Origin of the sequence: Pyrinomonas sp. (assembly GCF_040289685.1) — a bacterium.
In the GTDB taxonomy this organism is placed as follows: domain Bacteria; phylum Acidobacteriota; class Blastocatellia; order Pyrinomonadales; family Pyrinomonadaceae; genus Pyrinomonas.
On record NZ_PSLQ01000025.1, the window covers coordinates 1 to 41,332 of the forward strand.

The window sequence follows — 41,332 nt, forward strand, 5'->3', positions numbered from 1 at the left end:
CTATGGGCTCAATTGACTCTACGATCGCCGCTTTGCTAACCTCGATTTCGAGCGAACAAAACGAACGAAAGGGTAGGACGAGCATGGCGAAAGAGGTCTTCATTCTCGGCGGCAAGCGCACGCCAATGTGCGAATACGTCGGCGCGCTCAAGGACATCAAAGCGATCGATCTCGCTTCAATCGCCTCGCGCGCGGCGCTGGAAGCAACAGGCGTTGCACCTGAAGAGATAGATCACACGGTGATCGGCAACGCGCTGCAAACTTCGGGCGATGCCATCTACGGCGCGCGTCACGTCGCGTTGAAAGCGGGCGTGCCGATTGATCGTCCGGCGCTGACAGTCAATCGGTTGTGCGGAAGCGGCATTCAATCGATTATCTCAGGCGCGCACATGATCCTGCTCGGTGAAGCTGAAACGGCGCTGGTTGGCGGCATGGAGTCGATGTCGCAAGCGCCGCACGTCATCTACGGCGCGCGCGCTGGATTCGCGCTCGGGCAAGGCAAGCTTGAAGATAGTCTGATGGTCGCGCTGCTCGATAGCTACTGCAACACGACCATGGCCGGAACGGCGGAGAACCTGGCGCGCAAGTACGAAATCTCACGCGAAGAACAGGATCGTTACGCGCTCCGTTCGCAACAAGCGGCCAAACGCGCGCAAGATGCTGGCGTTTTCGCCGAAGAGATCACGCCGGTCGAGGTGAAGACGAAAAAGGGCGTACAGATCGTTGATCGCGACGATCACATGCGCCCCGATACGACGCTCGAAGCGCTCGCTAAACTCCCGCCCGCTTTCAACAAAGACGGCTTTGTAACCGCAGGCAACGCTTCCGGCATCGTCGACGGCGCGGCTGCGCTCGTCATCGCCAACGAAGACTTCGTCCGTCGCACCAACAGGAAACCCCTCGGCCGCATCGTCAGTTGGGCCTACGCAGGCGTCGAACCGGAGATCATGGGCATCGGCCCCGTCCCCGCCGTGCGTAAGGCTTTGGAAAAAGCCGGCCTCAAACTCGACGACATCGACCTGTTCGAGGTGAACGAAGCCTTCGCCGCGCAGTACTTGGCTGTGGAGAAGGAACTCGGCCTCGACCGCGAAAAGACCAACGTCAACGGCGGCGCGATCGCGCTCGGCCACCCGTTGGGCGCGACCGGGACCAGATTGGTTTTAACTGCGCTGCTTGAGCTTCATCGCCGCCGCGGGCGCTACGCCTTGGCGACCGCTTGCATCGGTGGCGGTCAAGGGATCGCCATCATCTGCGAGCGCGTCTGAAGACTTGTCAAAGCAGAGGCTTTCGTCGGCGGCCCTTGCCTCACCGCTAAGAGTATCGCAAGAGGCAACGCGCCGTCTTTGGTTTTGTTTCAGACGCGCCCAAGCATTGCCATTCGGACGTAGAGAACAGCACCGGTTGCATCGCCACAGCACAACGAAGAGAACAAAACGCGACGAAGTCGTCGCGCAAAGCAGCGGAGCTGGCCGTCCTCTTCTGGCTCATCCTGCTCGTAGTCAGCCGCGTCGTCGGCAAAAGCCAGCGCGCACGTAAACGCTCGCGACTTAGATGGAAATAAGGACTATTTCAAGCAGACGGGCGCTTCTTCGACGCGATGTCGCTCTTTACGCGGCACCGCGTCGGCGCCCCTTTTTCTCGCGCAAATCCATCTTCGAACGCCCAACCTTTTCAACTCGCGCGGGGGCTTGATGAATCGCCCGCCGTAGAAACTTTCGGCCGATTGGATGAAAGCGATGGAAAGCATTATAATGCACTGCTTTCCATCGAGGTGATGAGCCAGCGAGACGGGAATCTTCGGTCACAAGCGCTTCGGTTCGGGAGACCCTTTCCCGCACTCTTCATCACCGTTTCCATACCGAAAGCTCTGATGAGAGGAAATAAGAAGTGGCAACAGAACAGTTTGATGTGACGGTCATCGGAAGTGGTCCTGGAGGATACGTGGCGGCGATTCGCGCGGCACAATTGGGGTTACGCACGGCCATCGTCGAAAAGGACAAACGTTTGGGCGGCACTTGCACGCTGCGCGGCTGCATCCCGACCAAACAGCTGCTTCAATCGGCGTATATCTACGAGAAGATGCGGCACGCCGCCGAGTTCGGCATCGTCGCTTCCAACATCGGCTACGACTTCGGCCAGGTTCAGAAGCGCAAAGAACAAGTCGTCACCAAGAACTCCAAGGGCATCGAGTTCCTGATGAAGAAGAATAAGATCACCGTCTTCAAAGGCACCGGGCGCTTGAACCTTCCCGGTCGCGTTGAAGTCACGGGCGAAGACGGCAAGAAAGAGACCGTTCATACCAAAAACATCATCATCGCAACTGGTTCGGTCGTTCGGCCCATCCCCGGCTTTGAAACCGATGGCGAGCGCGTCATCAACAGCGATCAGATTTTGGAACTGAAGGAGGTGCCGAAATCCTTGATCGTGATGGGAGCCGGCGCGGTCGGCGTCGAATTCGCTTCGATCTTCTCGCGCTTCGGATGCGAGACCACCATCGTTGAGATCATGCCACGGCTGTTGCCGCTCGAAGACGAGGAGATCTCGAACGAACTGGCGCGCGCTTTCCGCAAACGCGGCATCAAGCTGCAGCTCGACACCAAGCTCGACGGCGTAGAACGGACCAAGACGGGCGTGATCGTGACGGGCAAAACCGCCAAGGGCGAACCGGTCAAGATCGAAGCCGAAAAGCTCCTCGTCGCCGTTGGGCGCATGCCATACACGGAAGGACTCGGATTGGAAGGGACCAAGATCAAGGTCGAGCGCGGAGCGATTCAAGTCGATGAATACCTGCGCACGGGCGAGCCGAACGTCTATGCCATCGGCGATGTGATCCCGACGCCTTGGCTCGCGCATCTCGCTTCCAAGGAGGGCATCCTCGCCGTCGAGCAGATCGCTGGCAAACAGGTCCAGCCGATCAACCTGCGCCTCGTCCCATCTTGCACCTACTGCGATCCGGAAGTCGGCTCCGTTGGACTGACCGAGCAAAAGGCGCGCGAACTAGGGTACGATGTCAAGGTCGGAAAGTTCCCGTTCACGGCTTCGGGCAAGGCGCGCATCCTCGGCGAGGACGAAGGCTTCGTCAAAATCGTCAGCGAATCGAAATACGATGAGATCCTAGGCGTTCACATCATCGGCCCACACGCGACCGAATTGATCGCCGAAGCGTGCGTGGCGATGCAGCTCGAATCGACGGCGGAGGAACTCGGGCGCACGATCCACGCGCACCCGACCGTTTCTGAATCGGTGATGGAAGCTGCCGAAGACGTGCATAAACTGGCGATCCACTTCTGATGAACCGGTTCGATGTCGAACGCCACGAGGTGAGTGAAGATGGCGAACAAGCGCGAGGCGAAACGCAAAGAAGCGAAAGCCAACGGGAGAAAAAGCTCGCGGCGCGAAAAGGCGGAGACCGCGCAGGCTGCGAGCGCAGTTGCTGCGGCAGAGATCGCGCTGGACGAAGCGGGCACGGTTGGCCCATCGCCAGAATCGGGCGCGCCTCAAATCGTCGCTCCGGCGCGTGATGGCGTCCGGTTCGTCGAAATCGTCGAGGGCGTGCAGGCTCCGGCGACCGATGAAGGATTGATCTGCTCGCTCGAGACCACGCTCTCGCGCGAGCAGATGCTGGAGCTTTATTACTACCTGAAGCTCACGCGATTGGTCGAAGAGCGGCTCGTCAATCTATATCGTCAGAACAAGGTGATCGGCGGCGTCTATCGCTCGCTCGGTCAAGAGGCGACCGCCGTTGGCACCTGCTACGCGCTTGAACCGGGCGACTTCATCGCGCCGCTCATCAGAGATCTGGGCGCCGTGCTCACTAAAGGGATTCGCCCGCGTGCGATCTTCGCGCAGTACATGGCCAAAGCGTGGGGGCCATCGGAAGGGCGCGACCTGAACATCCACTTCGGCGACATGGAGCGAGGCTTCATCGGCCCCATCTCGCACTTGGGCGACATGATCCCGGTGATGGCAGGCGTGCTTTTGGCTGGGCGCATGCAGAAGAAAGGGATCGTCGCCATCGCGTACATTGGCGATGGCGGCATGAGCACCGGCGCATTTCACGAAGGATTGAATTTCGCTGCCGTGCAACGCTTGCCGCTCATCGTCGTCGCCGAGCATAACTGTTACGCTTACTCGACGCCGACGCATAAACAGACGGCCGTCAAAAACCTTGCGGATAAGGCGGCGGGCTACGGCATTCCCGGCTACATCGTCGATGGCAATGACATCATCGCCTGTTACGAGGTGACGAAACGCGCCGCCGAATTCGCCCGCTCCGGCGGCGGTGCCGTGTTGATCGAAGCGAAAACCTACCGACGCAAAGGGCACGCCGAGCACGACGATCAACGCTACGTGCCGCGCGAGGAACTGGAACTGTGGGAGAAGCGCGATCCCGTGGATCGTTACGAGCGCCACCTCACCTCGCAAGGGATCGCCACTCGCGAAGAACTCGACCGGATCACGGCAGGCATCAAGCAGGAACTCGAAGAAGAGGTCGCGTGGGCTGAAAGCTCGCCGCTGCCGGAACCGGAACGAGCGGCGTATAATGTTTACGATAATTCGATCGTGCCGCCAGCGTTTCGGCCAAAGGTTTTGGAGCGGTAGAAGAGCCATGCGAAAACTCACCGCAGTCAGCGAGGAGACGGCGAGCGCAGGGCAAGCGATGGTTTACGGCACGCAATCGGAAAGAGTCCGGGAGGGACACGTTTACGCGCAAACCGCACCGACGCGAAGAGATGGGTCTCATCGTTGATCCGAAAGAGCGGTGATTGATCGTCAACCCGAAGCATCCGTGTGTGGCGCGGCACTGTTTGGAAGCAACGCGCGCGACTGAAGCGAAAAGAACCGGGCGGAAGTTCGACCGATTTCATCGAGGAAGCGAAAAGATGGCAACGGCGCTCAAAAAAGAGCACAAGGCGGAACGACCGGCGCGCGGCGGCGTGGTCACGTTCGTCGAGGCGATTCGCCAAGGCATCTGGGAAGAGATGGAACGCGACGAGCGCGTCTTCGTCATCGGCGAAGACGTCGGGGTTTACGGCGGCGCATTCAAGGTGACGGATGGGCTGATCGATCATTTCGGCCCCGAGCGCGTGATCGATACGCCGATCTCAGAGGCGGCCATTGTCGGCGCAGCGTGCGGCGCGGCGTTGATGGGCATGCGTCCAGTGGCCGAATTTCAGTTCATCGATTTCATCTCGTGCGGCTTCGACATGTTAACCAACTTCGCGGCCAAGTGTCGCTACCGTTGGGGAGCAGGTATCCCAGCGGTCTTTCGCGGGCCATGCGGCGCGGGCGTGCATGCTGGACCATTTCACTCGCAGAACGTTGAGTCCTTCTTCATGAACACGCCGGGATTGAAGATGGTCGAGCCATCCAACCCCTACGATGCCAAGGGGCTAATCAAAGCGGCGATTCGCGATCCCGACCCCGTGCTCTTCTTCGAGCACAAGAAGCTCTATCGCCTGCCGCGTCTGCGGCAAGAGATCCCCGAAGATGATTACATCGTTGAGATCGGGCGGGCACGCGTCGCACGCGAAGGGCATGACCTTTCGATCATCACATTCGGCGCACAGGTGTTGACGGCGCTCGATGCGGCGGAGGAACTGGAACGCGAAGGATTGGACATCGAAGTGATCGATCTGCGCACCCTTCTGCCGCTCGATAAAGAGACGATTCTCGCGAGCGTGCGCAAAACGAGCAAGGTTTTGATCCTCCATGAAGCGCCGCGCACGGGCGGCATCGGCGGCGAGATCGCCGGCTTGATCGCCGAAGAAGCTTTCGAGTGGTTGGATGCGCCGGTGGTGCGCGTTGGTGCCATTGACACGCCGGTGCCGTATTCGCCGCCGCTTGAAGAGTACCATCTGCCGCAGGTGAGAGACGTGGTTGATGCCGCGAGAAAATTGGCAGCATACTAGACTTTTTGAAAGAGGAGGAGCGAGGCCCGCTTCAACAGGCCTCAGCATCAAAGAAAAGTTATGAGCACGGAAGTGGTAATGCCACAAATGGGCGAGTCCATCGCAGAGGGAACGATCACGCGCTGGCTGAAGAAAGTTGGCGAACGCGTCGAACGCGACGAACCGCTATTTGAAATCTCGACCGACAAGGTGGATGCCGAAATTCCAGCGCCCGCCGCTGGCACGCTCACCGAAGTGAGGTTCAAAGAAGGTGACACGGTCGCCGTCGGCACCGTGGTCGCTATCATCGACGGCGACGGAGCGAGCGCGCCAGCGCCGCGAGAGAGCACGCAAGAGGCGCCCGCAGAGACTACGACGCAGGGCCCCGAAACGAAGGCGGAGAGCACGCCCGCCGCGCCGCCGCCCGCTCAATCGCAACCCGATGGGTCCGGGCAACAAACTATAGCCGAGACGCAACCGCCCGCGCCGCAGCAAACCGGAGCGACTCAAACGCCTACGCCGACAGCGAAGGCGGAAGAGACTCTCACGCCGAAACCGCTCGCCGAGCAAACGCTGGAAGAACTGCGGCGCACGCGCTCCAGCCCGCTCGTGCGCAAGATCGCGCGCGAGCACGGGATCGACTTAGCGCAAATCGAAGGGACCGGAATGAGCGGGCGCGTCACCAAGAACGATATCTTAAGCTTCATCGAATCGGGTGGGGCGACGGCGCAAAAGGCTGCGCCACAACCGATGCCTGTTTCCGCACCGCCTGTCATCGCTCCGGTTGCGCCGCCACCTCCGGTGTCAGAGCCAACCCACATGCCGGCGGTGCAGCCAGTTGAAGGCGACCGCGTCGAACAGATGAGCGTCATGCGCAAGAAGATCGCTGAACACATGATCCTCTCGAAGCGAACTTCGGCGCACGTCACAACTGTTTACGAAATCGATATGACGCGCGTCGCGCGTTTGCGCGAACAACACAAAAGCTCTTTCCTCGAACGGCATGGAACCAAACTGACTTTTATGCCGTTTATCTTCCAAGCTGTGATCAGCGCCATCCGCCGCTATCCGATCTTCAACGCACAGGTGAGCGGCGACCAGATCATCTATAAACGGGACATCAATCTCGGCATGGCCGTTGCGCTCGATTGGGGATTGATCGTGCCTGTGATCAAGCGGGCGGACGAGCTCTCCATCGCCGGGCTAGCAAAGGTCGCTAATGACCTAGCCGAACGAGCGCGGACGAAGCAACTGAAGCCAGACGAGGTGCAGGGCGGCACCTTCACCATCACTAATCCGGGCGTCTTCGGCGGTCTATTCGGTACGCCGATCATCAACCAACCGCAAGTGGCCATTCTCGGCGTCGGCGTAATCGAGAAGCGTCCCAAAGTGATGACCAACGAAGAAGGCGACGATTACATCGCCATCCGCACGATGTCTTACTTCGCTTTGAGCTTCGATCACCGCATCATCGACGGCGCGGATGCGGAACGCTTCCTCGGCCACATTAAACAGGTGCTCGAAGCCGGACAATTCACCATCTGAAAGCGCTCGGGCCATCTCGAATTCGTCAGTCCAGCTTTAAGACTTCGAGATGGCCCGACTTCAAGCGGCACTTTATCGATCTAGCGCCTTGTGCTCTCCGGCAGCTTCGCTTTTCGCTTGACCGTTATCCTCACGTGCTCGCACTCGCTCTGCCAGTCTTCGTCGCCTCACGACGCCTTCACTTTCAACGCGCTGGCAGCTTGCGCGCGTCGTCACCATGCCCCGGCGCATTTCGCTTGAAAGGCTTCTATGCCGAAGCGCGCAACTTAATTCAACCTGCGCCGCTAGAAACGGCAGGCATCGTTTCTGATGTACGGAAATTGCCAAGGTCGAAATGAAGTCTCTAAAAGAAGGGGCGTTTGTATCGGCTTCTTCGCGTTGAGGCATTGAGACGACTTAAAAGCATCTCACAAGCGAATTTCAGCGTGAAGGCGCGCTTCGACGATGGTTCGCACAAAAGGGAGCGCCGCGACTCAGCGAGATTCGCCCGTGGAGGAAGCATGTTCAAACGCGAATTATTGCAATTAGTTAGCAATTATATGATAAGAAGCGAAACCTCTTGACGCGCCGTGCGGCTTGGCTGGAGAATCAGCATCGAAGCTTCGTAAACAGGGGCGTCGCCCGCCATCAGGCGATGCACCACGAGGGGGTGCCGACCGAATCTCGCCATCGGCGATCCCGACAACGAGGAACTACTTTGAAATAGAGGGAGTGGATGCAATGAAGATCTCTAGTGGCGTTCGAGCAATTCTCTTCGTTTTCGCGCTTGCGGTCATCCCCGCCGTGGCGCAGGATAGCACTTCCCCCCAAGACACCAATACGCAGTCCAACGCGCAAACGACGCCGACTTCAAACAGCGCTTCGGTGCGTTCCGTCGCCAACGGTCAAAAGATGAAGATCAAAGGCGTAGTCGTGCGGCGCGATGCTGATACGTTCGTCGTGCGCGATTTGAATGGAGTGGACACGGTGGTGCGTTTGACGGATCGGACCAGCGTGACCGAACGCAAGAGCAACCCGTTCCGTCGGGCCAAAAACTACGCGACGACCAACATCTTGCCGGGCCTCAATCTCGAGGTCGAAGGGCGCGGCGATGCTGCGGGCCAGTTAGTCGCCGAGAAGGTGCGGTTCTCCGACGACGAGTTACGCGTCGCGCGCGCGCTCGAAGCCCGCGTCACGCCAGTCGAATCGCGCGTCGGTTCGGCTGAATCGCGCCTGACGCAAGTTGAACAGAACGCGCAACGGCTCTCAGGTCAACTCGAAGAGCTTGCCGCCATCTCCAACGCCGCGCGTGGCGGTGCGGTGGCCGCACAAGCGACGGCAGACGCCGCTGTCGCCGGCGTGCGCGCAACCAACGAGCGCATCTCGGCGCTGGATGACTACGTAGCGCAGCAAGTCTTGACCATCAACTTCCGCACGGGCAGTGCCGCCCTTTCGCCGGAAGCCAAATCGAAATTGGATCAACTGGCACAGCAAGCGCTTCAAACCAAAGGATACGTCCTCGAGGTGACTGGATTTGCGGATGCGACCGGAAGCCGCGAATTGAACCGTCGGTTGAGCATGCGCCGCGCCGATGCGGTGGTTCGCTACTTGGTCGAAAACCACCGCATACCGCTGCGCCGCATTATCACACCGTATGGTTTCGGCGAGATGCAACCGGTGGCGGATAACACGACGCGCCAAGGACGGGCGCAGAATCGACGCGTTGAGATCAAGCTGCTCGTCAATCGGGGGTTGACGCAGCCAGCGCCGGAGATGAACGTCGAAGTGCCCGTGCCAGCGACGCGCGCTACCGGCAACAACAGAAATCCCGAATTCTGATTTCCGGGCATTGCCTTCATCTTCGCTGTTGTGCCAACCTTTAGGCGCTGCGGATCATCCGAAGCCCTGATGGTTGGCTGCGGCGATGCCGGGGAAATCACACAGCGGGTGGAAAAGGCGCGCTTTGCCCGAGGATCTCGGCGCGCCTTTTCCATCTTCGCGCGGCGATCTTTCGAGAAGAGAAGATGAAAGTCAAGCCGAAAATCTTTTTCGCATCGAGCTGCGCGCTGATCTGCGGCCTGCTCGTTGCGCTCTTCTCCGTGGGCGCGATGGCGCAGAACGCTTCGCAAACTCCCCCCAGAACGCCATCCAAACCGATCAACCAACCGCCTTCCGAAGATGAAGAGGTCGTTCGCATCAGTTCGCGTCTGGTGGTCGTTCCCGTCTCGGTGACGGATGGCAAAGGCAAACCCATTCTCGGTTTGACGCTTAAAGATTTTCGGCTTGAAGAGGAAGGTCAGCAACAAGAGATCGCACAGATCGGCGACCCCGACCAAGTTCCGATTGAACTCGCCTTGTTGATCGATGTCTCGGGCAGCGTCAAGGCGCGGTTTAACTTTGAAAAGGAAGCGGCTTCAAGGTTCTTGCGCGAAGTCCTCAAGGCAAACGACCGGGCGACTGTTTTTGCCATAGACGAACAGCCAGTGCTCATCGCCTCACGGGCGACCGCCGACGAAGCCGCACAGAAACTTCTGACCATCGAACCAGCCAACAAGATGACGGCCTTCTTCGACACGGTCGCGGCGGCAGCGAAACATCTCGATCGCTCCTCGCCAGCGGCCCACCGGCGCGTCATCGTCGTCATCTCGGATGGCGAGGATACGTGGAGTTCGCTTTACAAAAGCGCGCGCGCGGCGCTCGATGAGGTTCAACGGGCCGATGCTGTCTTCTACGCCATCAATCCGAGCGGTCAATCTATTTGGCTCAACCGAATGAGCACGCGCGGGCAAGAAGAAATGGTGCAGATCGCACAAGCGACCGGCGGCGCAACATTTCTTCCGAATCTGCTGGAGGATCTCGATCCGGCCTTCCGCCAGATAGCAGCGGAGCTGCGCTCGCAGTATCTGCTTCAGTACTACTCTTCGGCGGAAGCGCCTGAAGGAACCTTTCGACGCATTGTCGTACGCCTTCCCGCTCGCCCTGAGTTGCGCGTGCGCGCGCGACGCGGCTATTTCGTCACGCGACGATAAGCGCATATGACCGTTTCTCAAGGGCTTTCCATCGCTTGGATCAAGCGTTCGAGTATGCCGAGCAGAGTGCGACCAGCGCGGTCGAACTGCCCGGCAACCGCTTGCTCTTCAGCCATCGCGGCTTGATCGGCCACTCCAGCGACGCGCGGAAAGAGCGAAGCGGCTGAAACCCTCAGCTCCGTTTCCAGCCTCTCCAACCCTTCACGAACGTTGCGCAAAGAATCGAGCAACACCTTTTTGGAGTTCTCGATGCTTTGCAAATCACCGGCGTTCCCATCCCGACGCGCCTGCTGCGCGGCCATCTCGATTTCGCTCGACACCCTGCCGTAAAGATAGAGGAAACGAGCGATGGTCTGCGCCTGCGCGCCGATGCGCGCGCGTGCCGTACTCGCAGCAGAGCGCGACTGGCTGCTCGACGTTCGATGCTGCTCGGTAGTTTTGCGCCGCCGCGTCTGTGCCGTCGCGTTGAAAACGAGGAGAAGGCAACAGAGGACGATCAAAGAGAAGATGCGTTTGGTCAACTCAGGGGTCTCCTTTCTCAAAGGGGGCGGCGAGTTAAAAAGGGCGATCAAAGAGAGGATGCGTTTGGTCAATCCATGGTTCCTCCTCGTGCACGCTAGGACGCGCGAAACCGCATTTTCGTTCGCTCCGCTTTTGGACTTTCGTGCGAAGGGGAAAGCGCAAGCTCGCCGTAGGCTATGCCAACCGACTCGGTCAGTCAAGCTTATCCGTGGAACGCAACCCGGCGGCGCGAACAGTACGGACTACGATCTTCGTCCTTCCGCTCTAGTGACAGGTCCGTTGAGCTCCGCGCATGAGCGCCCTTCTGACAAACGGGCCGCCGTTGGTAGAATGGCGAAGGCGATGCAAAGAAATAGGATCTTGCGCGTCGAAAGGCTCGGTCGAGCCGATTACGCGACGGCGCTGCGGCATCAAAAAGAGACGGAGCGGAGAGTGTTGCTCGGCGAACAGCCCGACACGCTTCTGCTCGTCGAACACCCGCACGTGATCACGCTCGGGCGTCGCGCAACCCATGCCGCGCTGCTCGCTTCCGCCGAAGAACTGCGCGCGCGCGGCATCGAGCTTTTCGAAACCGATCGTGGCGGCAAGGCGACCTATCACGGACTGGGCCAGCTTGTCGGCTATCCGATCGTCAATTTGAGTCCCGATCGCAAAGACGTGCATCGCTACGTGCGCGATCTTGAAGAAGCGCTCATCCGCGCGCTCGCAGATTTCGGGATCGAAGCCTTCCGCCTTCAAGGGCTAACCGGCGTCCATACGACGCGCGGCAAGATCGCCGCCATCGGCGTCCACATCGCCCGCTGGGTAACGACGCACGGCTTTGCGCTCAACGTCAACACCGACTTGAGCTTTTTCGACCTGATCATCGCCTGCGAAGGCGAGCCTGTCACTTCCATGCGCGAAGTGCTCGGTTGGGAGCAGCGCATGGCCGAAGTCGAGGATCGCGTCATCGAACGCTTCGCCGAAGTCTTTGAAATGGAGTTGACCGCGCAATCCGCCGTTCACGCTGATTCGAGACGATGCTGACCTACGAACTCATACGCGAAGCGCGCGAACGAATCGCTGCCGTCGTCCACCGCACGCCAGTTGCGACTTCGCGCTCGTTCAACCGTGCGACAGGGCGCGAAGTCTTCTTCAAGTGCGAAAACTTGCAACGCGCCGGGGCCTTCAAGATCCGTGGCGCGACGAACAAGATACGTGCGCTCCCTCAGGATCAACGCGCGCGCGGCGTGGTCGCCTTCTCTTCGGGCAACCATGCGCAGGCCGTCGCACTGGCGGCGAAGCTGCCACGCGCGCCGTGGTCGTTATGCCTGAAGATGCGCCGCAGGCGAAACTCGCCGCGACGCGCGAATACGGTGCCGAAATAATCCTCTACAACCGCCTGCGTGAAGATCGCGAACAGCTCGCGCGGCAAGTCGCCGAAAGCCGGGGGGCAACCCTCGTTCCGCCTTACGACGACTACCTGATCATGGCAGGACAGGGGACGTGTGTCGCAGAGCTTTTGGAAGACGTGCCAGACTTGGAATGTTTGGTCATCCCGTTCGGCGGCGGCGGCCTGTTTGCCGGGGCAAGCGTCGCGGCCAAAGCCCTTCGCCCAGACGTTCTGTGCTTCGCAGTGGAACCAGCGACGGCCAACGATGCTCAACTTTCATTGCAACGCGGCGAGCGAGTCTGTATTCCGCCGCCCGAGACCATCGCCGATGGCGCGCGCCCACAAGCCCCCGGCGCGCTGACTTTTCCCATCTTGCAGCAGAACGCTGAAGACGTACTGACCGTTTCGGACGAAGAATTGATCTTCACGCTGCGTTTCATTCTGTTTCGGATGAAGTTGCTGGTGGAACCAACGGGCGCATTGGCGGCAGCGGCTGTGTTGTTCAACCGACTGCCGAACAGAGCGCGCCGCGTTGGCGTCATCCTCTCAGGCGGCAACATCGACGGCGACCTGCTCGCCGCGCTGGTGAAAGACGTTCACTCATGAGCGAGAGGCCGAAGCCCTTGCGCGATAAAGCGAGTTCGTTGGTGGCAGCTAAAAATTCGGCGACGGCCACGCTCGAACCGAACATGAAACAACCGTGCGAGCAGACGACAAAGCGCTGCACTGAGTGGTACAATCCTTGAGGGATTGAATCGAATGGCCGTTTCCCTTTTTCAACCGGGTGCCGTCGAGCGTCGAGCAGCTTTACATCGTGGCCGCTGCGCGCAAAAGCGTGTTGGTCGCGCGTCAACGCTGCGCTCTTCCAGCGAGGAACTTGCATGAACCGAGAGCTTCCTGTAATCAACGTCGTTTCCCCTTCGCAAACTTTTCGGCGCCGCGGCGAGCGGTTGCCGAAGCCAGAGTGGTTGAAGATTCGCTTGGGCGACCCGACGATGCAGAACCAAGTTTTGCAGTTGATCCAAGGGCTGAATCTTCACACCGTTTGTCAAGAGGCGCGTTGCCCAAACATCTTTGAATGTTGGTCCGATGGAACGGCGACGTTCATGATCTGCGGTGACACGTGCACGCGCCATTGCGGATTTTGCGCCGTCAACAAAGGCAAGCCCGGCGCGCTCGATCCAGACGAACCGCGCCACGTCGCTGAAGCGGTGCGCCATCTCGGACTGGCCCACGCCGTCATCACCTCGGTCAACCGCGACGACTTGCCCGACGGCGGCGCGGCCCACTGGGCCGAAACCATTCGTTGGGTGCGCCGACTCAACCCTAAATGCAAGATCGAAGTTTTGATCCCCGATTTCAACGGCGACGAAGCCGCATTGAATATCGTGCTCGACGCGCAACCCGACGTGCTCAATCACAACATGGAGACGATCGCGCGACTCTACCGCCGCGTGCGCCCGGATGCTAACTACCAACAATCGCTCACCTTACTGCGGCGCGCAGCCGAGCGGCGCGACCGCGAAGGGCGCGGCATGCTCACCAAAAGCGGCATCATGGTCGGACTCGGCGAAACGTTTGATGAGGTGGTCGAATTGATGCATCACCTGCGCGCCGTCTCGTGCGACATCATGACGATCGGGCAATATTTGCAACCGCATGCGCGGCGGCTTCCCGTTGAAAGATACGTCACGCCGGAAGAGTTCGCACGCTGGCGCGAGATCGGCAGGCAACTCGGCTTTCGTCACGTCGAATCGGGTCCGCTGGTTCGCTCTTCGTACCACGCGCGGCGGCAAGCAGAAGATTCGCACCACGCACCAGCCACCACGCACGAGGTGATCGGGTGATATGCCTGCGCAAACGATCAAGGTTCGTTCGCGCGAGCGCGAACAGTTAATCGACATCACGGCGGAAGTCGCACGCCGCCTGCGCGAGACCGGCGCACGCGAAGGGATCTGCTATCTCTACGTGCAACATACCACAGCCGGGTTGACGATCAACGAGAGCGCCGACCCAGACGTGGCACGCGACATGCTCCACGTTCTGCGTCGCCTAGCTCCGCGACACGACGCGGATTATCGCCACGGCGAGGGGAACACCGATGCGCACGTCAAGAGCAGCTTGATGGGCACGAGCCTTAGCATTCCCTTTAGCGATGGAGAGCTACTGCTCGGACGCTGGCAAGGGATCTTTCTCTGCGAGTTCGACGGGCCGCGTGAACGGCAAATCGTCATGATGATCCGCTGAAGGATCGTGCTCTGCAAGGCGCTTGAGTGCCGGTTCCGCAAACAGCAGATCGCGATGATTGTTCGTTGAAGAGTCTCTTTTTTGCGAAGAGGGTTGCACATGCTGACTGCTTCTTCGAATGCTGATCGGGCGAAGAGAGAAGCGGCGAACGACCTGAGCCCTGCCTCGTCGAAAAAGTGTTGTCGCGCAACGCGCGCGCGCAACCGGCGGCTCGCATGGGTCCTCGTCTTAACAGGTTGCTACATGCTGGCCGAAGCGATCGGCGGATGGTGGACCGGCTCGCTCGCCCTGCTCGCCGACGCCGGTCACATGCTGACCGATGTCGCTGCGCTCGCGCTCGCCCTTTTCGCCGCGTGGTTCAGCGCCCGCCCGGCCAATTCGCGCAAAACATACGGGTACTACCGGCTGGAAATACTCGCCGCCTTCACCAACGGCATCTCGCTGGCGCTGATTTCGGCGCTGATCATCTATGAAGCTTATCAACGGCTGCTCGCGCCGCCTGAGGTGAACGCAGCAGCCATGCTGGCCATCGCCGCTGGCGGGCTGGCGATCAATCTCGCCTGCGCTTGGTTGTTGCACGGCGACCACGCGCATGATTTGAACGTCCGCGGCGCGTGGCTGCACGTGATCGGCGACGCGCTCGGTTCGATCGGGGCGCTCGCGGCGGGCGCGCTCATGCTCTTTCGTGGTTGGTGGGCCGCCGATCCCGTCTTCAGCGTCATGATCTCGCTGCTCATCGTCTGGAGCGCGTGGCGGCTTATCCGCGAGGCGACCGACATCTTGCTTGAAGGGACGCCAGCCCACATCAATCTCGCTGCAGTGGAGGAAGCCATTCTGGAGACGCGCGGCGTAACGGACGTCCATGATCTTCACGTCTGGACCATCACCTCCGGACGCGAAGCGCTGAGCGCGCACGTCATCCACGCCGAGGGCGTGTCGCAACCGGAACTCCTGCGCACGCTGCGCACCAAGCTGCACGCGCGCTTCGGCATCGATCACTTGACGATTCAAATGGAGACGGAAGATTTCGACGACGAGACCTTTCACTTCTGTCACGCTGGCACCTCATGCTTTCGCTCCGAGCGTGAGGGCTGAGGCCCCTCCGATATGGCGACAGTGGAACTCGGTTATGGCCGCAACGTGCGCGCGTTCTCTTACGACGAAGCGCGTTTTCGTCTGCTCGCTCCAACGCAAGCGGTCGCTCCGCTTCCCGACCTTGAAGTGCACGCAGCGCTCGATCAGCCCATCGATGCCCAACCGCTCGAAGAGATCATCTCGCCCGGAGAGCGCGTGCTTCTGGTCTTGCCGGACGTCACGCGCCCGAGCGCAAGCGGCTTGATCGCGCAAGCTTTGGTGCGGCGGCTGGTCCAGCTCGGAATCGCCGCGCGTGACATCCGCGCCATTTTCGCAACGGGTTTCAGACGCGCGCTCGACGCCGACGAGAAGCGAGACCTGCTTTCGCCCTTCATCGCTCAGCGCATCGAAACGATCGAATTCGATCCGCGCGATCCCAGCCAAATGGTCCAACTAGGTCACACGGCACGAGGGCTTCCAATCGAACTCCATCGTTCGCTGTTCGATGCGTCGCACGTGATCTTGGTGGGTCCGATCTCTTTTCACTTCCTGCTCGGCTTTACGGGCGGACGCGAGCTGATCTGCCCGGGACTGTCTTCCTTGCGCACCATCGAAGAGCTATTCCTCTCGACGTTGAACGATGGTGCGCCGGGATCGCTTGACAAAAACCGCGCGCACGAGGAATGCGAACGCGTGGCAGCGGAAGTCGCGCCCTCTTTTCTCGTCAACGTCGTCGTCGATGACCGCCTGCGGCCAACCGACCTGTGCGCTGGCGATTGGCGCACCTCGCATCGCCGCCTCTGTGCCGCTTACGCGGATACGCACTCGATCTTGATCGAATCGCCGCGCCCGCTCGTCATCGTCAGCGGCGGCGGCGACCCGTTCGATCTCGATCTTTTTCAAGCCTACGACGCCTTGCGAATGGCCGCGCGTGCTTGCGCCGAAGACGGGACGATCATCATCGTCGGCGCGTTCAGCGAGGGCGCTGGTGCCGGACGAAGCCCGCGAATGCGCGATCTGTTGGTCGCGGCCTTCGCCGAAGAAGCCAAGAAGCGTCGCCTCGTCATCGTTTCCGAACTCGACGAAGAGCAAGCGCGCGCTTTTGGATTGGAGGCGGCGCCATCGCTTGAAGAGGCTTTGGCAAACGTGGAACGCAGTGCGCTCGGTTTCATCATGCCATACGGTGCACGCTTCATGCCCGTCATCGGAAAGGGCGCGCCGCCAATGCCAACGGATACAGCTTGATCTAACAAGCGACCGTTTCGCCAGGTTCGTTTGAGAAGACGTGTTTCGATCCGTTCCCTGCGAACAGAAGTCTTCAAGTGAATACGAAAACGGGGCGCTCATCTTTCTGGCAAGGAGGTCAATTTCCAAATGAGGATTCTTTTGCTCGTTTTGCTCCCGCTGTTCGTCGCGCTCGGTCGCGCGCAGCAGCCACCTCCAAGCAACGCGGACCAGAACGGCGCGCGCCAGCGCGTGCCGCTGACCGAGGCGGCGCTGGACAGAGATGTTGCCGGGCAACTGGTTCTCACGGCGCGTTTGCGCGCTGCGCAACTCAGCGGGACGCCTGACGCTCCGGCAACCAACGCGCGCGTCGTGATCGAAAATCGCGGTCCGTTCTTTTACGGCTTCGCCTCCGGTTGGGTGACCTTTTACGATGCGCAAGGCACGCGCTGCGGCGAAGCGATGTGGACCATCAACGCTTTCGCGCCGAACGAATCGGTCGAAAGAGACCTTCCGGGGCTGCGCCTGACTTGCACCCCGGCGACGTGGAGACTGGCAGTAACCTCGCTGCTGACGCGCACGGGCGATCAAGCGAGACCAGCCGAACAACGGCCAGTAGCCACGACCCTTCCCTTGCAGATCAACGTCAATGGCACGGTGCTTCCGATTCAACTCGGAAATCCAATCGAACTGACCGTTGGCGCAGAACGCGTGCGCATCGTGCTCAATCCGGCGCCGTAGCGCGTGCCCGCTTTCCAATCGGCACATATTTCGGCGGGCGTAACGTATGCGAGATCGTTTCGGCATCGTCTGCTAGCTACAGCGTCGAGCCACGGCGCAACGTGTGCGAGATCGTTCGGCATCGTCCGCCTTCGCAAACGCTTCGTCTTTGCGGACGGAAGGCGCGCGCACGCGCTGCGCGCAAGCCTCCGGTTTCAGCTCAGAGCGTGCGAATGTTTGCTTCGAGCGAAAGCCCCGTGGACGACACGCCTTTCTGGTCGAGCGAGTGGAGAAGGCAGACGCCGCTGGAGAGGAGTTGACGCCTCTCGACTCGCGCATGGTGTGGCCGCTCTTCTCTTTGGTCTTAATCGGTCGCGGGATGGGTGAAACTTCTTGACTTGCACATGATTTGGTGTGAGCATTGACTCCGCCCGATGGTTCCCTGCCGCCTTAACCCCCGTGGCCGATGAACAGGAGGTGAACCACATGGCCGAAGAGAAGAAAAAGAAAAAGTGCGAACATCCGAGCTGCAATTGCACCGTCGCGGAAGATGAGAAGTACTGCAGTGAATACTGCGCCAACGCACGCGACGTGCTGGAGATTGGCTGCGGTTGCGAACACCCGGAATGCCGTTGAACGGACGACGCGCTCCGGCGAGAAACAGTCGCTACGGCTAGGAACAGACCTGGCGGGCGTCGGTGCCCGCCAGATCCTTTTACTCGTCCTGCAAGCGACTATGCGTCGGCTGATGTCGCAAGGGAGCAAATCGCGCGCTTCGCCTCGCTTGCCCGTTGGAACGGCCCTTCCGCGCAAGCTTTCCACGGCGAATTGAGTTAACATGAAGGCATGAACGCGCAAGCGCAATCTCGGAGAGATGGAACGCGCGAACGGGTCCTTCGCTCGGAAACGCTGGATCGCCTGGCTCAAATTGTCGGTCCTGAAAGCGTGCTCACCGAAGAGGGCGAAATAGCCGTTTACGGCAAGGATGCGCTCGGTGAGACCCATCTTCCGGACGCGGTCGTGCGGCCGCGCACGGCGCAGGAGGTGGCCGCCATTGTCCACTTGGCTAACGAGTTGCTCATCCCTTTGACTGTGCGCGGCGGTGGCGTCGGCTATACCGGCGGGGCCGTCCCCATTCGCGGCGGCATCGTCTTGAGCACGGAGCGCATGAACTCGATCAAAGAGATCAACTTCGATGATCTCTATGCGGTGGTCGAACCGGGCGTGCGCACATACGAATTGCAGCAGGCGGTGGAAGCGCAAGGTCTCTTCTACCCGCCCGATCCGTCATCGTTGCGAGATTCTTTCATCGGCGGCAACATCGCCGAAAACGCCGGTGGTCCACGTTCGGTGAAGTACGGCGTAACCAAACACTACGTGCTCGGACTAGAAGTGGTGACGCCCACTGGCGACATCATTCGCGCTGGTGGGCGGACGACGAAAAACGTCGTCGGCTTCGATCTCGTCGGACTGATGTGCGGCTCGGAAGGTCTGCTCGGCATCATCACCGAAGCCACGCTGCGCCTGTTGCCGCTGCCGGAAGCGACGCAAACAGTGCGCGCGTTGTTCCGTTCCATGCATGAAGCGTGCGCTTGCGTTCCGCAGTTCGTCCGCGCGCGCATCGTCCCGACGGCTATCGAAGTGATGGATCGCCATGCCATTCGCGCCGTAGAAGAGGCCTTCTCGTTCGGCATTCCGCGTCAAGCCGAAGCGCTGTTGCTTGTCTCCGTTGATGGCAGCCGCGCGGAAGTCGAGCGCGAGGCGCAAATCGTCGAGCAGATCCTCATCGCGGGCGGCGGATTCGATGTGCAACGCGCCAAAGACAAGGCGGATGAAGATCGTCTCTGGGAGGTGCGTCGCGCTCTTTCGCCAGCCATCATGCGCTACGGAACGCTTAAGTTGAATAATGATGTCGTCGTCCCGCGTTCGCGTATTCCCGAACTCATCGCGCGCGTGGAAGAGATCGCACGTCGCCAGCGCATCTTCGTCGTCAATTTCGGTCACGCTGGCGACGGCAACATACATGTAAACTTCATGTGCGATCGTGAGGATACCGACGCCGTGCGGCGCGCACGTGAGGCCGTGCGCGCGACTTTCGCGGCGGCCATTGAACTCGGCGGCACGATCAGCGCCGAACATGGCATCGGCTACACCAAAGCGCCATACCTTGACATGGCGCTCTCTGCCGAGACCATCGAAACGATGATGCGGCTCAAAAAAGCGCTCGATCCGAACTTGATTCTCAACCCCGGCAAAGTCTTCGTCGCCCGCCAACAAACGCAAGAAGGTCCTTGATCTTTCGTTGAAGCGGGTTAGTCGCGGCGTCGAACTTTCATATGCGCTTCGCGCTCTCTTGGTAATAATTTGACCGACGCGGACCGAAGGAAGTATCGAATGGAAAAGAAGCGCAGCGCCGCATCGCGAGCCTTCGTGAGCCGAAATCGCACAGCGGTAAGCCATCCTTCACGGCACCGCGTTCCCGATCCGAAAGCGCGCCGGAAATCAATTAAAAGAGCGAATCGTCAATGCTTGCTTTTTTGCTCGAACTCCAACGCTTGAAACGGCTCGATCGCACAGGGTGGGTACTGCGCGGGCTGGCACCGGGCGCCGAATCCGTGGCCGCGCACTCCTACGGCGTCACGCTGACGGCTATGCTTCTTGCCGACCGACTCATCGCGCGTAGCGTGCCGATCAACGTCGAAAAGGTGCTGCGGATGGCCCTTCTTCATGACTTGACCGAGACGCGCCTCGGCGATTTACCGCAAACGGCGGCGCATTATTTCGGCCAAGGAGCGCGTCACGAGGCAGCGCGTCGCGCTTTCGCCGACATCATAGCCTCGCTCGATGAGGCGAGGCGCAACGCCTATCTTGCGCTGTACGATGAATACGAAGAACGCGCGAGCCTTGAAGCGCGCCTCGTCAAAGCCGCAGACGTTATCGATCTTTTGACACAAGCGCTCGTCTTTGAGCGTGCGGGAAGCCGCGGATTGGATGAATTCTGGACGGCTACCGCACGCGATCTTTCGCTCGAAGAAGAGGCAGCCGCCGTCGTCAACGAGGTCTTGCAGGACTTGGTCCGCGCCAGAAAAGATGAACTCGGCGACAAGCCCGCGGATTGAAAATGCACGGCATCGAATCATCGAAACGACAAGCGGGAGTTCAAGAAAGGGGCAAAGGGAGTTGAAGGTCTTTCTGCTGAACGTCAAGGGCGCAGGGATCGTCTTCTACGGCGAGAAGAAGGGCGAATCTGCGCCGCGCAATGGTTTACGCGGTTGGCTCGAAAGGCAACATCGCCGTTGGTTGACGAGCTTGCGCCAAGCAGAAAACAGCATCGGCGCAACCACACGGCGCGTAGAGGGTTGGCTTGAAAAGCGCGTGCCGCCCGATGAGGCGCTGCTACGCAGTCTGCGCGACGTGAATGAAATTGAGATCCTTCACCCGACGACGATCAGCGAAAAAGAGGCCGCGCGTGCGTGGCGCGAGTATCTTGCGCGCGCGCGAAATCGCCACTTGCGTTGGTTGCTCATAGACCTTCTGATCGTTCCGCTGACTCTGCTGCTTATGCCTTTGCCAGGGCCGAATTTCATCGGTTACTGGCTCGTCTACCGCGCCATCTGCCACGCGCTCGCCCTTTTCGGGGCACGCCGCGCGCTGAACGCAGAAGCCAGTTGGCGTTTGACCCCTATACAGGAACTCAACGCCGCTCTTTCGGACGACCACGCTGAAAAGATCGCGGCGCTCGCCCACCAGTTCAACCTCGTGCACCTTCGCTCTTTCGTCAAAAAGACGCGCGTGAGGGCGAAAAGTCAAACCGTCGCGCTCGCGCCTGAAATTCAAAAGACGGACTAACTGTCGCCTTCTGCCTTGCGCCAATCGCCTTGCAAACCGAACCGAGCGCCGAAGGCGATCGGCGCAGGAAATCTCCTGCGCCTTTGTCTCTTACCGCTCGCGCGTCTGGCCCATGACGTAACGAGCTTGCCTCGCTCACTCGCTCAATTGAGAACGAGGCAAGCCACGTGCGCCTTTTTGCGCTCGCTTGACGAGCTGACAAAAAAGCGCGCCGCTTTCGCGGGTGCACATCGTCTATGAGCCTTGTGCCGATGAAAAGGCAAAAAAAGAGCGTTGCTTTCGAGCAACGCTCCAAGTTCCACGTTGGCTTGCTAGCGAGCTTTAGCGCTCGTTGACGGCAGAGTGTCTCTCGTTCCGATAGGGAGGAGTCGCTGCATCGTTCTACGAGCAGCCCTTTGGACGACGCGGCTAGACTGGCTTGGCCAGCTAACCCCTGCCCGTCCGCTGCCCGTTGGGCGAGCAGCGGAGCGGACAGTGGTTTCGCGTCTTTGCCCTACGATGGCTAAAGCATAGCACAAGTCGGTTCGTGTTGCAACACATATTTTGAAAAAATTTTCTGGCGGCCGGTTCGGCGGGTCAGCAGGCCTTCTCCGGGGCGTTCAGAACTTGGCGTGTGCCATCCCGCCGGGACAGCTTGCAACGCCGCTCAAAGTTCGCTCTCTTCGTAGATGTCCTCGCAGATGCGCGACAGTTCGTGCCGATCAGGCGGCGCAACGCGCCCGGCGAAATAGGCGTGGAGCGCTTCGAGCGAAGGGCGCATCTCTTCGAGCAGCTTAAGCCCCTTGGGCGTAATCCTAGCGATCGATAATCGCCCGTCTTCCTCGGATGAGAGGCGTTCGACCAACCCACGCTTCTCCAAGCGGCTGATCAAGCGCGTGACGTCGGGCGCACGTTCGAGCATGCGCCGCGCGATCTCACCGCGCGGATGGCCTTGCGGATGGACGCCTTTGAGGATCCGCAAAACGTTATATTGCGAGAGCGTGATGCCATAACGGGCGAACTCCTGATTGAATCGTTCGCGTACGTGATTGGCCGCAACGAGAAGGTTCAAGAGGGCCTCTTGCACTGGGCTCTCGAAGCTCTCCTGCTTGATCCTTCGGCGTAAAGCTTCTCCCATAAAGGACCTCGACGAGGAAAGGTCTATTTTCATAACAAATTCTTCTTTCAGGCTCCGACTCCGGTTGGCGGCGAGTTGGAACCGAGTTCACTTCAAGTTTGTGGAACTGGGTCGCTGATGTGAGCTGGGGCGGGCGTCATCACCAGGCCCGAGGGCACACAAAGCACGGGGCAAGGGGCGTTGCGAACGATGCGTTCGATCTCTTGTCCGAGGGCGGGGGCACCACCAAACAGCGACGGGCGAACGCTCGTTCCGGCAACAATTAGATCAAAGTCGTTCTCCATGGCGAGGCGAACGATCTCTTCGTAAGGCCGTCCTTCCGCGATGTGAGGGGTGACAGGCGTGCCTGCATCGCGCGCAAAGCGGCGCATGCGTTCCTGCGCGAAGGCGCGCAGATCACGCAGCGTCTGCGTGCCGCTATCGGGGAGGAGTTCGGCCAATTGATCGACGATATCGCCGATGACATAGATGGCATGAAGCTCGGCGCCTGTCCGACGCGCCATTTCGATGGCGAGTCTGGCTGCCGCTTCCGTCACCGGGCGAAAATCGGTCGCCAACAGGATGCGGTTTAGATGTATCTCCGTGTGGCTTCCTTTGTGTTCGACGAAATCATGCTGTGGCGGACGCACGCTCAGAACGGGGCATGGGGCTTCGGCGATGATCTCTTCGGCAGTCGAACCGAAAAGGACGCGGGCCAGCCCTTTTCTTCCATGCGTTGCCACGGTGATCAACCCAGCGTGAAGATCGCGCGCCGCACGAGCGATCTCGGTGGCTGGATCGCCTTCGACGATGATCGTATCGGTCTCCAACCCTTGAAGCAGTGGGTCAGCGAGCAACGACTGGATGTTGCGTCGAAGGGCCTTCAACCATTCTTTGCCCTCTTCTTCCAGCGCGCGTTCAGGAAGCGAAAGCAGGTTGGTCGGGACGCTTCCCTCTTGCACGCTCAGGATGATCAATCTCCCATCGCCCTGCCGGGCAAAAGCGGCGGCGTACTTGAGCGCCGCACGCGCGTGCGGAGAGAAGTCGGTCGGGAAGAGGACATTGCGGAATGGGTACATAGATCACAGGAAGCCTCCGGTAGATGCTGAAACCGCGCGAATTTGATCTGTTCGCTGGTCCAGCACTCACCGGGCTCGCCAGCGACAACGAAAGCGCGCTTGCCAAGACGCTTCGGTCGTTGTCCCGCTTTTCGAGCGCAGTCTAGCAAAACCGGGCAAAAGGCGTCAAACAGATCTTGAATCGGAATGAGCGATGTGGTCCGAACGTGGAGGCTTTTTGACTGCCAGCCGCCGTTTTGCCAAACTCGCCCCATGTCTGGATTTGAAATCGAAGTGCGCGCGCCGTTCGATTTTGCGGCGACGGCGCGCTTTTTGCGTTTCACCGAGCACGAAACAGTGGACCTTTTCGAGGAGGGAAAGTACCGGCGCGCGCTTGACTGCGGCGGGCGTCTTTGCTTGCTCGAAGTCGAGGCCGTCGCGGGGAGGCTCGCAGCGCGTACGCGCTTGGAGAAAGGACGCCCGACAAAACAACTCTTGCGTGAAGCGGAGCGCGCAGTGCGCTGCCTCTTCAGTCCGGAGCACGATCTGGAGCCATTCCGTCAACGCGCGGCGCGCGATCCGTTGATGCGCGCGCTCGAACGCGAACATCGCGGGCTGCGGCTGGCGCGTTGGCCGTCGCTCTTTGAAGCGCTCGTCATCTCAATCCTCTCGCAGCAGATCGCGACCAAAGTCGCCATGGTCTTAAAGCGCCGTTTCGTCGAACGCTTCGGAAAGAGGGTGAAAGTAGGAGGGCGCGAGTACATCGCCTTTCCTGCAGCGGCGACGGTGGCTTCGCTTCAACCCGACGATCTGCGTCCCTTAGGCATCGCGGCGAGCAAAGCCGCAAGCATCGTCGGCGTCGCGCGCGCCATCGAATTTGGGGAGGTCGAGGCCGAAACGCTCGCACGACAAGATAATGAGACGATCATCTCGCGCCTTACGAGCTTGCGTGGCGTTGGACGCTGGACGGCCGATTGGACGCTCATCCTTCACTTCGGGCGCACCGATGTCTATCCGGCGGGCGATCTCGTGTTGCGCGCGATGGTCGAAAAGTACTACGGCGGCGGACGCCCGCTCGGCGAGAAAGGCGTCCGCGCTTTAGCTGAAGATCTGTGGGGCGAATGGGCTTCCTACGCAGCGATCTACCTTGTGGCGGGGTTGCGTGCCGGACGAGTAACGGTCAAGCCGAACGACATGCTATCATCGAATGGGCGCTGATTGCCCTGCGCTAGGTTTCTCGCCTCTCCCCATCGCAATTGGTTCGTGAGGAGGGTTGTGGTCCAAAGATGAGCAACGACGCAGGAGGAGGAGGACGCACCAATCCGAAAATCCGCATGGCGACTCCCGCCAGCAGGCGCGAAGCAGCGCGCCCATCCGATCCGCATACAACGGACAGCGCGAACATCGACAGGGAAGCGACCGAAAGCCCTCTGATCTACAAGCCTTCGACAAGCGAATTCAACACCGCGATGGTCCATTTTTACCGCGGTGAAGTGCAGCGCGCCAACACTTGGCGCAACCGTCTGGATACGACGACCAACTGGGCTGTCCTAACCACGGGCGCCACGCTCTCGTTCGCTTTCAGCGCGCCGTCGAATCCCCATTTCGTCATCATCATCAACACGTTGCTAGTCGCTTTCTTTCTCTTCATGGAAGCGCGCCGTTACCGTTACTACGAAGTCTGGTCAAGCCGCGTGCGCATGATCGAAACAGGGTACTTTGCGCGCCTCCTCTCGCCCGATGGAAGCAGCGATGTGAAGTGGATGGAAGCGCTGGCAGCCGATTTGCGGACACCGCACTTTACCATCAGCGAGTGGGAAGCGCTGGGTCGGCGTTTACGTCGTAATTACATGTGGCTCTTCTTGTTGCTCGCGGCGAGTTGGAATCTGAAGGTCTATCTTCACCCGCGACCGGCAGACAATTTCGATGAGTTCATCGCGCGCGCGACGGTGGGCGTCGTGCCAGGGGAGATCGTCTTCTTGATCGGCGTCGTCTTCAACGTCGGGTTGATCGTCTTCGCGCTGGCGACGATCCGGTTGCGCGAGGCCACCGGAGAGGTCTTGCCGGAACATGAATTCTCGTTGGAATCTCTGCGGCGCGTGACGGATTGGACGCGCCAACGCGCTGCCCGCCACCGCGCTACGCTCCGCCGCGCCAAACGCGCGCGCGCACGCATTCGCACGGCGACTGGCGAGTGGCGTAAGCCCGAAACCACTGGCGAATGGAAAAAGGCAAGCGTCGAGCAGATGGCGGTACCCGCCAGCGCCGATCAGCGTGGCGAATGGCCTGCGCCGCAAGAAGAAGAGACCGTGACGCACAAGTAAGCGCCATCCGCCACACCTGCGAGGCCAAACCGCGAGGCTCGTTCTGTTGTGCGAGCGCGTTGAACGAGGCTCGCGTGCGCGGCGCTTCCAGCGCGGTCAAGTTGACTTTTGGCGAAATTGGACCGACAAGGGACAGCCCCGTTCAGTGAGGATTGAACCGCCTAACCCTTGCCACGCAGGAGCAAGCAACGAAATGCTCCATTTAGACGGACAGATGCTCAAACTCGAAGAGATCGCGCGCGTCGCGCGCGATGCCGAGGCGGTTCTTCTTACCGAAGAAGCGCGCCAACGCATGGAAGCATCGCGTCGCGTCGTCGAGCGCATCCTCGCCGAAGGGCGCACCGTATATGGCGTCAACACGGGATTCGGCAAGCTCGCCGACGTGCGCATCTCGGCGGAAGAACTCGGTGCGTTACAACTCAATTTGGTCCGCAGCCATGCGTGCGGAGTCGGCAAACCGCTATCGCCTGAAGAGACGCGCGCCGTCCTGTTGCTGCGCGCAAACGTGCTGGCGCGCGGGCTGAGTGGGGCGCGCCCCGTTCTTGCTGAAACGCTGGTGCGCATGTTGAACGCGGGCGTGCTCCCCGTCATTCCAGAACGCGGATCGGTCGGTGCCAGCGGCGATCTTGCGCCGCTCGCACACGTGGCTTTGTGCGTGGTTGGCGAAGGCGAGGCCACGTTACATGGGCAAAGAATGGCTGCGGCTCGCGCATTGCAGTTGGCCGACATCAAACCGTTGCAGCTTGAAGCCAAGGAAGGACTCGCGCTGCTCAACGGGACGCAAGCGATGGCCGCCGTGGGCGCGCTGGCCCTGCTGCGCGCCGAGATGGTCGCGCGCGTTGCCGATGTTGCGGGCGCAATGACGCTCGAAGCGTTGCGCGGGACGCCCGTTGCATTCGACGCGCGCATCGTGGCGGCACGCCCACATCCGGGGCAACAGGAAGCTGCCGTCCACCTGCTCGCGTTATTGAGTGAGAGCGAGATCAGGCTTTCGCATCTTGAAAACGATCCGCGCGTGCAGGACGCCTACAGTTTGCGGTGTATGCCCCAAGTTCACGGCGCCGTGCGCGATGCGCTCAAACACGCGCGCCGTGTCGTCGAGACCGAGACCGGCAGCGCCACCGACAATCCGCTCGTCTTCATCGAAACGAACGAAGTGCTTTCGGGCGGGAACTTCCACGGCGCGCCGCTGGCGCTCGCGTTCGATTACGCAGCGATCGCGCTTGCGCATCTTGCCGCAATGAGCGAACGACGCATCGAGAGGTTGGTCAATCCCGACTTGAACGAAGGACTGCCGCCGTTTCTGACGCGCACGCCGGGACTCTCTTCCGGCTTCATGATCGCACACGTGGTCGCTGTCTCGTTGCTCAACGAAATGAAACTGCTCGCGCATCCAGCGAGCACGGACAACCTACCCACATCCGCCAACAAAGAGGATCACGTCTCGATGGGAATGACGGCGGCGAACAAGCTGCGCAAGGCAGTGAAACTGGCCGAACAGATTCTCGCCATCGAACTGCTCGTCGCTGCCGAAGGCGTGGAGTTTCGCGCGCCGCTTCGCCCGGGCAGAGGGGTTGAACGAGCACACCGTGCGGTCCGCCAGCACGCAGCGCGTCTCGCAGAGGATCGTCCGCTATCGTCAGAGATTCAAGCGCTCGCCGAAGCCATACGCCGAGGCGAGTTTGATCTCTAGCCACGCAATGGGTCGTTGAAAGCGAGCAGCACGACGGCTTGAATGGCGTTGAAGACGAAGTGGATGAAGTAACAAGGCAGGAGCTTTCCGGTCTTTGCGCGCACGAGCGTGAGCGACAAGCTGAGGACGCAGATGGCGATGAACACGGCCGGATTCTCTTTGTACTGCGCGAAATGGACGACGGCGAAGACGGCGGAAACGGCCAGCACGGCGCTGATCATGCCGACGGCGCGCTGAAGCGCCGGATAGAGGATGCCGCGATAGACTAATTCTTCAACCAGCGGTGCCGTCACCGCCGCCAAGAAAGCGACCGCCATCTTGGCGGCGAGCGAGCTTCTGATGATGCGGTCGAGAAAAGTCTCCGTTTCGCCGTAAATCTTGATGATCGCTCCGCCCAGCAGCAACAAGGCAACGGCTAGCAGCGCGCTGGTCCATGGCCCCATGTGTTCGGACCAGCTCCAACCGACCGCCGCGCGAAACGACAGATGCCCGAAGCGAGTGATCGTGATCCAAGCGATGATGAGCGTGAGGATGTGCGCCGGGACCACAGCGACGAGCGAAACCAACGCCGCTTTCGGATCCATTTCAACGGTTTGCGCGAGCATGCGAGGATTGATCGCTCCGTACTGCTGATGCACGTACCAAGCGAGGGCGATGACTTGCGCCGACATGAGCAGAAAGACGCTCGCAAGCCACACTGCAATGGCCGTCGGCAGTCCCCAAGGCGGATCGTTCGGATCGAGCGTCGCAAGTTGACGGCGGTCCGCAGCGGACGGCTGTTCGGTCAAAGATTCTGCTGGAGAGTTCACTGTGTGCCCGTAAAGTTTATGTGATAGGACATAAGAGGTCAACAAACAGAGTCGCGCGCCAAGCCCTCCCGGAAGCGGTCGAGCATAACGGCGCGTACGACGTTCATCAACGCTGGCAAGTCCTCGTCGGTGACGTTCGTCGTTTCGATTGGATCGTCAATGTACATCGCTACCGGACCGGGACGGAAGATGATCGAGTCGCGCGGCAGCACTTGTCGCGTGCCCACGATCGTTACGGGAACCAGTGGGACGCGAGCCTGCATCGCCAGTTTGAAGCCCCCCTTTTTGAAAGGCTGTAGCCGCCCATCGCGTGAGCGCGTGCCTTCGGGAAAGATATAAACGCAAATCCCGTCGCGCAATCCCTCGGCAGCGCGCTGAAGAGCGGCGACAGCATCGGCGGTGGAACGGCGATCGATCGCAATGTGACCGGCGCGCCGCAGATGCCACCCGAGAAAGGGGAGGCGAAACAGTTCCTTTTTCGCCGCGATGCGCAGTTGCACGGGCAAGTAGCCGAGCATCACCGGAATGTCCATGTAGCTTTGGTGCGACGAGAGGAAGACGTAGGAACGCCCCGGCTCGATCTTCTCCAGACCGTGAACGCGAACGCGCGCGCCGACTGTGCGCACGATCATCCGACTCCACGCTTGCGCGCACCAATGTTGTCTTCTCCCGCCGGGATCGCGCAGCGAGAAGATGAGCGAGAGCGCGCCCATGATGATCGTGTAAAGATAGATGAGCGGGATGGCAACTGCCGAGCGAACGTAATCGCGCGAAACCGGCACACGCGGATCAGGCGTGCGCGGCTCCCCTTCAACGCCAGCAAGCGTCAGCGCACGTCCGTCAGGCGGAAGCTGATGATCCGAGACCGCCGAACTCATCGCCGATCTCTCACGCCCGTCATCACGGGGGCCTCAGACGCGACCGCGATCAAACTTCGACGCTCTTTTCGCGGTCGCGGAGCAGTTTGTACGCTGAAATAGCGATCAACGCGCCAACCGCAGCTCCCATGAGACTCAACCAAACGTCCGGAGAAAGATCTGGAATCGCCATGCCGATGGCTTCGTCTTCGTAGCGCCAGCCGTAGCGCTGCTCGTGGATGCGGCCCAACTGCAGCAACATGAAAGCCCCAGCGCCCGTGGCCAGCGCGGCAATGGCTCCAAGCGCCGCGAGCGCGCCGCGGCTCAATTTTTCGCTTTCGATCATGAAGCGTTTGGAGACCAAACCAGCGACGATGCCGATGATGACGTAAGCGACCAAATACTTGATCGGTATCAACATGAACTCCCTTTCACGGCGTGAAATCTTCGGAACGAAAGCTAGAAATTAGACAATCCGCGCCGCGCCGCTGTCAATAGCAACCCGATGATCGTCTTGGCGTCTTCTATCTCACCTGTGGAGATCATCTGGAGGGCGCGTCGAAGCGGCACGCGCGCGATCTCGAACTCCTCATCCTCCTCAGGGTTCTGCTTGGTCTCACGCAAACTCGTGGCGAGATAGACCCACATCTTCTCGGTGCAGAATCCGGGCGAGACGAAAAACTCCGCGAGCTTCTCCATCTGAGTGGCGACGTAGCCCAGCTCTTCCTCCAGCTCGCGCGCGGCGCACGCCTCCGGCGTTTCGCCCTCGTCTCGACTGCCCGCCGGGATTTCCAACATGAACTTCACCGCCGGATGACGATATTGGCGAACGAGCGCCACCGTATCATCGTCGAAGAGCGCGACGATGGCCGCACTCCCCGGATGGTGCACGACCTCGCGCGCATGGGTTCTATCGCCTTCGCGCACCATGTCAACCCTCACGGCGAAAATTCGTCCCTTGTAGATCTCTTCGCTCGATAGCATTTCCGGCTCTCTCATCCTCTCTCCCTTTCCGGCTTTTCATCCTCTTTCTTCGGTCTTGCCGCGGAAATGGCTCCCGGCAACGCTCCAGCAAACACGCATCAACAGTGGGGTTCGTGCGCAGCGCCCGCTAGAGAAATCCCCTCTTCACCGATTAACGCTTTGACCTCGCCGACCAAATAGAGAGATCCCGTCACGCAGATCAACCCTTCATCGGTCGTGATCGTTCGCGCGATCTCCAACGCATCGCGCGCCGACGGCGCCGCTTCGATGCGACGCCGATCGAAGCCGTGCGGCAGCGCCATGAAGAGGCTTTCCAGCGTCGCCGCGCGTTGATTCATCGGGCGCGTCAGGATCACGTTCCGCGATGCCGAGAAGAGGATTTCGGCGATCGCCGCGATCTCCTTATCGCGCATTGCGCCGAAGATAAGCGTGATCGGAGATTCGACGAACTCGTCGAGAAACGCGCGCAAAGCGCGTGCGCCAGCCACGTTGTGCGCGCCATCCAGAAGCAGCTTCGGTCGCGCGTCGATCAGCTCCAATCGCCCGGCATGTTCGGCTGTCTCCAACCCTTGAACGATCGCTCGACGCGAGATGGCGAAGCCGCGCTCGCGCAGCGCCTCCGCAAGAGCGATGGCGACGGCGGCATTTACGGCCTGATGTCTCCCGCGCAGACTCAAGCGTACCTCTTCGTAACGCTCCAGCTCCGTCGCGAAGCTCACGCGCAAGCGGCCCACATCGAACGCGCCAGTGACGCTGAAATCGTCGCGCACCACGCGCAGGGCCACGCCGCAGGCGCGCGCTCGTTCCTCAATCACGCGCATGGCCGCAGCCCGCTGCGGTGCGACGACGACGCTCCGCGTCTGCGGTCGAATGATCGCTGCTTTTTCCGCTGCGATCTCTTCCAAGGTCGAACCGAGGTATTCTTGATGATCGAAGTCTATGGGCGTCAGGGCCACCGTTTGCGCTCCAGCGGCGGTCGTCGCATCGAGCCTGCCGCCCAATCCGGTTTCGAGAATGGCCAACTGGACCGGCGCTTGGCTGAAAGCGCAGAGCGCGATGGCCGTCACTTGCTCGAAAAAGGTCGGCAAAGCTCCCGTCTCTCGCGCAACGCTTTCAGCGGCGGCGCGCACGCGCCAAGCGCATCGCGCGAAATCGTCCGGCGCGATCTCTTTTCCGCCGAGGCGAATCCGCTCGGTGATCGAAACGAGATGGGGTGAGGTGTAAAGACCGGTCTCGATCCCGGCAGCGCGACAGATCGCATCGAGCATGGCAGCGACGGAACCTTTGCCGTTTGTGCCAGCGATCTGAACGGACGGAAACTTTTCGTGTGGACCGTCGAGCGCGCTAAGCAGTCGCGCGACGTTCTCCAGACCGAGCTTCATGGCCAGCGTTTCGTGGCCCAGCCCGTAAAGGTAACGAACCGCTTCGGCGAAATCCATCGAACCGCTTTCGGCAAGCGCCTCGAACGCTCTTCTTCGTCGGTCGAACGTGTGAACGATGATGCGCGCGTCGTGACCGTTCGCCGACCCAAGCAGTCTATTTTCAATCGGTCGCTTGAAGCAGCGACGCGTGGCGCTTCTGTTCCGCTGTTCTCTCGGCAGAGGTGATCGCTGGATTCATCATGAAAGCGAGAAGTCTGATGATGAAGGCGCGCATTTCACGACGATCGACGACCGCATCGACCATGCCGTGTTCGAGCAGGAATTCGGCGCGTTGAAAATCCTTGGGCAATTTCTGCCGAATCGTCTGTTCGATCACGCGCGGACCGGCAAAACCGATGAGCGCGCGCGGTTCGGCGATGATCACATCGCCCAACATCGCAAAGCTCGCGGTCACGCCACCCGTAGTCGGATCGGTCAGGATGGAGATGAAAGGCAGCCGTTCTTCATCCAGCCGTGCCAGCGCAGCGGAAATTTTCGCCATCTGCATGAGCGAAAGGATGCCCTCTTGCATGCGCGCGCCGCCCGAAGCGGCGATGGTGATGACGGCAGCGCGCTCGCTTATGGCCCGTTCGATCAAGCGCGTCACCTTCTCGCCGACGGCCGAGCCCATCGAACCGCCCAAGAAGTTGAAGTCCATCGCGCCCGCCAAGACGAGATGCCCACCGATGCGTCCGCGCGCGTTGATGATCGCTTCGGGCAGACCGGAACTTTTTCGCGCTTGTTCGAGCCTTTCGCGGTAGGGTTTAGTATCGACGAAATCGAGCGGGTCGGTCGAGATCACCTCCGCATCCAACTCTTCGTAGATGCCTTCGTCGTAAAGCATCGCGAGGCGCGTGCGCGCGTCGAGCCGAAAGTGGTGCCCGCAGTGCGTGCAGACCTGAAAAGACTCCTCCAAGTCGCGACGAAAGAGCGCCGCCTCGCACGTCGGACACTTGACGAAGATGCCCTCGGTACGCACGTGCCGTTCGTCCTGTGGGACGACTTCGATCTTGCGGCTCTTTTTGCGGAACCAAGACATAACAGTTCAAGCAAGGACAAGTCGTGCGAGCGCACAAAGCCTAGCACATCGTGCGGATCGTCCAAAGCCGCGAAGCGGTCTTCGCCTCTTGCCGAACGCGGGGCGCGCTTGCGACGTGTGCAGAGGAGACGGCATGGCCCTTCACGCTACTTCTTCGGAGAAGATCGTGTCACGATCGTCGAAGATGAGCAGGGATTTGCGCGATGATGGCTCTTCGGCTTCGCGTTCTACCGCTTCGACGAGCGCTTGCACAATAGTCCGCTCGACCTCCTCCCATTCGCCGCGCAGCGTGCATCCGGCAGCATTGCGATGGCCGCCGCCGCCGAATCGTTCGGCAACGCGCGCGACGTTGACATCGCCTTTGGAACGCAAGCTGGCGCGATAGGTGCTGGGCGCACACTCTTTCAGAAAAGCCACCGCTTCGACGCAACCAACGCTCAATGGGTAATTGACGAAACCATCGCCGTCTTCATCGAAGGCTCCGGCGGTCTCTTTCATTTCAAGCGTCTGGCGCATCCACGCGACGCGGCCCGAAGGATCGCGCCGCAGCGTCGAAAGCACCTGCGTCAGGAGATCCAGTTTGCTCCACGGATGACTGTTGAAGACGTTCTCGGCGACCTTGGCCGGTTTGACGCCAGCGCGCACAAGCTCCGACGCGATCTTGAAGGTTCGATCCGTGGTGTTCGAATAGTGAAACGAGCCGGTGTCGGTGACCAGCGCGGTGTAGATGCATTCAGCGATCTCGCGCGTCACGCGCACGCCGATCGCTTTGCAGAGATTGTAGATCATCTCGCCGACCGCCGAGGCCGTCGAATCGATCCAGTTGACGGTGCCGAAAAGCGCCGTGGTTGAATGGTGATCGATGTTGACGACGAACTGTTTGTCTAGGTCTTTCAAGCCGGGCCGCTCGATGTCCGAGCACTCAATGACAAAGACGGCGTCGTAGTCGCGATCGACAGCAGGCGTGATGCGCACCTCCGCTGCGCCTGGCAAGCGACTGTAAGCGTGCGGCACCGGATCGCGCATGATCACTTCAACCTCTTTGCCGAGCGCGCGCAGCAGCCAATAGAGACCGAGCGAAGAACCCAGACTGTCGCCATCGGGACGAACGTGAGAGGTGATCGCAAAACGACGTTTCGATTCGATCAGTTCGATGACTTGACTCAACATGGCTTTTAACGCCTGCCCTCGTCGCCTGCAGAGCGAGGAACTTCTTCCTCCACGTCATTCGACTTCTGCTCGGCGCGGCGCTCGGTTTCGAGCTGGTAGAGCAAAACTCCGACGCGCTCGGCGCGTTCGCCTTCCGTGTCCCGCACGAAGTGAAGATGCGGCACACGGCGCAAGCTCAACTCCAGCGCGATCTGCTGCCGAATGCGCGGCGCCGCTTCGCGCAGCGCGGCGAGCGCCAAGCGCGCTTCGCGCTCCGTTCCGGTGATGGTCACATAAACGCTCGCATCGCGCAAATCTCCCGACACGCGCACATCGGTCACCGTTACCATCTCGACGCGCGGATCGTCCAATTCGTAACCGACGATCTGCACGATCTCTTCGCGCACCATCTCGGCGATCCTCTCTGGACGATGAGCTCGCATGAGGAACAAAGGGCGAAAGTTCGCTCGCTTTCCAGCTAAACCGAGTTAGCAAACGACGCTTTCACCCCCTCCTTTCGGATGAATCTAGGCGCGACGGCCAAAAGGCGCGCGCCGATAGTTTCAGAGTTCGGTGGCGGCGACCCTTTCGACCGTGAAGATTTCGATCTGATCGCCGACCTTGATGTCGTTGAAATTCTCCAGACCGATGCCGCACTCGAACCCTTCGCGCACTTCGCCGACGTCTTCCTTGAAGCGACGCAAGCTCGCGATATTGCCCTCCCAAACGACGATGCCATCACGAACCAGGCGCGCGCGCGCGTTTCTGCGCACCACGCCCTCCGTCACCATGCATCCGGCAACATTGCCGACGCGCGGCACGCGGAAGACCTCGCGGATCTGAGCGTGACCGAGCACCCGCTCGCGTTCAACCGCTTCGAGCATGCCAAGCATGGCGGCGCGAATCTCTTCCTCGACCTTGTAGATGATCGAATGGAGACGAATATCCACGCCCTCTTGCTTGGCCAGTTCGGCGGCGCGCGCTTCGGGCCGCACGTTGAAACCGATGATGACGACGGCGGTGTTCTTGGCTCCGGCTTGGGTGGCCGAAGCGAGCAGGACGTCCGATTCAGTGATCGCGCCGACGCCGCTGCGAATCACCTTGACCTTGATCTTGTCGGTGGAAAGCTTCTGCAATGTGCTCTTCAGCACTTCGACGGAACCCTGTACATCGGCCTTGAGCACAATGAGCAGTTCCTTGACCTCTTGCTCGCTGAGCGCTTCGATGCCACGCTTGACCGTCTGTGCCAGCGCGCTCTGACGCGCAAGCATCTGCCGATGTTGCGCGATCTGCTGTGCGCGCGCGATGTCGGTGACCACTTGGAATTGGTCGCCCGCCTGCGGCACGCCCTGCAGCCCGAGCACTTCGACCGGCGTTGCCGGTCCGGCTTCTTGTACGGGCTCGCCGCGATCGCTATACAGAGCGCGCACCTTGCCGTAAACCTGCCCGACGATGAACGGATCGCCGACGCGCAGCGTCCCCTGCTGGACCAACACCGTGGCAACCGGGCCGCGCCCGCGATCGATCTTCGCTTCGAGCACGACGCCCGAAGCCAACCGTGTTGGACTAGCGCGCAAGTTCAACAAATCGGCTGTCAGCAGGATCGTTTCGAGCAGCACGTCCAGATTCTGCCGCTTCTTGGCCGACACGGGCACCATCTCGGTGTCGCCACCCCACTCGACCGGTGTCAACCCCTGTTGCGCGAGTTCGGTCTTGACGCGCTCGGGATTGGCCTCCGGTTTGTCAATCTTGTTGATGGCGACGACGATCGGAACGCCCGCAGCACGCGCGTGCTCGATCGCCTCGATCGTTTGCGGCATCACCCCATCGTCGGCGGCAACAACCAACACGACGATGTCGGTGACTTTGGCTCCGCGCGCGCGCATCATGGTGAAAGCTTCATGACCGGGCGTATCGAGAAAGACGACGCGCCGCATCTCGGCTGGATTGTCCGGATTGGGGACGTGGACGCTGTAGGCACCGATGTGCTGCGTGATGCCGCCAGCTTCATGTGCGGCGACGTCGGTGGCGCGGATCGCGTCGAGCAACGAGGTCTTGCCGTGATCGACGTGGCCCATCACCGTGATCACAGGCGCACGGGGCACTTCGACATCGTCGGCGCCGGTTTCGATCAGATCCTCGAACTCCTCTTCGGCGACCATCTCTTCAAACGGCACGAACGAAACGTCGTAGCCGAAACGGCGCCCGAGTTCAATGGCCGCTTCGTTGCTGATCGTTTGGTTGATGGTGGCGAGGATGCCGCGCTGCAACAGCAGGGCGACGACGTCTTTGGGCTTCAAACCGATCTTCTCGGCGAAGTCCTTGACGGTTGCCCCTTCCACTAGACGAACCGGTTTGAGTTCGCCGGGCGTCGTGCTGACGTTGCTGATCAAACGCTCCTCGAGCGAGCGCGGTCGCGGCGGCGGCAACACCTCGCGCTCCTGACTCTTCTCTTTGCGCGCTTGACGCTTGCGCGTGCCGCGCCGTCGTGCGTCCGGTGGCGGAATGTAAGTCGTCTGCGGCGTGCGCGTCTCACCAGTCTGCTCGCGCGAGGCAGCCGTCGCAGCAGGACGCTCGACTCGCGCCGCGCGTTCGGAGCGAGCTGGTTTTGGCTGCTCCAGTGGGCGCGGCAGACCGCCAACGGGCGGCGCTAGGCGAATGATCTTGGTTTGCGACTGACCGGTCCTGGGTCGCTCCTTCGGAACTTCTTTCGCCGGTTGAGCAGACGCAGGGCTTTCCGGTTGCGCTTCAACTACAGGCTCTTGCGCCACTGCTGGCACCGACTCAGCCTCGACCCTCTGCTCCTCTGCCGGAGGCTCGGGCGGCGGCGCAGTTTCGACGGGCTCTTGTTCGACTTCGACCGGTCGCGGTTTGATCTTGACGATGCGGCGCGGCGGCGTCACCGCCCTCGTCCCTCCGTTGGAAGGGACGACGGATTGCGACGCGACCTCTCCGGTTTGAGCGGCTGCGGCGGTGGCGGCGACAGGCGCTTCGGCCTGCTCTGTGGTACGCGCCTTTCTAACCACGCGCACCGAGCGCTGAGCAACCGTCTCTTGTTTCGGGAAGTATTTGTTGCGGATCCTCTCGGCGACCTCTTGAGGAATAGAGTTCGAGGGGACAGTGGCGTCCAGCCCTTCACGCCGCACATCTTCGATGATGCGCTTCGAATCGACGCGCAGCTCTTTTGCTAAATCGTAGATCCTGACTTTTTTGGAAGCTGCCATGAACTCCTTCTCGACGCTTGGAATCACACGAGCGTCGTACGCTCGGAAAAACGGTTGACGACTCCGCTGACCTCTGGGCCTTCGGAGCCAACCCTTTCCGCTCCGAAGCTCAGGGGCAGCGATCAGAAAGACTACTCGGTGGCACCGCGCGAAGGAACATCTTGCTTTTCCTCGTCTTCGGACGCGAGGCTAGCGGCACCAACGCGCTCCTCTTTAACCGCCGCCGCTTGGCGCTCGATCACGGCGGCCTCCGAGGAGGTGATCTCAGGCGCAGGCACGATCACATCCGGGCGTAGATCGCGCCCGGCATCTAACTCCTGCAGCATCAATTCATCAACGGTCATCGGATCCGCTTCGGTCAGCGCCACTGGATCGGCGGAATCTTCGGCCCGAATCTTCTCTTCGGCGATGAAGGGCGGGCGCGTTTCGACCGCTTCATCGTAACCTTGTGCGGTCGGATCCGCCGCAGCATCATCGCCAGCCGAAACTGTTTCCACCCCCTGTTCCACTGCTTCCTCTTGCGCCGTCGCCGCTCTTTGTTCGCGCGCCGCCTCTTCGTTGCGCGCCGCGACCACGTTGCGCGCCGCTTCGATCAACGCTTGCGCTTCATCGAAGCTGATGTCGAGGTAATCAGCGATCTCATCAACCGAAGCGGCTGCCAGCGCCTCGAGGTCCTTGATGCCGCGTTCGGCAAGCACGCTGGCCGTCGCTGGCGTGACGCCTTCGAGCGCCGTCAATGGCACTTCGGTTCCAGCGAGCATCATCGCGCCCATCTGGCGCGCGATCTCACGCTTGATTTCGGCCTCGCTCTTGATGTCGATGTCCCATCCGACGAGTTGCGCTGCGAGCCGCACGTTCTGCCCGCGCTTGCCAATGGCGAGGCTCAACTGATCCTCATCAACGATGACCTCGATCTTCTTCCGTTCGAGGTCAGTGATGCGAACTTGATTGACTTTGGCTGGCGACAGAGCGTTGGCGGCGAAGATCGACGGCTCTTCGGACCATTCGATGATGTCGATCTTCTCGCCGCGAAGCTCGCGAATGATCGCCTGCACGCGCGATCCCTTCATGCCGACGCACGCGCCGACAGGGTCGACATCACGCTCGTTGGAGGCGACCGCCACCTTGGAGCGCTCGCCTGGTTCGCGCACGATCCCTTTGATCACCACCGTCTCGTCGTATATCTCCGGCACCTCCATCTCGAACAGACGACGCAAGAGCACGGGCGAGGTGCGCGACAGTTCGACCTGCGGCCCTTTAGCCTCTTTGGGCGAATAGACCTTGTGGATCACGGCGCGAATGCGTTCGCCTTGGCTCCACTGTTCGCCGCGCACTTGTTGACTACGTGGCAGAATAGCTTCGACGTTGCCGAGATCGACGATGATGTCGCCGCGCTCGAACCGCTTGATGTAACCGCTGACGAGTTCGCCCACGCGATCGACGTACTGCTCGTAGATGTTCTGTCGAACGGCATCGCGCACTTTCTGCAACAGGACCTGTTTGGCCGTTTGCGCGGCGATGCGCCCGAGTTCCTCAGGCATGATCGGCACTTCGATCAAGTCGCCGATGGTGATCTGTTCGTCGCGCGTGATGCGCCGCGCCTGTTCAAGGCTGATCTCGGTGTCGCGATGAGTAACGCGCTCGACGACCCGTTTGGTAACCGAGAGCGGGATCTGCAGTTCGTCGCCTACTTCAACATCCTCGCCGCTGAGGGCACGCGCCTCTTCGACCGAGATCTCGGTCGCCGGACGCACCACCTGTTCGACCACCTTCTTGGTCGAAAAGATCTCGATGCCGGTCTCCGGGTTCCACTCGACGTTGATGTCTTCGCCTGAGCGAAAATGTTTACGCGCGGCAGCGCGAACGGCGTCCTTGATCGCTTCGATCACCAGCTCGCGATCAATGCCGTGTTCTTTGCAAAGTGCATCTATGCTCTGCGCGATTGTGGCGCTCATGGTTTCAATCCGTTCTCCACCCACGCGGACTTAGCGCAGGCGCTTCCCTTTCAATTCTCTCCTTCGCCTTCTTGGCGCTCGCTCGCAGCCCGTTCAGCAGCGAGTTGCTCGGCGCGGCGGAACTCCTCCTCGAGATCGATCTCGAGGTTGGCTTTGGCGATGGACGCAAACGGGATCGAGACGCGCCCGCGCGTCCGGTCGTCCAAAATCACCTCGTCGTTTTCAAACCCAAGAATCCGCCCGCGGAAGTTCCGCTGGCCTTGAAGCGCTTCGTGCGTGCGCAAGCGCGCTCTGTGGCCCACAAAGCGGCGATAGTCTTCGCGCTTGTACAGCCCGCGTTCGAGTCCCGGCGACGAGACTTCAAGCACGTAGGAAGATGGGATGAAATCCTCGACTTCGAGAACGACCCCCACGTGCTCGCTGACGACCGCGCAGTCTTGATGCGAAACGCCGCCCGGTTTGTCGATGTATATGCGCACGATGCGCCGCCGCATGCCTAGCACCTCGACGTGAACCAATTCGAGGCCATGATCCATCGCCACGTGTTCGGCGATTCTGCGCACGCGCTCCTCGATCGTGCCGTTGCTCATCGCTTGACCTCGTCGCTTGTCGCGCAAAAGAAAAAGTGGGCGCGAACCCACCGGACGAAACGCCACGCTGCGAGCAAGCGGGAAATTATACGAGAAAAGGGGCGCGCAAGCAAGCTTTGCGCGTATGTCGTGCAGCGCGCGGAGAGGGGGCTGCCCAAGGCGCTGCGGAAGAGCGGGCACGTTTGCGCGTGTGCGTAACCGTAGCGCGAGTCGTTTCGGGAGAGAAATCGAGCGGACATTGCACGCTCTTCTTTCGGGTTCATGAAAAAGCTCTGCCCCCTGCCGTTTTTCCCTTGCTTGAGCTGTTGTGGCCCGTCGTGAAAGCTGCGGACGCGCTTTGCCTTTCGCGCCGAACAAACCGGCTTCTCAACTTTAGGCGCGCCCGCTTCTTGACGATCATGCTTGCCTTTGCTATAAAAAGCGTTCGCGTCTCTTGGACGCTTTTTCCGCAGTAGCTCAACGGTAGAGCATCCGGCTGTAAGACGGCTCGGAGAAGTTCCGAGCGAGGTTGCAGCTTCCACAGGCGACTGTGGTTGAAAAACTGGGTGAATTCAGGGGAACCTAAACCGAAACACCACCGTTTCGGCATGGCAATCCTGAGCGAAGCCTGCCGAAGGGCCTTTGAAGTAGGCAGGAACGTGCAGAGACTAGGGGTTGAGGAGGCCCGCTGCCGATAAAACCCCGAACAGCGCCCGGCAACTTCTCTTTGCGGAGAAGTTGATGAGATAGTCCGCCCCTGTGCGAAAGCATGGGAAAGAGCGTAACCGGAGGGTTGCAGGTTCGAATCCTGCCTGCGGAGCCAAGATTTGGGAAAAGGGCAGCTCGCGAGCTGCCCTTTTCCTTTACGAAATTTGACCGCTTCGTGGCTCATGGTCGCTAATTTTATCTGCACGATGAAACCGAACGACCGGTCACTTCCCGCTTCTGCGCCCCCGTTGCTTGCAAACCGGTCCAGGGCCGTTTCGCCGCCGGAGGGTTCTACACGGGCGTCGCTTCCCAGAGAACTCTTGGTCGGGCGGGAGGAACGGCCAGCCCGGCTGAAATAAACGACGGCTGTTGGCAGCCTTTCGTTTTGCGTCCCGAAGCTTCGAAGGTGATGGAAGTCTACCGGATATTCCTGTGCATCGCAGCAACTAGTTCAGTGTCCTGAAGCCTCGAAAGCGAGGGGAATCTCCATGCCAAAGTTCCTCCTCCCGCGCGTTTACCCGATCACGGATCGCCGTCTCGCCGGTCTTTCTCACGCCGAGCAGGTCGCACAACTCACGACCGGCGGCGCTAAGCTGATTCAGCTACGCGAAAAGCAGTTGGAAGCCGGTCCCTTCTACGAGCAAGCGCGCGCTGCTGTCCGCGTCGCGCGGACGCACGGCGCGCTCATCATCATAAACGACAGGGTTGACATCGCGCTTGCTGTGGAAGCCGACGGCGTGCATCTAGGCCAAACGGACCTGCCACCAGAAGCGGCGCGCCGACTGCTCGGGCAAAAAGCGATCATCGGCTTTTCCACACACAACGTCGAACAGGCCGTGGCCGCCACAGGCTTGCCTATCGATTACTTGGCCATCGGCCCCATCTTCCCTACCGCTTCCAAAGAGAAGCCCGATCCCGTCGTCGGACTTGAAGGCTTAAAGCGCGTCCGCGCAAGCCTCAAGGGATTACCCCTCCCATTAGTCGCCATCGGCGG

Annotated in this window: 34 protein-coding genes and 2 pseudogenes; 22 read left to right on the forward strand and 14 right to left on the reverse strand. The window is 60.5% G+C overall.

Annotated elements, in window-relative coordinates; genetic code table 11:
• Positions 1-83: 83 nt before the first annotated feature.
• The 7 genes and pseudogenes from C4334_RS07260 (at position 84) to C4334_RS07290 (ending at position 10,444) form a co-directional block, all read left to right on the forward strand.
• The gene (locus C4334_RS07260) at positions 84-1,265 is read left to right on the forward strand and encodes an acetyl-CoA C-acetyltransferase (protein WP_352431419.1); all 1,182 of its coding nucleotides are present in this window, start codon (positions 84-86) and stop codon (positions 1,263-1,265) included.
• Positions 1,266-1,887: 622 nt separating this feature from the next.
• Positions 1,888-3,291: a dihydrolipoyl dehydrogenase gene (gene lpdA, locus C4334_RS07265; protein ID WP_352431420.1), complete on the forward strand. Its 1,404-nt coding sequence runs from the start codon at positions 1,888-1,890 to the stop codon at positions 3,289-3,291.
• Between the two features lie 39 nt (positions 3,292-3,330).
• Positions 3,331-4,602: a thiamine pyrophosphate-dependent dehydrogenase E1 component subunit alpha gene (locus tag C4334_RS07270; RefSeq protein ID WP_352431421.1), complete on the forward strand. Its 1,272-nt coding sequence runs from the start codon at positions 3,331-3,333 to the stop codon at positions 4,600-4,602.
• A gap of 281 nt (positions 4,603-4,883) precedes the next feature.
• Positions 4,884-5,912, forward strand: coding sequence for an alpha-ketoacid dehydrogenase subunit beta (locus C4334_RS07275; protein ID WP_352431422.1), 1,029 nt, complete (start codon positions 4,884-4,886; stop codon positions 5,910-5,912).
• 51 nt (positions 5,913-5,963) lie between these two features.
• A pseudogene (gene sucB / locus C4334_RS07280) lies at positions 5,964-7,436 on the forward strand (2-oxoglutarate dehydrogenase, E2 component, dihydrolipoamide succinyltransferase); the annotation flags it as partial.
• Between the two features lie 720 nt (positions 7,437-8,156).
• A complete protein-coding gene (locus C4334_RS07285; protein ID WP_352431423.1) occupies positions 8,157-9,254 on the forward strand; it encodes an OmpA family protein in 1,098 nt (365 codons plus the stop codon).
• Positions 9,255-9,439: 185 nt separating this feature from the next.
• A complete protein-coding gene (locus C4334_RS07290) occupies positions 9,440-10,444 on the forward strand; it encodes a VWA domain-containing protein (RefSeq protein ID WP_352431424.1) in 1,005 nt (334 codons plus the stop codon).
• Between the two features lie 17 nt (positions 10,445-10,461).
• Here the strand turns inward: C4334_RS07290 and C4334_RS07295 are convergent, their stop codons facing one another.
• Positions 10,462-11,037, reverse strand: a complete 576-nt coding sequence (locus C4334_RS07295) for a hypothetical protein (protein WP_352431425.1) — start codon at positions 11,035-11,037, stop codon at positions 10,462-10,464.
• 271 nt (positions 11,038-11,308) lie between these two features.
• On the opposite strand from C4334_RS07295, the gene lipB reads away from it, so the two are divergent.
• The 11 genes and pseudogenes from lipB to C4334_RS07350 all read left to right on the forward strand — a co-directional run bounded on the left by lipB (position 11,309) and on the right by C4334_RS07350 (position 21,452).
• Positions 11,309-11,992, forward strand: coding sequence for a lipoyl(octanoyl) transferase LipB (gene lipB, locus C4334_RS07300; RefSeq protein WP_352431426.1), 684 nt, complete (start codon positions 11,309-11,311; stop codon positions 11,990-11,992).
• Positions 11,986-12,944, forward strand: a pseudogene (locus tag C4334_RS07305) (pyridoxal-phosphate dependent enzyme). Before lipB ends, C4334_RS07305 begins: the two are co-directional and overlap by 7 nt.
• A 275-nt stretch (positions 12,945-13,219) precedes the next feature.
• The gene (gene lipA, locus C4334_RS07310) at positions 13,220-14,185 is read left to right on the forward strand and encodes a lipoyl synthase (protein WP_352431427.1); all 966 of its coding nucleotides are present in this window, start codon (positions 13,220-13,222) and stop codon (positions 14,183-14,185) included.
• 1 nt (position 14,186) lies between these two features.
• Entirely contained in the window at positions 14,187-14,585 is a 399-nt protein-coding gene (locus C4334_RS07315; RefSeq protein ID WP_352431428.1) for a secondary thiamine-phosphate synthase enzyme YjbQ, read from the forward strand.
• Between the two features lie 99 nt (positions 14,586-14,684).
• Positions 14,685-15,680, forward strand: a complete 996-nt coding sequence (locus C4334_RS07320) for a cation diffusion facilitator family transporter (protein WP_352431429.1) — start codon at positions 14,685-14,687, stop codon at positions 15,678-15,680.
• A gap of 12 nt (positions 15,681-15,692) precedes the next feature.
• A complete protein-coding gene (locus C4334_RS07325; protein WP_352431430.1) occupies positions 15,693-16,904 on the forward strand; it encodes a lactate racemase domain-containing protein in 1,212 nt (403 codons plus the stop codon).
• 129 nt (positions 16,905-17,033) lie between these two features.
• On the forward strand, positions 17,034-17,624 hold the full coding sequence (locus tag C4334_RS07330; RefSeq protein ID WP_352431431.1) for a hypothetical protein: 591 nt from the start codon (positions 17,034-17,036) through the stop codon (positions 17,622-17,624).
• Positions 17,625-18,089: 465 nt separating this feature from the next.
• Positions 18,090-18,239: a hypothetical protein gene (locus C4334_RS07335; RefSeq protein ID WP_352431432.1), complete on the forward strand. Its 150-nt coding sequence runs from the start codon at positions 18,090-18,092 to the stop codon at positions 18,237-18,239.
• Positions 18,240-18,548: 309 nt separating this feature from the next.
• Positions 18,549-19,898, forward strand: coding sequence for an FAD-binding oxidoreductase (locus tag C4334_RS07340; RefSeq protein WP_352431433.1), 1,350 nt, complete (start codon positions 18,549-18,551; stop codon positions 19,896-19,898).
• 230 nt (positions 19,899-20,128) lie between these two features.
• Positions 20,129-20,722, forward strand: coding sequence for an HD domain-containing protein (locus C4334_RS07345; RefSeq protein WP_352431434.1), 594 nt, complete (start codon positions 20,129-20,131; stop codon positions 20,720-20,722).
• Between the two features lie 61 nt (positions 20,723-20,783).
• Positions 20,784-21,452 carry a hypothetical protein gene (locus C4334_RS07350; protein ID WP_352431435.1) on the forward strand — a complete coding sequence of 223 codons (669 nt, stop codon included), beginning with the start codon at positions 20,784-20,786 and terminating at the stop codon, positions 21,450-21,452.
• Between the two features lie 646 nt (positions 21,453-22,098).
• On the opposite strand, the gene C4334_RS07355 is transcribed toward C4334_RS07350, so the two are convergent.
• Positions 22,099-22,569: a MarR family winged helix-turn-helix transcriptional regulator gene (locus C4334_RS07355; protein ID WP_352431436.1), complete on the reverse strand. Its 471-nt coding sequence runs from the start codon at positions 22,567-22,569 to the stop codon at positions 22,099-22,101.
• A gap of 92 nt (positions 22,570-22,661) precedes the next feature.
• The gene (locus C4334_RS07360) at positions 22,662-23,627 is read right to left on the reverse strand and encodes a universal stress protein (RefSeq protein ID WP_352431437.1); all 966 of its coding nucleotides are present in this window, start codon (positions 23,625-23,627) and stop codon (positions 22,662-22,664) included.
• A gap of 252 nt (positions 23,628-23,879) precedes the next feature.
• On the opposite strand from C4334_RS07360, the gene C4334_RS07365 reads away from it, so the two are divergent.
• The 3 genes from C4334_RS07365 (at position 23,880) to hutH (ending at position 27,623) form a co-directional block, all read left to right on the forward strand.
• Positions 23,880-24,824 carry a DNA-3-methyladenine glycosylase family protein gene (locus tag C4334_RS07365; protein WP_352431438.1) on the forward strand — a complete coding sequence of 315 codons (945 nt, stop codon included), beginning with the start codon at positions 23,880-23,882 and terminating at the stop codon, positions 24,822-24,824.
• Between the two features lie 68 nt (positions 24,825-24,892).
• Positions 24,893-25,930 carry a DUF2270 domain-containing protein gene (locus C4334_RS07370; RefSeq protein ID WP_352431439.1) on the forward strand — a complete coding sequence of 346 codons (1,038 nt, stop codon included), beginning with the start codon at positions 24,893-24,895 and terminating at the stop codon, positions 25,928-25,930.
• A gap of 193 nt (positions 25,931-26,123) precedes the next feature.
• Positions 26,124-27,623, forward strand: a complete 1,500-nt coding sequence (hutH, locus tag C4334_RS07375) for a histidine ammonia-lyase (RefSeq protein ID WP_352431440.1) — start codon at positions 26,124-26,126, stop codon at positions 27,621-27,623.
• Here hutH and C4334_RS07380 read toward each other — a convergent pair.
• The 11 genes from C4334_RS07380 to rimP all read right to left on the reverse strand — a co-directional run bounded on the left by C4334_RS07380 (position 27,620) and on the right by rimP (position 39,651).
• Positions 27,620-28,432 (reverse strand): CPBP family intramembrane glutamic endopeptidase, encoded by an 813-nt coding sequence (locus tag C4334_RS07380; protein ID WP_352431441.1) that lies wholly within the window; start codon positions 28,430-28,432, stop codon positions 27,620-27,622. The genes hutH and C4334_RS07380 overlap by 4 nt on opposite strands.
• Positions 28,433-28,470: 38 nt before the next feature.
• Positions 28,471-29,310 carry a lysophospholipid acyltransferase family protein gene (locus C4334_RS07385; protein WP_352431442.1) on the reverse strand — a complete coding sequence of 280 codons (840 nt, stop codon included), beginning with the start codon at positions 29,308-29,310 and terminating at the stop codon, positions 28,471-28,473.
• A 49-nt stretch (positions 29,311-29,359) separates the two neighbouring features.
• Positions 29,360-29,710: a hypothetical protein gene (locus C4334_RS07390; protein WP_352431443.1), complete on the reverse strand. Its 351-nt coding sequence runs from the start codon at positions 29,708-29,710 to the stop codon at positions 29,360-29,362.
• 38 nt (positions 29,711-29,748) lie between these two features.
• Positions 29,749-30,288, reverse strand: coding sequence for an NUDIX hydrolase (locus C4334_RS07395; protein ID WP_352431444.1), 540 nt, complete (start codon positions 30,286-30,288; stop codon positions 29,749-29,751).
• 83 nt (positions 30,289-30,371) lie between these two features.
• Positions 30,372-31,712, reverse strand: coding sequence for a bifunctional folylpolyglutamate synthase/dihydrofolate synthase (locus tag C4334_RS07400; RefSeq protein WP_352431445.1), 1,341 nt, complete (start codon positions 31,710-31,712; stop codon positions 30,372-30,374).
• A gap of 103 nt (positions 31,713-31,815) precedes the next feature.
• Positions 31,816-32,733 (reverse strand): acetyl-CoA carboxylase, carboxyltransferase subunit beta, encoded by a 918-nt coding sequence (gene accD / locus C4334_RS07405; protein ID WP_352431446.1) that lies wholly within the window; start codon positions 32,731-32,733, stop codon positions 31,816-31,818.
• A gap of 141 nt (positions 32,734-32,874) precedes the next feature.
• Positions 32,875-33,903 (reverse strand): DHH family phosphoesterase, encoded by a 1,029-nt coding sequence (locus C4334_RS07410; RefSeq protein WP_352431447.1) that lies wholly within the window; start codon positions 33,901-33,903, stop codon positions 32,875-32,877.
• Positions 33,904-33,908: 5 nt separating this feature from the next.
• Positions 33,909-34,325, reverse strand: coding sequence for a 30S ribosome-binding factor RbfA (rbfA, locus tag C4334_RS07415; RefSeq protein ID WP_352431448.1), 417 nt, complete (start codon positions 34,323-34,325; stop codon positions 33,909-33,911).
• 120 nt (positions 34,326-34,445) lie between these two features.
• Entirely contained in the window at positions 34,446-37,106 is a 2,661-nt protein-coding gene (gene infB, locus C4334_RS07420; RefSeq protein ID WP_352431449.1) for a translation initiation factor IF-2, read from the reverse strand.
• Positions 37,107-37,237: 131 nt separating this feature from the next.
• The gene (nusA, locus tag C4334_RS07425; protein ID WP_352431450.1) at positions 37,238-39,061 is read right to left on the reverse strand and encodes a transcription termination factor NusA; all 1,824 of its coding nucleotides are present in this window, start codon (positions 39,059-39,061) and stop codon (positions 37,238-37,240) included.
• Positions 39,062-39,111: 50 nt separating this feature from the next.
• Positions 39,112-39,651 (reverse strand): ribosome maturation factor RimP, encoded by a 540-nt coding sequence (gene rimP, locus C4334_RS07430; RefSeq protein ID WP_352431451.1) that lies wholly within the window; start codon positions 39,649-39,651, stop codon positions 39,112-39,114.
• A gap of 1,175 nt (positions 39,652-40,826) precedes the next feature.
• On the opposite strand from rimP, the gene thiE reads away from it, so the two are divergent.
• On the forward strand, positions 40,827-41,332 hold a 506-nt coding region (gene thiE / locus C4334_RS07435; protein ID WP_352431452.1), incomplete at its 3' end, for a thiamine phosphate synthase.

Excerpts from the sequence above, each read along its gene's own strand:
- C4334_RS07260 (WP_352431419.1), top strand. The coding sequence starts at position 84 with ATGGCGAAAGAGGTCTTCATTCTCGGCGGCAAGCGCACGCCAATGTGC.
- C4334_RS07270 (WP_352431421.1), top strand. The coding sequence starts at position 3,331 with ATGGCGAACAAGCGCGAGGCGAAACGCAAAGAAGCGAAAGCCAACGGG.
- C4334_RS07275 (WP_352431422.1), top strand. The coding sequence starts at position 4,884 with ATGGCAACGGCGCTCAAAAAAGAGCACAAGGCGGAACGACCGGCGCGC.
- C4334_RS07285 (WP_352431423.1), top strand. The coding sequence starts at position 8,157 with ATGAAGATCTCTAGTGGCGTTCGAGCAATTCTCTTCGTTTTCGCGCTT.
- C4334_RS07290 (WP_352431424.1), top strand. The coding sequence starts at position 9,440 with ATGAAAGTCAAGCCGAAAATCTTTTTCGCATCGAGCTGCGCGCTGATC.
- lipB (WP_352431426.1), top strand. The coding sequence starts at position 11,309 with ATGCAAAGAAATAGGATCTTGCGCGTCGAAAGGCTCGGTCGAGCCGAT.
- lipA (WP_352431427.1), top strand. The coding sequence starts at position 13,220 with ATGAACCGAGAGCTTCCTGTAATCAACGTCGTTTCCCCTTCGCAAACT.
- C4334_RS07315 (WP_352431428.1), top strand. The coding sequence starts at position 14,187 with ATGCCTGCGCAAACGATCAAGGTTCGTTCGCGCGAGCGCGAACAGTTA.
- C4334_RS07320 (WP_352431429.1), top strand. The coding sequence starts at position 14,685 with ATGCTGACTGCTTCTTCGAATGCTGATCGGGCGAAGAGAGAAGCGGCG.
- C4334_RS07325 (WP_352431430.1), top strand. The coding sequence starts at position 15,693 with ATGGCGACAGTGGAACTCGGTTATGGCCGCAACGTGCGCGCGTTCTCT.
- C4334_RS07330 (WP_352431431.1), top strand. The coding sequence starts at position 17,034 with ATGAGGATTCTTTTGCTCGTTTTGCTCCCGCTGTTCGTCGCGCTCGGT.
- C4334_RS07335 (WP_352431432.1), top strand. The coding sequence starts at position 18,090 with ATGGCCGAAGAGAAGAAAAAGAAAAAGTGCGAACATCCGAGCTGCAAT.
- C4334_RS07345 (WP_352431434.1), top strand. The coding sequence starts at position 20,129 with ATGCTTGCTTTTTTGCTCGAACTCCAACGCTTGAAACGGCTCGATCGC.
- C4334_RS07355 (WP_352431436.1), bottom strand. The coding sequence starts at position 22,569 with ATGGGAGAAGCTTTACGCCGAAGGATCAAGCAGGAGAGCTTCGAGAGC.
- C4334_RS07360 (WP_352431437.1), bottom strand. The coding sequence starts at position 23,627 with ATGTACCCATTCCGCAATGTCCTCTTCCCGACCGACTTCTCTCCGCAC.
- C4334_RS07365 (WP_352431438.1), top strand. The coding sequence starts at position 23,880 with ATGTCTGGATTTGAAATCGAAGTGCGCGCGCCGTTCGATTTTGCGGCG.
- C4334_RS07370 (WP_352431439.1), top strand. The coding sequence starts at position 24,893 with ATGAGCAACGACGCAGGAGGAGGAGGACGCACCAATCCGAAAATCCGC.
- hutH (WP_352431440.1), top strand. The coding sequence starts at position 26,124 with ATGCTCCATTTAGACGGACAGATGCTCAAACTCGAAGAGATCGCGCGC.
- C4334_RS07385 (WP_352431442.1), bottom strand. The coding sequence starts at position 29,310 with ATGAGTTCGGCGGTCTCGGATCATCAGCTTCCGCCTGACGGACGTGCG.
- C4334_RS07390 (WP_352431443.1), bottom strand. The coding sequence starts at position 29,710 with ATGTTGATACCGATCAAGTATTTGGTCGCTTACGTCATCATCGGCATC.
- C4334_RS07395 (WP_352431444.1), bottom strand. The coding sequence starts at position 30,288 with ATGAGAGAGCCGGAAATGCTATCGAGCGAAGAGATCTACAAGGGACGA.
- C4334_RS07400 (WP_352431445.1), bottom strand. The coding sequence starts at position 31,712 with ATGGATTTCGCCGAAGCGGTTCGTTACCTTTACGGGCTGGGCCACGAA.
- accD (WP_352431446.1), bottom strand. The coding sequence starts at position 32,733 with ATGTCTTGGTTCCGCAAAAAGAGCCGCAAGATCGAAGTCGTCCCACAG.
- C4334_RS07410 (WP_352431447.1), bottom strand. The coding sequence starts at position 33,903 with ATGTTGAGTCAAGTCATCGAACTGATCGAATCGAAACGTCGTTTTGCG.
- rbfA (WP_352431448.1), bottom strand. The coding sequence starts at position 34,325 with ATGCGAGCTCATCGTCCAGAGAGGATCGCCGAGATGGTGCGCGAAGAG.
- infB (WP_352431449.1), bottom strand. The coding sequence starts at position 37,106 with ATGGCAGCTTCCAAAAAAGTCAGGATCTACGATTTAGCAAAAGAGCTG.
- nusA (WP_352431450.1), bottom strand. The coding sequence starts at position 39,061 with ATGAGCGCCACAATCGCGCAGAGCATAGATGCACTTTGCAAAGAACAC.
- rimP (WP_352431451.1), bottom strand. The coding sequence starts at position 39,651 with ATGAGCAACGGCACGATCGAGGAGCGCGTGCGCAGAATCGCCGAACAC.